This window comes from Streptomyces desertarenae (genome assembly GCF_042681365.1).
Taxonomy (GTDB): Bacteria; Actinomycetota; Actinomycetes; order Streptomycetales; family Streptomycetaceae; genus Streptomyces; species Streptomyces desertarenae.
Map to the genome: position 1 here is coordinate 57,672 of NZ_JBHUFU010000001.1, position 57,671 is coordinate 115,342.

44 protein-coding genes and 4 tRNA genes (1 of these 48 only partly in view) are annotated in these 57,671 nt (G+C 73.5%); 39 read left to right on the forward strand and 9 right to left on the reverse strand.

Features of this window, described 5'->3' with window-relative positions; genetic code table 11:
• Positions 1–12: 12 nt before the first annotated feature.
• Positions 13–1,245 (reverse strand): GNAT family N-acetyltransferase, encoded by a 1,233-nt coding sequence (locus ACFSJS_RS00225; RefSeq protein ID WP_380895307.1) that lies wholly within the window; start codon positions 1,243–1,245, stop codon positions 13–15.
• 113 nt (positions 1,246–1,358) lie between these two features.
• Here ACFSJS_RS00225 and ACFSJS_RS00230 point away from each other — a divergent pair, with 113 nt between their 5' ends.
• Both ACFSJS_RS00230 and ACFSJS_RS00235 read left to right on the forward strand, forming a co-directional pair.
• The gene (locus ACFSJS_RS00230) at positions 1,359–2,513 is read left to right on the forward strand and encodes a PP2C family protein-serine/threonine phosphatase (protein ID WP_380895309.1); all 1,155 of its coding nucleotides are present in this window, start codon (positions 1,359–1,361) and stop codon (positions 2,511–2,513) included.
• Positions 2,514–2,567: 54 nt separating this feature from the next.
• The gene (locus ACFSJS_RS00235) at positions 2,568–3,302 is read left to right on the forward strand and encodes an endonuclease V (protein ID WP_380895311.1); all 735 of its coding nucleotides are present in this window, start codon (positions 2,568–2,570) and stop codon (positions 3,300–3,302) included.
• A 17-nt stretch (positions 3,303–3,319) separates the two neighbouring features.
• Here ACFSJS_RS00235 and ACFSJS_RS00240 read toward each other — a convergent pair whose 3' ends face one another.
• On the reverse strand, positions 3,320–4,534 hold the full coding sequence (locus ACFSJS_RS00240) for an acyltransferase family protein (protein ID WP_380895312.1): 1,215 nt from the start codon (positions 4,532–4,534) through the stop codon (positions 3,320–3,322).
• 286 nt (positions 4,535–4,820) lie between these two features.
• Between ACFSJS_RS00240 and ACFSJS_RS00245 the strand changes: the two genes are divergently transcribed.
• A complete protein-coding gene (locus tag ACFSJS_RS00245) occupies positions 4,821–5,015 on the forward strand; it encodes a hypothetical protein (RefSeq protein WP_380895314.1) in 195 nt (64 codons plus the stop codon).
• Positions 5,016–5,095: 80 nt separating this feature from the next.
• Here ACFSJS_RS00245 and ACFSJS_RS00250 read toward each other — a convergent pair.
• A tRNA-Gly gene (locus tag ACFSJS_RS00250) sits at positions 5,096–5,169 on the reverse strand.
• A gap of 120 nt (positions 5,170–5,289) precedes the next feature.
• On the opposite strand from ACFSJS_RS00250, the gene ACFSJS_RS00255 reads away from it, so the two are divergent.
• From ACFSJS_RS00255 to obgE, 21 genes are all read left to right on the forward strand, one after another.
• Positions 5,290–5,366: transfer RNA gene (locus ACFSJS_RS00255), tRNA-Pro, on the forward strand.
• A 95-nt stretch (positions 5,367–5,461) separates the two neighbouring features.
• Complete coding sequence (gene tig / locus ACFSJS_RS00260; protein WP_380895316.1) at positions 5,462–6,859, forward strand: trigger factor; 1,398 nt, start codon at positions 5,462–5,464, stop codon at positions 6,857–6,859.
• A gap of 250 nt (positions 6,860–7,109) precedes the next feature.
• Positions 7,110–7,712 carry an ATP-dependent Clp protease proteolytic subunit gene (locus tag ACFSJS_RS00265; RefSeq protein WP_380896720.1) on the forward strand — a complete coding sequence of 201 codons (603 nt, stop codon included), beginning with the start codon at positions 7,110–7,112 and terminating at the stop codon, positions 7,710–7,712.
• 64 nt (positions 7,713–7,776) lie between these two features.
• On the forward strand, positions 7,777–8,460 hold the full coding sequence (locus ACFSJS_RS00270) for an ATP-dependent Clp protease proteolytic subunit (protein WP_380895318.1): 684 nt from the start codon (positions 7,777–7,779) through the stop codon (positions 8,458–8,460).
• A 203-nt stretch (positions 8,461–8,663) separates the two neighbouring features.
• Positions 8,664–9,953 carry an ATP-dependent Clp protease ATP-binding subunit ClpX gene (gene clpX, locus ACFSJS_RS00275; RefSeq protein WP_380895320.1) on the forward strand — a complete coding sequence of 430 codons (1,290 nt, stop codon included), beginning with the start codon at positions 8,664–8,666 and terminating at the stop codon, positions 9,951–9,953.
• A gap of 199 nt (positions 9,954–10,152) precedes the next feature.
• Positions 10,153–12,798: a valine--tRNA ligase gene (locus tag ACFSJS_RS00280; protein ID WP_380895322.1), complete on the forward strand. Its 2,646-nt coding sequence runs from the start codon at positions 10,153–10,155 to the stop codon at positions 12,796–12,798.
• Positions 12,799–12,900: 102 nt separating this feature from the next.
• Positions 12,901–14,457, forward strand: coding sequence for a bifunctional tetrahydrofolate synthase/dihydrofolate synthase (gene folC, locus ACFSJS_RS00285; protein ID WP_380895324.1), 1,557 nt, complete (start codon positions 12,901–12,903; stop codon positions 14,455–14,457).
• Positions 14,458–14,462: 5 nt separating this feature from the next.
• On the forward strand, positions 14,463–14,804 hold the full coding sequence (locus ACFSJS_RS00290; protein ID WP_380896723.1) for a DUF4233 domain-containing protein: 342 nt from the start codon (positions 14,463–14,465) through the stop codon (positions 14,802–14,804).
• 105 nt (positions 14,805–14,909) lie between these two features.
• Positions 14,910–15,323: a nucleoside-diphosphate kinase gene (ndk, locus tag ACFSJS_RS00295; RefSeq protein WP_380895326.1), complete on the forward strand. Its 414-nt coding sequence runs from the start codon at positions 14,910–14,912 to the stop codon at positions 15,321–15,323.
• A gap of 284 nt (positions 15,324–15,607) precedes the next feature.
• Positions 15,608–16,627, forward strand: coding sequence for a rod shape-determining protein (locus ACFSJS_RS00300; protein WP_380896726.1), 1,020 nt, complete (start codon positions 15,608–15,610; stop codon positions 16,625–16,627).
• Between the two features lie 130 nt (positions 16,628–16,757).
• Positions 16,758–17,756 (forward strand): rod shape-determining protein MreC, encoded by a 999-nt coding sequence (gene mreC, locus ACFSJS_RS00305; RefSeq protein ID WP_380895328.1) that lies wholly within the window; start codon positions 16,758–16,760, stop codon positions 17,754–17,756.
• Positions 17,757–17,764: 8 nt separating this feature from the next.
• Positions 17,765–18,463, forward strand: coding sequence for a rod shape-determining protein MreD (gene mreD / locus ACFSJS_RS00310; protein WP_380895330.1), 699 nt, complete (start codon positions 17,765–17,767; stop codon positions 18,461–18,463).
• Between the two features lie 13 nt (positions 18,464–18,476).
• Entirely contained in the window at positions 18,477–20,591 is a 2,115-nt protein-coding gene (gene mrdA / locus ACFSJS_RS00315) for a penicillin-binding protein 2 (RefSeq protein ID WP_380895333.1), read from the forward strand.
• Entirely contained in the window at positions 20,588–21,781 is a 1,194-nt protein-coding gene (rodA, locus tag ACFSJS_RS00320) for a rod shape-determining protein RodA (RefSeq protein WP_380895336.1), read from the forward strand. The genes mrdA and rodA overlap by 4 nt, the downstream gene beginning before the upstream one ends.
• Before the next feature lie 113 nt (positions 21,782–21,894).
• Entirely contained in the window at positions 21,895–23,823 is a 1,929-nt protein-coding gene (locus ACFSJS_RS00325) for a TIGR03960 family B12-binding radical SAM protein (protein ID WP_380895339.1), read from the forward strand.
• Between the two features lie 234 nt (positions 23,824–24,057).
• Positions 24,058–24,639, forward strand: coding sequence for a GNAT family N-acetyltransferase (locus tag ACFSJS_RS00330; RefSeq protein WP_380895341.1), 582 nt, complete (start codon positions 24,058–24,060; stop codon positions 24,637–24,639).
• Between the two features lie 150 nt (positions 24,640–24,789).
• Entirely contained in the window at positions 24,790–25,536 is a 747-nt protein-coding gene (locus ACFSJS_RS00335) for a TIGR03936 family radical SAM-associated protein (RefSeq protein ID WP_380895344.1), read from the forward strand.
• 239 nt (positions 25,537–25,775) lie between these two features.
• Positions 25,776–29,966, forward strand: a complete 4,191-nt coding sequence (locus ACFSJS_RS00340; protein ID WP_380895347.1) for an Rne/Rng family ribonuclease — start codon at positions 25,776–25,778, stop codon at positions 29,964–29,966.
• A gap of 247 nt (positions 29,967–30,213) precedes the next feature.
• A complete protein-coding gene (gene rplU, locus ACFSJS_RS00345; protein ID WP_380895349.1) occupies positions 30,214–30,537 on the forward strand; it encodes a 50S ribosomal protein L21 in 324 nt (107 codons plus the stop codon).
• Positions 30,538–30,551: 14 nt separating this feature from the next.
• Positions 30,552–30,809, forward strand: a complete 258-nt coding sequence (gene rpmA, locus ACFSJS_RS00350; RefSeq protein ID WP_380895352.1) for a 50S ribosomal protein L27 — start codon at positions 30,552–30,554, stop codon at positions 30,807–30,809.
• A 206-nt stretch (positions 30,810–31,015) separates the two neighbouring features.
• The gene (obgE, locus tag ACFSJS_RS00355) at positions 31,016–32,455 is read left to right on the forward strand and encodes a GTPase ObgE (RefSeq protein ID WP_380895354.1); all 1,440 of its coding nucleotides are present in this window, start codon (positions 31,016–31,018) and stop codon (positions 32,453–32,455) included.
• 168 nt (positions 32,456–32,623) lie between these two features.
• Here the strand turns inward: obgE and ACFSJS_RS00360 are convergent, their stop codons facing one another.
• Positions 32,624–34,855 (reverse strand): bifunctional glycosyltransferase/CDP-glycerol:glycerophosphate glycerophosphotransferase, encoded by a 2,232-nt coding sequence (locus tag ACFSJS_RS00360; protein WP_380895357.1) that lies wholly within the window; start codon positions 34,853–34,855, stop codon positions 32,624–32,626.
• Between the two features lie 496 nt (positions 34,856–35,351).
• Entirely contained in the window at positions 35,352–37,598 is a 2,247-nt protein-coding gene (locus ACFSJS_RS00365; RefSeq protein ID WP_380895358.1) for a hypothetical protein, read from the reverse strand.
• Positions 37,599–38,007: 409 nt separating this feature from the next.
• Between ACFSJS_RS00365 and proB the strand changes: the two genes are divergently transcribed.
• From proB to ACFSJS_RS00390, 5 genes are all read left to right on the forward strand, one after another.
• The gene (gene proB, locus ACFSJS_RS00370) at positions 38,008–39,150 is read left to right on the forward strand and encodes a glutamate 5-kinase (protein WP_380896728.1); all 1,143 of its coding nucleotides are present in this window, start codon (positions 38,008–38,010) and stop codon (positions 39,148–39,150) included.
• 122 nt (positions 39,151–39,272) lie between these two features.
• Entirely contained in the window at positions 39,273–39,815 is a 543-nt protein-coding gene (locus ACFSJS_RS00375) for a hypothetical protein (RefSeq protein WP_380895359.1), read from the forward strand.
• A 143-nt stretch (positions 39,816–39,958) separates the two neighbouring features.
• Complete coding sequence (locus ACFSJS_RS00380; protein WP_380895361.1) at positions 39,959–41,236, forward strand: glutamate-5-semialdehyde dehydrogenase; 1,278 nt, start codon at positions 39,959–39,961, stop codon at positions 41,234–41,236.
• Between the two features lie 121 nt (positions 41,237–41,357).
• Positions 41,358–42,014, forward strand: a complete 657-nt coding sequence (locus tag ACFSJS_RS00385; RefSeq protein WP_380895364.1) for an SCO2584 family spore wall biosynthesis protein — start codon at positions 41,358–41,360, stop codon at positions 42,012–42,014.
• Positions 42,015–42,181: 167 nt separating this feature from the next.
• Positions 42,182–43,252 (forward strand): SCO2583 family membrane protein, encoded by a 1,071-nt coding sequence (locus ACFSJS_RS00390; RefSeq protein WP_380895367.1) that lies wholly within the window; start codon positions 42,182–42,184, stop codon positions 43,250–43,252.
• Between the two features lie 65 nt (positions 43,253–43,317).
• Here the strand turns inward: ACFSJS_RS00390 and ACFSJS_RS00395 are convergent, their stop codons facing one another.
• Positions 43,318–44,406: a M48 family metallopeptidase gene (locus ACFSJS_RS00395; RefSeq protein ID WP_380895369.1), complete on the reverse strand. Its 1,089-nt coding sequence runs from the start codon at positions 44,404–44,406 to the stop codon at positions 43,318–43,320.
• A gap of 142 nt (positions 44,407–44,548) precedes the next feature.
• On the opposite strand from ACFSJS_RS00395, the gene ACFSJS_RS00400 reads away from it, so the two are divergent.
• The 7 genes from ACFSJS_RS00400 (at position 44,549) to ACFSJS_RS00430 (ending at position 49,482) form a co-directional block, all read left to right on the forward strand.
• Positions 44,549–44,707, forward strand: a complete 159-nt coding sequence (locus ACFSJS_RS00400) for a hypothetical protein (RefSeq protein WP_380895372.1) — start codon at positions 44,549–44,551, stop codon at positions 44,705–44,707.
• A 54-nt stretch (positions 44,708–44,761) separates the two neighbouring features.
• Positions 44,762–45,391 (forward strand): nicotinate-nucleotide adenylyltransferase, encoded by a 630-nt coding sequence (nadD, locus tag ACFSJS_RS00405; RefSeq protein WP_380895374.1) that lies wholly within the window; start codon positions 44,762–44,764, stop codon positions 45,389–45,391.
• A gap of 14 nt (positions 45,392–45,405) precedes the next feature.
• Complete coding sequence (locus tag ACFSJS_RS00410) at positions 45,406–47,403, forward strand: LytR C-terminal domain-containing protein (RefSeq protein ID WP_380895376.1); 1,998 nt, start codon at positions 45,406–45,408, stop codon at positions 47,401–47,403.
• 113 nt (positions 47,404–47,516) lie between these two features.
• On the forward strand, positions 47,517–47,936 hold the full coding sequence (rsfS, locus tag ACFSJS_RS00415; RefSeq protein ID WP_380895379.1) for a ribosome silencing factor: 420 nt from the start codon (positions 47,517–47,519) through the stop codon (positions 47,934–47,936).
• Positions 47,933–48,586 (forward strand): histidine phosphatase family protein, encoded by a 654-nt coding sequence (locus tag ACFSJS_RS00420; RefSeq protein WP_380896730.1) that lies wholly within the window; start codon positions 47,933–47,935, stop codon positions 48,584–48,586. Before rsfS ends, ACFSJS_RS00420 begins: the two co-directional genes overlap by 4 nt.
• Before the next feature lie 143 nt (positions 48,587–48,729).
• A tRNA-Ala gene (locus tag ACFSJS_RS00425) sits at positions 48,730–48,802 on the forward strand.
• Positions 48,803–49,248: 446 nt separating this feature from the next.
• On the forward strand, positions 49,249–49,482 hold the full coding sequence (locus tag ACFSJS_RS00430; protein WP_093849089.1) for a hypothetical protein: 234 nt from the start codon (positions 49,249–49,251) through the stop codon (positions 49,480–49,482).
• Here ACFSJS_RS00430 and ACFSJS_RS00435 read toward each other — a convergent pair.
• On the reverse strand, positions 49,461–50,789 hold the full coding sequence (locus ACFSJS_RS00435; protein WP_380895383.1) for a glycosyltransferase 87 family protein: 1,329 nt from the start codon (positions 50,787–50,789) through the stop codon (positions 49,461–49,463). The genes ACFSJS_RS00430 and ACFSJS_RS00435 overlap by 22 nt on opposite strands.
• A gap of 182 nt (positions 50,790–50,971) precedes the next feature.
• Here ACFSJS_RS00435 and ACFSJS_RS00440 point away from each other — a divergent pair.
• Positions 50,972–51,044: transfer RNA gene (locus tag ACFSJS_RS00440), tRNA-Ala, on the forward strand.
• 418 nt (positions 51,045–51,462) lie between these two features.
• Positions 51,463–54,330: a leucine--tRNA ligase gene (gene leuS / locus ACFSJS_RS00445; RefSeq protein ID WP_380895386.1), complete on the forward strand. Its 2,868-nt coding sequence runs from the start codon at positions 51,463–51,465 to the stop codon at positions 54,328–54,330.
• Positions 54,331–54,473: 143 nt separating this feature from the next.
• Here the strand turns inward: leuS and ACFSJS_RS00450 are convergent, their stop codons facing one another.
• Positions 54,474–55,760 (reverse strand): (Fe-S)-binding protein, encoded by a 1,287-nt coding sequence (locus ACFSJS_RS00450; protein WP_380895388.1) that lies wholly within the window; start codon positions 55,758–55,760, stop codon positions 54,474–54,476.
• Positions 55,757–57,151 carry an FAD-binding oxidoreductase gene (locus ACFSJS_RS00455; RefSeq protein ID WP_380895390.1) on the reverse strand — a complete coding sequence of 465 codons (1,395 nt, stop codon included), beginning with the start codon at positions 57,149–57,151 and terminating at the stop codon, positions 55,757–55,759. The genes ACFSJS_RS00450 and ACFSJS_RS00455 overlap by 4 nt, the downstream gene beginning before the upstream one ends.
• Before the next feature lie 266 nt (positions 57,152–57,417).
• Between ACFSJS_RS00455 and ACFSJS_RS00460 the strand changes: the two genes are divergently transcribed.
• On the forward strand, positions 57,418–57,671 hold the 5' end (the start) of the coding sequence (locus tag ACFSJS_RS00460) for a hypothetical protein (protein WP_380895392.1). Its footprint extends 547 nt past the window's final position; only the first 254 of its 801 coding nucleotides appear in the window; the start codon lies at positions 57,418–57,420; its stop codon lies off the right edge, out of view.

Consider the following 57,671-nt stretch of genomic DNA (forward strand, 5'->3'; position numbering starts at 1 on the left):
CGCCGCGCCGGCTCAGAAGCCGTGCGGCATCCAGGGCGCGACGGGCCAGGAGAAGGCGGCCGCGGCCGCGGCCAGGGCCCCCGGCCGCAGCTCCCGCACCCGCCCGGTGCCCGCCAGGGCGGCCAGGGAGGTGTCGCCCAGGTACACCGCGCCCAGGTCGCGCACGTCCAGCGCCAGCCCGGCCGGCGCGTCGGTGCGGACGCACTCGGCGCCCGAGGCGTCGCCGGCCAGCCGCCAGCGGCCGGAGTTCCACGGGCAGAAGGCGTCCTCCACCTCCAGCACCACGTCCACCGGCGCCGCGTACCGCCGCGCCGCCAGGGCCGCCCCGGCGTCCACCAGGCGCAGGTGCAGCCCGTCGCGGAGGCGGACGCCGCAGCGCCGCAGGTCGTCGACCATGTGCTGCCAGGGGTCGTCCACCGGGCGGGACCTCACCCGCAGCGTCGAGGTCAGGTCGATCTCCGTCAGGAAGCGCCACAGCGCCCCGTACGCCGCCGGGTCCGGCGCCTCCAGGGCGTGCAGCACCACCGTGCCCCGGGCCCCGGCCGCGTCCCACTCCGGCCGGACGGCGAAGCGCGCGTAGCCGAGCAGCTCACCGCCGGCCTCGGCCAGCACGCAGCGCTGCCGCGAGGCGCCCTCGCGGCGTCTCTCCGGATCCAGCACCTCCAGCCGCTCCCACCCGGGGAGCCGCTCCGTCCTCCCCGGCCGGCCGGGCACCAGGCGGGCGTAGAGCGCCTCGCACTCGTCCAGCACCGCGGCGGGGTCCGCCTCGCGCAGCCGCACGCCGTCCGCCTCCGGCGGCACCGTCAGGCGGACGCGCGAGGTGTCGATCTCGGCGCTCAGCTGCCGCGAGGCGATGCCGTAGCCGAAGCGGCCGTAGATCGCCGGCTCGGAGGCCATCAGCACCGCCAGCGGCTCCCCGGCGGCCCGCACGCCGTCCAGCAGGCGTCGCATCATGGCGCTGAGGATGCCGCGCCGCCGGTGCGTCGCGGCCACGCTCACCGCCGTCACCCCGGCCGCGGGCACGATCGCGCCGCCCGGCACCGACAGCCGGAAGGGGAACGAGCCCGCCGTGCCGACGATCCGGTCCCCGTCCCGCGCCGAGAGCGCCCGCTCGAACTCGGTCAGCTCCCGCCACAGCTCCCTCTCCTCGGGGGAGTCGGGGATCCCGCCGAAGGCGAGTTCGAGACCGGAGTACCACTCGTCCCACTCCTCGGGGCGCAGGCCCCGGAGATCCACGCTCGTCATGGCTCCATCCCTACCAGCGCGGAGCACGCGGGGCGACTGGATATCGAACACGGCTTCTGCCGCCCCGTATCGGGAATCGACGCACCCCCGAACGGGTGGATAAGGTCCCTGACATGGCAGGTCGTACGGGCAGGGTTCCCCCAGCGCCCCGGTGGCACCAGGCCCGCAGGGCCGTGCACCGGGTGCGTACCACCCTGCGCCGGTCCGCCGTCGACTACTTCCGCGGCGACGGCTCGGACTGGATCGCCTTCGCCGCGCTGCTGGTGACGGTCCCGGCCCTGACCTGGGCCACGCTCGCCGAACCGCTGTGGTTCGCGCCCGAGAGCCTGGTGCTGCCGGTCGTCCTGGGCGGCCTGCTGCTGCGCCCGGCCAGTCTGCTGGTCCTGTACGCCGCCGCGGCCGGCGCGCTGATAGTGGAGGCCACGGTGCTCGGCCCGTACACCGCGGGCCCCGGCCGGGTCACCCCCGGCACCACCCTGGTGGTCGCCGCGGTGGGGCTCTCCGGGCTGCTGGTGGCCCAGTTCCGCAGCCGGGTGGGCGTGCCCTGGAGGCGGGGCGGCACCATGCTCTTCGACCTGCGCGAACGCATCCGCGTCCAGAGCAAGCTGCCGAAGCTGCCCGCGGGCTGGCACCACGAGATGGCGCTGCGCCCGGCGGGCGGGCAGTCCTTCTCCGGCGACTTCGTCGTCGCCGCGCTCACCGGGCCCGACCGCCGCACCCTGGAGGTCGTCCTCACCGACGTCTCCGGCAAGGGCATGGACGCCGGCTCGCGTGCGCTGCTGCTGTCCGGGGCCTTCGGCGGACTGCTGGGCTCCCTGCCGCCGCACGCCTTCCTCCCGGCCGCCAACGCCTACCTGCTGCGCCAGGACTGGCAGGAGGGCTTCGCCACCTCCGTCCACCTCGTCCTGGACCTCGACAGCGGCGACTACGAGCTGTTCTCGGCCGGCCACGTCCCCGCCCTCCAGCGGAGCGCGGGCAGCGGACGCTGGGAGGAGAAGGCCGCCGAGGGGCCGCTGCTGGGCGTCTACGACGGCGTCCGGTTCGACGCGGTCAAGGGCAGCCTGCGCCCCGGCGACGTGCTGATGCTCTTCACCGACGGCCTGGTCGAGACGGCCGACCGCGAGCTGACCGAGGGCATCGACCGGCTGACGGGCGAGGCCGACCGCTACGTCGTCACCGGCTTCGAGGGAGCCGCCTGGCACCTGATCGAGGCCGTCGCCCGGGACGTCAACGACGACCGGGCCCTGCTGCTGATCCGGCGCGACTGAGGCGCTCCCCCGGTCCGCGGGCCGGGAGGGAGGCGGAGGAGGGGGAGAGGGGACGTGGGAGCACCGGCGGACCGGCCGTGGCCGGGCACCGAGGCGGAGGCGGTCGCCGAGCAGGAGCGGATCCGGCGGGCCGCGGACCTCGCCTCCCCCGGCCCCGCGCCGGGCGAGGTGGACAGGATCGCCGGGGTCGACGTCGCCTACGACCCGGGGAGCGACCTGACGGTCGCCGCCGCCGTGGTGCTGGACGCCGCGACGCTGGAGGTCGTCGAGGAGGCCGTCCACACCGGGCGCAGCCGCTTCCCCTACGTCCCCGGCCTGCTGGCCTTCCGGGAGCTGCCCGGGGTGCTGGCGGCGCTGGAGAAGCTGTCGGCACCGCCCGGGCTGGTGGTCTGCGACGGCTACGGCTACGCCCACCCCCGGCGGGCCGGCCTGGCGGTGCACCTGGGGGTCCTGACCGGGCTGCCGTGCTTCGGCGTCGCCAAGTCGCCCTTCGCCTTCTCCCACACCGAGCCGGGGCCGCGGCGCGGCGACTCCTCGCCGCTGCTGGACGGGCGGCGGGACCCTCCGGAGGTGGTGGGGCGGGCGCTGCGCACCCGGTCGGGCGTGAAGCCGGTGTTCGTCTCGGCCGGCCACGGCATCGGCCTGGAGCACGCCTGCGCCCACACGCTGCGCCTCACCCCGCGCCACCGCCTGCCGGAGACGACGCGCGGCGCCGACGGGCTCAGCCGCAGGGTCCTGGCGGAGATCGCCCGGGACCGGCGGGAGCCGCGCGGCGCCGCGCGCGGGTAGGCGGGTGGGGGGCGGGCTCAGCCCGAGGCCGCCGCCCCGGCCTTCGCCCCGGAGTCCGGGCCGCCGCGGCCGTCCGCCGGGGAGGGGCCGCCGCGGCCGGAGCCGGCGGGGGAGGCGTCGGGCTTGAAGATCCAGTCCACCCTGGGCTCCACCACGGGCCGGAAGACCCGCTGCACCGGCGCGGTGCACAGCACCGTGCCCAGGACCGCGGCGGCGGCCGTCACCGCGATCGCACCGGCCGGGGTGTAGATCCACTCGAGCCGGTCGTACCAGTCGTGCATGCGCGCCCACTGGGCGAAGAAGCCGTGCAGCAGGTAGGCGTACAGCGTTCCGACGCCCAGCGCGGTGAACCAGGTGCGGCGGCCGGGGACCCAGGCGAGGAAGCAGACGGTCAGCACCAGCGAGCAGCACAGCAGTGCGAGGTTCATCGGCGCCCCGATCCACCAGGGCACGCCGAACCCCTGGACGCTCTTCTGGTGGTAGAGCCATCCGAAGTCCATGCGGGTCGTCGCCCAGTAGGTGACGGCCAGGGACGCCACGGCGACCGGCGCGGCCACCAGCCGCACCGCGCGGCGCCGCACGAGCAGGAAGTGCTCGGGGCGCAGCCGGAGGCCGAGGACGAAGAAGGGCAGGAACTGCAGCACCCGCTGCATGCTCAGGTCGCCGCCGGTCTGGGGGGACAGGGAGGCCATCACGGCGATCGCCACGGACAGCGGCACGGGCCAGCGGACGGCCTTCCACAGCGGGGTCGTCAGGCGCCACACGAACAGCGCCACCAGGAACCAGGTCAGGAACCAGGGGTCCAGGAGGCTGAGGGCGTGCTCGGGGGCGTCGCCGGTCCGTTTGAAGACGGTGTAGGCCGCCTCGAAGACCACGTACGGCACGACCACGGTGGTCACCAGCCGCTTCAGCTGCTTCGGGCGCATGTCGAAGCTGCGGGAGAAGTAGCCGGAGATGAGGACGAACGCCGGCATGTGGAAGACGTAGACGAAGCCGTAGAGCGCCTGCATGATCCGGGAGTCGCCGGTCATGGGGGCCCAGGCGTGCCCGATGACGACCAGCACGATCGCCAGGAACTTCGCGTTGTCGAAGTAGGGGTCCCGCTGCTTCGCCTGCCCGCCGCCCCCTCTCGCCGCGGCCGGGGCGGCCTCCGGTGCGGGTGGGACCGGGCGTGCCGCCTCGTCGGGCCGGGCCGGGGGAAGCGGTGAGCGCTCGTAGCCAGCGTGAAACATCTTTCGCACCTTAGCGGGAAGTGAAGCGGAGGGAAATTCGCGGCGTTGCTTCTTCCCCGGGACCGTAGGGCATGCCCCGCGGGCGCCCGAACGGCGGTCCCGGCGACGCCTGCGGGACCTCGCCGGCTACCCCGTTCGGCTGACACGCCCGGAAGCCGCCGATCCGTCTCCTGCCCCCATCCCGGCGGCAGTTGGTGGCACGATGGTCACCGGCGGGGACGCGGCGGAGGGTCCCCGGGCCGGTGCGTCCGGTCCAGAGGCGTTGCGACCGAGGGTGTGATCAGTTGTGGCCATTTCGCTGTCAGTGGTGCTGCTCCTGGCAATCATCATGATCGTGCTCATCCGGGGCGGCTCGCTGAAGGCGGGCCCCGCCTTCGTGGCGGCCCTCTTCGGGTTCTTCCTGGCCTCCACGGGGATGGCCCCGGCGATCAACCGCTTCCTCAACTCGCTCGCCGAGTCGATCAACCAGATCAGCTTCTGACGCGGCTCCCGCGCGTGCGGTGACGCGGAACAGCGCGACGGCCCGGCCCCCCGCCGAGGGGAGCCGGGCCGTCGCGCTCGTGGAGCGGGCGACGGGAATCGAACCCGCGTAGCCAGTTTGGAAGACTGGGGCTCTACCATTGAGCTACGCCCGCAACGCGCCGTGGACCACGGGGCGGACCGATCATAACCGGATGGTCCGGGCCCGCCAACCGATCGTGACCGATTGCGGCACGCTCCGCATCGTACGGCATGTACGCTACGTGTCGCACGGACGGGGTGTGGCGCAGCTTGGTAGCGCGTCCGCTTTGGGAGCGGAAGGTCGTCGGTTCGAATCCGGCCACCCCGACCACGTACTATGAAAGACGCGCCTGTCTGTGTCGTGTCTGCGTGCGGGGCGCCTCAACAAGTAGAAGTTCCCAGCAGTCAGCCCCAAGGAGACCGACCGTGAAGAGCGCCGTGGAGACCCTGAACCCCACCCGGGTTCGGCTCACTGTCGAGGTGCCCTTCGAGGAGCTCAAGCCCAGCCTCGACGCGGCGTACAAGAAGATCAACCAGCAGGTCACGGTGCCCGGCTTCCGCAAGGGCAAGGTCCCGGCCCGGGTGATCGACCAGCGCTTCGGCCGGGGCGCGGTGCTGGAGGAGGCGGTCAACGACGCGCTCCCCAAGCTCTACCAGGAGGCCGTCGAGGAGGGTGAGCTGAGCCCGCTGGGTCAGCCCGAGGTCGACATCACCGAGCTCAAGGACAACGAGCTCCTGGCCTTCACCGCCGAGGTCGACGTCCGCCCGGCGATCGAGGTCCCCGACTACTCCGGCATCGAGGTCACCGTCGACGCCGTCGAGGTCACCGACGAGGACGTGGAGAAGTCCGTCGAGCAGCTCCGCGAGCGCTTCGCCTCCACCACCGTCGTCGAGCGCGCCGCCGCCGAGGGCGACGTCGTCAAGATCGACCTGGAGGCCCGGGTCGACGGCGAGGTCCTGGAGGACGGCGTCGCCAAGGGCATCGACTACACCATCGGCTCCGGCGAGCTGCTGGACGGCATCGACGAGGCCGTCACCGGCCTGGAGGCCGGCGCCTCGGCGACCTTCACCTCCGAGCTCAAGGGCGGCTCCGCCGCCGGCCGCGAGGCCGAGATCACGGTGGAGGTCGCCTCCGTCTCCGCCCGCGAACTCCCCGAGCTGGACGACGAGTTCGCCCAGATGGCCAGCGAGTTCGACACCCTCGAGGAGCTGCGGGCCGACAGCCGCAAGCGCCTGGAGCGGATGAAGAAGTACGACCAGGCCACCCAGGCCCAGGAGAAGGTGCTCGACGCGCTGATCGGCCTGGTGGAGGTCCCGATCCCGGAGAAGCTCCTCCAGGACGAGATCAACACCCGCAAGCACAACCTGGTCAACCACCAGCTCGCCCAGATGGGCATGGACCTCGAGACCTACCTGAAGCTCCAGGACAAGTCCGAGGAGGAGTTCGACGCCGAGCTCAAGGAGCAGGCGGAGAAGGGCATCCGCACCCAGTTCATCCTCGACGAGCTGGTCTCCAAGGAGAAGCTGAACGTCAACCAGGAGGAGCTCACCGAGCACCTCATGCGCCGTGCGCAGTCCTCCGGCATGGCCCCCGACCAGTTCGCCCAGGCCGTCGTCGAGAGCGGCCAGGTGCCGATGCTCGTCGGCGAGGTCGCCCGCGGCAAGGCCCTCGCGGTCGTCGTCGAGGCCGCCAAGGTCACCGACACCAACGGTGACGCCGTCACCCTCGACGACGAGGAGGACGAGGAGGCCGAGACCGCCGAGGCGTCCGCCGGGGAGCAGGGCGAGAAGCAGACCGCGGAGCCCGGCGCCTCCGAGGACTGACCTTCGGGCCGCCCCCCTGTACGACGGAACGGGCCCGTGCGCGACACCGCGTGCGGGCCCGTTCGCGTACGGCGGAACACGCCGACCCCACCTGCGGGAACGCTCCCTGCGCTGAAAGCGAACAGTTCTCGGACCGGGATGGCGCGATCGGACCCGCGCGTTAGGGTCCAAGTACAGACAAGACCCCAGAGACGGCCCTGTGAGAGACCGCAGCCGTCCGACACGAGCAGGTGGACACGTGACGCTTCCGATGCCTTCCGCCGCCACCGAGCCGACCATCGGTGGCCTCGGCGACCAGGTCTACAACCGGCTGCTCAACGAGCGGATCATCTTCCTCGGCCAGCCGGTCGACGATGACATCGCCAACAAGATCACCGCTCAGCTGCTCCTCCTGGCCGCTGACCCGGACAAGGACATCTACCTCTACATCAACAGTCCGGGCGGCTCCATCACGGCCGGCATGGCGATCTACGACACCATGCAGTACATCAAGAACGACGTGGTGACCATCGCGATGGGCCTGGCCGCGTCCATGGGCCAGTTCCTGCTGAGCGCGGGCACCCCCGGCAAGCGCTTCGCCCTCCCCAACGCGGAGATCCTCATCCACCAGCCCTCCGCGGGGCTGGCGGGCTCGGCCTCGGACATCAAGATCCACGCCGAGCAGCTGCTGCGCACCAAGAAGAAGATGGCGCGGCTGTCCGCGCTGCACACCGGGCAGACCGAGGAGCAGTGGAACCGCGACGCCGACCGCGACCGCTGGTTCACCGCCCAGGAGGCCAAGGAGTACGGCCTGATCGACGAGGTCTACGGCTCCGCCGCGCAGCTCCCGGGTGGTGGCGGTACGGGCGCGTGAGCGCCTCGCGACCCGCAGCCCGGCACCGCAGCCAGTCCATCTCTCCAGAATGGTGTACAGCCCCATGAACAGTCAGCACACCTTCCCCGGCGCCGGCGCCCACGGCCGGCTGGAGGCCCGCTACAACGGGCCCTCGGCGGAGGCCCGGTACGTCGTTCCGCGCTTCGTGGAGCGCACCTCGCAGGGCGTGCGGGAGTACGACCCGTACGCCAAGCTCTTCGAGGAGCGGGTGATCTTCCTCGGCGTGCAGATCGACGACGCCTCCGCCAACGACGTCATGGCGCAGCTGCTGTGCCTGGAGTCGATGGACCCGGACCGCGACATCTCGATCTACATCAACAGCCCGGGTGGTTCCTTCACGGCGCTGACGGCCATCTACGACACGATGCAGTTCGTCAAGCCGGACATCCAGACCGTCTGCATGGGCCAGGCCGCCTCCGCCGCGGCCGTGCTGCTCGCCGCCGGCACCCCCGGCAAGCGGATGGCGCTGCCCAACGCGCGGGTCCTGATCCACCAGCCGTACAGCGAGACCGGCCGCGGTCAGGTCTCCGACCTGGAGATCGCCGCCAACGAGGTGCAGCGCATGCGGACCCAGCTGGAGGAGATGCTCGCCAAGCACTCCAGCAAGCCGATCGAGCAGATCAGCCAGGACATCGAGCGCGACAAGATCCTCACCGCCGAGGAGTCGCTCGAGTACGGGCTGATCGACCAGATCATCTCCACCCGCAAGACCTCCGTGGACGTCTGAGCACTCCGCGGAATCGGGCGGTTCCCGCGGATTCCCTCCGAACATTTCCGCCCCCCTCGGGTCGAGTCGGTCCGAGGGGGGCCCGCTCGGGGGGTCGGGCAGGGTACCGTCATAAGGGGTCCGGGGGCCGCCCCCGCCAAGGCCCAGAGCAAGCACCCGGGTTCGTGGAACTCGACGGATCCCAGGCGAAGGAGAAGCACCTCGTGGCACGCATCGGTGACGGCGGCGATCTGCTCAAGTGCTCGTTCTGCGGCAAGAGCCAGAAGCAGGTGAAGAAGCTCATCGCGGGGCCGGGCGTCTACATCTGCGACGAGTGCATCGATCTCTGCAACGAGATCATCGAGGAGGAGCTCGCCGACTCCTCCGAGATGCGCTGGGACGAGCTGCCGAAGCCGCGCGAGATCTACGAGTTCCTCGACGGGTACGTCGTCGGCCAGGAGGCCGCCAAGAAGGCGCTTTCCGTCGCCGTCTACAACCACTACAAGCGGGTGCAGGCGGGCGAGAACAGCGGCTCGCAGGGCCGGGACGACGGCATCGAGCTCGCCAAGTCCAACATCCTCCTCCTGGGCCCCACCGGCTCCGGCAAGACGCTGCTGGCCCAGACCCTCGCCCGGATGCTGAACGTCCCCTTCGCCATCGCCGACGCCACCGCCCTGACCGAGGCCGGGTACGTGGGCGAGGACGTCGAGAACATCCTGCTGAAGCTGATCCAGGCCGCCGACTACGACGTCAAGAAGGCCGAAACCGGAATCATCTACATCGACGAGATCGACAAGGTCGCCCGCAAGAGCGAGAACCCCTCCATCACCCGGGACGTCTCCGGCGAGGGCGTCCAGCAGGCGCTGCTGAAGATCCTGGAGGGCACCACCGCCTCCGTGCCGCCGCAGGGCGGGCGCAAACACCCCCACCAGGAGTTCATCCAGATCGACACCACGAACGTGCTGTTCATCGTGGGCGGTGCCTTCGCCGGTCTGGAGAAGATCATCGAGGCCCGGGCGGGCGCCAAGGGCATCGGCTTCGGCGCCACGATCCGCTCCAAGCGCGAGATCGAGGCGAGCAACCAGTTCGAGGAGGTCATGCCCGAGGACCTGGTCAAGTTCGGCATGATCCCGGAGTTCATCGGCCGGCTGCCGGTCATCACCTCCGTCCACAACCTCGACCGCGAGGCCCTGCTGAAGATCCTGGTCGAGCCGCGCAACGCGCTGGTCAAGCAGTACCAGCGGCTCTTCGAGCTCGACGGGGTGGAGCTGGACTTCGACCGCCCGGCCCTGGAGGCCATCGCCGACCAGGCGATCCTGCGCGGCACCGGCGCCCGCGGTCTGCGCGCGATCATGGAGGAGGTGCTCCAGTCGGTGATGTACGAGGTGCCCTCCCGCAAGGACGTGGCGCGCGTGGTGATCACCGCCGACGTCGTCCACTCCAACGTCAACCCCACCCTGGTGCCCCGCTCCCGCGGCGACCAGGGCCAGGGCCCGCGCGAGAAGAGCGCATAGGGCCCGGGGGCCGTACGGCACCGACGCGGCGGGGGCCGCCCGGAGACTCTCCGGGCGGCCCCCGCCGCGTCGGTGGCGCGCCCGGCGCGGACCGGTGCGCGCGGCCGCGGTCCGCCCCGGGGGACGGCGCCCTCCGCCTGCCGGGCCGGACCTCCGGTCGATTCGAGACCGCCGCACGGCGGCCCGTACACTGGCCGTCGTGACCGAGAACACTCAGCAGAGCCCGACCCCCGCCGGGGCGGAGCCGTCGAACAGCGCCCATGCCAGTCTGCCGACCCAGTACGTGCCGGCCGAGGTGGAGGAGAAGCTGTACGAGCGCTGGGTAGAGCGCGGTTACTTCGAGGCGGACGCGGGAAGCGACAAGCCGCCCTACACGATCGTCATCCCCCCGCCCAACGTCACCGGCAGCCTGCACCTGGGCCACGCCTTCGAGCACACGCTGATCGACGCCCTCACCCGCCGCAAGCGGATGCAGGGCCACGAGACGCTGTGGCAGCCGGGCATGGACCACGCCGGCATCGCCACCCAGAACGTCGTCGAGCGCGAGCTGGCCAAGGAGGGCAAGTCCCGCCACGACCTGGGCCGCGAGGCGTTCGTCGAGCGCGTGTGGCGGTGGAAGTCGGAGTCCGGCGGCCAGATCTCCGGCCAGATGCGGCGCCTGGGCGACGGCGTCGCCTGGTCGCGCGAGCGCTTCACCATGGACGAGGGGCTCTCCCGGGCCGTCCAGACGATCTTCAAGCGGCTCTACGACGACGAGCTGATCTACCGGGCCGAGCGGATCATCAACTGGTGCCCGCGCTGCCTGACCGCCATCTCCGACATCGAGGTGGAGTACTCGGACGAGGACGGCGAGCTGGTCTCCATCCGCTACGGGGAGGGCGAGGCCTCCATCGTCGTGGCCACCACCCGCGCCGAGACGATGCTCGGCGACACCGCCGTGGCGGTCCACCCCGACGACGAGCGCTACGCCCACCTCGTCGGCACCGAGATCGAGCTGCCCCTGACCGGCCGCCGCATCCCCGTGGTCGCCGACGAGCACGTCGACCCCGAGTTCGGCACGGGCGCCGTCAAGGTCACCCCGGCCCACGACCCGAACGACTTCGAGATCGGCCGGCGCCACGACCTGCCCAGCCTGACGGTCATGGACGAGCACGCCGTGATCACCGCCCACGGCCCGTTCCAGGGCCTGGACCGGCTGGAGGCCCGTTCGGCGATCGTCGCCGCGCTGCGCGCCGAGGGGCGCGTCGTCGCCGAGAAGCGCCCCTACGTCCACTCCGTCGGCCACTGCTCGCGCTGCAAGACCACCATCGAGCCGCGGCTGTCCATGCAGTGGTGGGTCAAGGTCGGCCCGCTGGCCCAGGCCGCCGGGGACGCGGTGCGCGACGGCCGGGTCTCCATCCACCCCCAGGAGATGGAGAAGCGCTACTTCGACTGGGTCGACAACCTCCACGACTGGTGCATCTCCCGCCAGCTGTGGTGGGGCCACCGCATCCCGGTCTGGTACGGCCCGAACGGCGAGACGGTCTGCGTCGGCCCGGACGAGGAGCCGCCGAGCGGCGAGGGCTGGCACCAGGAGAGCGACGTCCTGGACACCTGGTTCTCCTCCGGCCTGTGGCCCTTCTCCACGCTCGGCTGGCCGGAGCGGACCGAGAGCCTGGAGAAGTTCTATCCGAACTCCGTCCTGGTCACCGGCTACGACATCCTCTTCTTCTGGGTCGCCCGGATGATGATGTTCGGCCTGTACGCGATGGACGGCACCCCGCCGTTCCACCAGATCGTGCTGCACGGCATGGTCCGCGACCAGTTCGGCAAGAAGATGTCGAAGTCCTTCGGCAACGCGGTCAACCCGCTGGACTGGATGGACACCTACGGCTCCGACGCGCTGCGCTTCACGCTCGCGCGCGGCGCCAACCCCGGCACCGACGTGCCCATCGGCGAGGACTGGGTCCAGGCGTCCCGCAACTTCGCCAACAAGATCTGGAACGCCACCCGCTTCGCGCTGATGAACGGCGCCACGGTCGAGGGCGGGCTGCCCGCGCCCGAGGAGCTCTCCGCGACCGACCGGTGGATCCTCTCCCGCCTGAACACGGTCGTTGCCGAGGTGGACGCGTACTACGACGACTACCAGTTCGCCAAGCTCTCCGACCTGCTGTACCACTTCGCCTGGGACGAGGTCTTCGACTGGTACGTCGAGCTGTCCAAGACCACCTTCGCCGAGGGCGGCGAGGCGGCCCGGCGCTCCGCCCGCGTCCTGGGCGAGGTCCTCGACACCACGCTGCGGCTGCTCCACCCGGTGATGCCGTTCGTCACCGAGACGCTGTGGACGACGCTGACGGGCGGCGAGTCCGTCGTGATCGCCGACTGGCCGGCCGACTCCGGCTTCCGCGACGCCGCGGCCGAGCGGGAGATCGCCACGCTCCGGCAGGTGATCACCGAGGTCCGCCGCTTCCGCGGCGACCAGGGCCTCCAGCCCGGCCAGCGCGTCCCGGCCCGGCTCACCCTGGAGGGGGCTCTGGCGGCGCACGAGGCGGCCATCCGCTCCCTGTCGCGCCTGCAGCCCGAGGGCGAGGGCTTCCAGCCCACCGCGTCCCTGCCGGTGGCGGGTGCGAAGGTCGAGCTGGACCTCTCCGGCGCGATCGACTTCGCGGCCGAGCGCAAGCGGCTGGCGAAGGACCTGGCGGCGGCGGAGAAGGAGCTGGCGCAGACCACGGCCAAGCTCGGCAACGAGGGGTTCCTCGCCAAGGCCCCCGACCACGTGGTGGAGAAGATCCGGGGCCGCAAGGCGCAGGCCGAGGCGGACATCGCCCGGATCACCGCCCAGCTGGACGCGCTCCCGCAGGGCTGAGAACCGCCGCGGGCGGGTAGAGGGACCCGTACGGCGAGAGAGCGGCAGCCGCCACGCCCGGGCCGGGCGTGGCGGCTGCCGCCGTCTCCGTACACTGAAACGGTGAGCGAGCACCCTCCGCAGGACCCGCACGACGGCCCCGACGACGGCACCGGTGAGGGCGGCGGCCCCGACGAGCCCCTGGACCGGTTCGAGGAGATCGTCGACGCCGAGACCGAACGGGACCCCGACCTGGCGGTGATCGAGGCGGGCAGCCGTACCCTGCGCACCCAGGCCGGGCCGCCCCCGGGCGACCTGCCCACCCGGCCGGAGAACCCGGAGCTGGACCGCGAGCTGCGCCGGGTGGAGGCCGAACTGGCCGGGCGCTGGCCGGAGACGAGGCTGGAGCCGTCCCTGGAGCGGATCGCCGCGCTGATGGACGTCCTGGGCGAGCCGCAGCGCTCCTACCCCGCCATCCACATCACCGGCACCAACGGCAAGACCTCCACCGCCCGGATGATCGAGGCGCTGCTCGGCGCGTTCGAGCTGCGCACGGGCCGCTACAGCAGCCCGCACGTGCAGTCCGTGACGGAGCGGATCAGCCTGGACGGCGCGCCGATCTCCGCCGAGCGCTTCATCGAGACCTACGAGGACCTCAGGCCGTACGTGGAGATGGTGGACGCCTCCTCCGAGCACCGCCTGTCCTTCTTCGAGGTGCTGACCGGCATGGCCTACGCCGCCTTCGCCGACGCGCCCGTGGACGTGGCGGTCGTCGAGGTCGGCATGGGCGGCAGCTGGGACGCCACCAACGTGATCGACGCGGGTGTCGCCGTCGTCACCCCCATCTCCCTGGACCACACCGACCGGCTGGGCTCGACGCCGGAGGAGATCGCGCGGGAGAAGTCCGGCATCGTCAAGCAGGGCGCCACCGTCGTCCTGGCCCAGCAGCCGGTGGAGGCCGCCTCGGTGATCCTGCGCAAGGCCGTGGAGGCGGACGCCGCGGTCGCCCGCGAGGGCCTGGAGTTCGGCGTGGTCTCCCGCGAGGTCGCCGTCGGCGGCCAGCTGCTGACGCTGCGCGGACTGGGCGGGGAGTACCCGGAGGTGTTCCTGCCGCTGCACGGTGTCCACATGGCGCACAACGCCGCCGTGGCGCTCGCCGCGGCCGAGGCGTTCTTCGGCATCGGCTCCGAGCACGCCCGCACCCTGGACATCGACACCGTCCGCACCGCCTTCGCCTCCGTGACCTCCCCGGGCCGCCTGGAGGTGGTGCGCCGCAGCCCCACCGTCGTGCTGGACGCCGCGCACAACCCGGCCGGCGCCCAGGCCGCCGCCGCGGCGGTCACCGAGGCGTTCGGCTTCAGCCGGCTCGTCGGGGTGGTCGCCCCCAGCGCCGAGAAGGACGTGCGCGGGCTGCTGGAGGCCTTCGAGCCGATCTTCGCCGAGGTCGTGGTGACCCGCAACGCCACCACCCGCGCCATGGACGTGGACGAGCTGGCCGCCCTGGCCGTCGAGGTCTTCGGCGAGGAGCGGGTCCAGGTCGAGCCCCGGCTGGACGACGCGCTGGAGGCCGCCATCACCCTGGCCGAGGAGGAGGGCGAGTACGCCGGCGCGGGCGTGCTGGTCACCGGCTCGGTCTTCACCGTCGGCGAGGCCCGGCTGCTGCTCGGAAAGGACAGGTGACGACGGTGCGTACCCTCTGCGCCTCCACGCTCGTCGGGGAGTTCCTGGTCATCGGTTTCGCCTCGCTGGTGGCGATGCGGCTCGGCGACCTGCCGGCCTCCACGGTGTGGACGGTCGGCGGCGTGGCGATGGCGCTGTGCCTGCTGCTGTGCGGGATGGTCGGCCGGCCCGGCGCGCTCCAGCTGGGCTGGGCGCTCCAGATCGGCCTGATCGCCTCCGGCTTCGTCGTCCCGGCGATGTTCTTCCTCGGCGCGCTCTTCGCCGGGCTGTGGTGGGCGTCGGTCCACTTCGGCCGGAAGATCGACGAGGCGAAGGCCCGCTTCGCGGCCGGGTCCGACACGGCCTGACGGCGGTGGCGACGGGTGCCGCCGGGGCGCCGCCGGCCTGCCTGTACCCTCTGAGCACTTGTGAACAACCCCCGGAACCGCCGATTCCCCAAGGAGCCGCCGACCATGAGCCAGCGCACCCTCGTCCTCCTCAAGCCCGACGCCGTCCGGCGGGGGCTGATCGGTGAGATCGTCGGACGCATCGAGCGCAAGGCCGGATGGACGATCAGTGCCCTGGAGCTGCGGACGCTGGACCGCGAGACCCTGGAGCAGCACTACGCCGAGCACGTCGGCCGCCCCTTCTACGAGCCGCTGCTCGAGTTCATGACCTCCGGCCCGGCCGTGGTGATGGTGGTCGAGGGCGAAAGGGTGATCGAGGGGATGCGCGCACTGGCGGGCCCGACCGACCCGATCGCCGCGGCGCCCGGCTCCATCCGGGGGGATTTCGGAACGATCGTGCGTGAGAACCTCATTCACGCGTCCGACTCGGAGGAGTCCTCCGAACGGGAAGTGAAGATTTTCTTTCCCGCCCACTCCTGACGGCACGCCACACCTGCAAACCTCTTGACCTGGGGCGATCGATCCAATTCGATCGCCCCATCGTGGATTCGCCTCCGGACGGGGGAACGAATCACCCGGACGCGACGTCATCACATACAGGGATGACTCGCGTTCCGCCGACAATGACGGAGGAGGAACCCTCTCACCGCGTTCGAACGAGCGCGACTACGATGGAAACTTCTCCGGGCCCCGCAGCGCACGCTGTCGTCCTCCCCTCACATCGCTCCAGTCGGAAGGCCTGACGTATCCTCATGGCGAACAACATGTCGTTCATCGGCCGTGACATGGCTGTCGACCTCGGGACCGCCAACACGCTGGTGTACGTCAGGGGTCGCGGGATCGTTCTCAACGAGCCATCGGTCGTCGCCATCAACACCAACACCGGCGGAATCCTCGCGGTCGGCGCCGAGGCGAAGAAGATGATCGGCCGTACCCCGGGCAACATCGTGGCGGTCCGCCCCCTCAAGGACGGGGTGATCGCGGACTTCGAGATCACCGAGCGGATGCTCCGCTACTTCATCCTCAAGATTCACAAGCGGCGCTATCTCGCACGCCCCCGGGTCGTGGTCTGCGTTCCGTCCGGCATCACGGGCGTCGAGCGCCGCGCGGTCATCGAGGCGTCCACCCAGGCCGGGGCCCGCCAGGTGCACATCATCGAGGAGCCGATGGCCGCCGCGATCGGGTCGGGGCTGCCGGTCCACGAGGCGACGGGCAACATGGTCGTCGACATCGGCGGCGGCACCACCGAGGTCGCGGTGATCTCCCTGGGCGGGATCGTCACGGCGCAGTCCATCCGCGTCGCGGGCGACGAGCTGGACAACGCGATCATCCAGCACATCAAGAAGGAGTACAGCCTCCTGCTGGGCGAGCGCTCGGCCGAGAGCATCAAGATCACCATCGGTTCGGCCTACGACCTGGAAGAGGACGAGCACACCGAGATCCGCGGCCGCGATCTGGTCAGCGGATTGCCGAAGACCGTGGTGATCTCGGCCGCCGAGGTGCGCAAGGCGATCGAGGAACCCGTCAACTCCATCGTGGACGCGGTGAAGACCACCCTCGACAAGTGCCCGCCGGAGCTCTCCGGCGACATCATGGACCGCGGCATCGTGCTCACCGGCGGCGGCGCCCTGCTGCGCGGCCTGGACGAGCGGCTGCGGCGCGAGACGGGCATGCCCATCCACATCGCCGAGAACCCGCTGGACTCGGTGGCACTGGGGTCGGGCAAGTGCGTCGAGGAGTTCGAGGCCCTCCAGCAGGTGCTGGACGCGCAGCCGCGCAGGTGACGCCGGCGGGCCGGCCGGCCCGCCCGCACCCCCCCGCCGTCCGCCGCGAAGACCCCGGCGGACGGACCGGGCGCAGAGGTCAACACCACGGTCAGACAAGTCCAACAAGGGGAAGGCACGGCCGTCGCACGTGAGGGATACACGAGAGAGCCGGCTGCTGCTCGTTCTGCTGGTCGCCATCGCGTTCGCACTGATCACGGTGGACATCCGGGGCGGTGAGCGGTCTCCGCTGGACGGCGCGCGGCAGGTCGCCGCGTCCGTCCTCGGCCCGGTGGAGAACGGCGTGGCGGGCGCGGTCGATCCGGTGGGCAACGCCATCGCGGCGGTGCGGGACTCCGGCGAGCGGTACGACCGGATCAGCGCGCTGGAGCGGGAGAACGCCGAGCTGAAGCAGGAACTCGCCGCCTCCGACCGCGACGGCTCCCGCGCCGAGCAACTGGAGAGGCTGCTGAAGACCGCGGGGGCCGGCCGGTACGGCGTCAAGGCCGCCCAGGTCATCGGGATCGGCGCCGCCCAGGGATTCTCCTGGACGGTCACGCTCGACGTCGGGGAGCGCGACGGGATCAGGCGCGACATGACCGTCATCAACGGCGACGGGCTCGTCGGCCGCGTCACCACCGTCGGGCCGAGCACCTCGACCGTGCTGCTCGCCAACGACCCCGACTTCACCGTCGGCACCCGGCTGGAGGGCACCGGCGAGCTGGGCTTCGCCAACGGGCGCGGCGACAGCGCGCTGACCGTCCAGCTCCTCAACAGCAAGGCCGAGGTGAAGAGGGGCGATCGCCTGGTCACCTTCGGCTCCAGCAACGACCGGCCGTTCGTGCCCGGGGTGCCGGTCGGCGAGGTCATCCAGGTCGCCCCGCACAGCGGCGGCCTCACCCGGACGGTGCGGGTGCGGCCCTACGTCGGCTTCACCAAGCTCGACGTCGTCGGCGTCGTCGTCAGGGCGCCCCGGACCGACCCGCGCGACGCAGTGCTCCCGCCGAAGCCGAAGACCGAGCCCGCCCCCACGGTCACGGTGACCGTCACCCCCTCCGCGGGAGCCGACCCGTCCGCAGCGGCCACGCCCTCCGGCGGGGCCGCTCCCGCCGACGGAGCCGCGCCCAGCCCCGGCCCCTCCAGGAGCTGACCCAAGCGATGCACCTCAACCGGATCCTGCTCTCCGCCGTACTCACCGTCGTCGCCCTGGTGGTCCAGGTCAGCGTGCTGGCCCGGCTCCAGCTGCCCGGCGCCGTCCCCGACCTGCTGCTGCTGACCGTCCTGGCCCTGGCCCTGGTCTACGGCCCCACCGGCGGCGCCCTGGTCGGTTTCGGGGCCGGCCTGCTGGCCGACCTCGCCCCGCCCGCCGACCACGCGGTGGGCCGCTACGCCCTGGTGCTGTGCGTGGTCGGCTACGCCGCCGGACTGACCAAGCCGGAGAGCGGCCGGCACCGCTCGGCCACCGTGCCGATGCTGGTCGTGGCGGGCGCCGCGCTCTCCTCCACGCTGCTGTACGCGGGCGTCGGCGCGCTGGTCGGCGACACCGCCGCCCGCCACGTCGGCCTGGGCGTGCTGCTGACGACGGCCACCGTCTACGACCTGCTGCTGGCGCCCTTCACCGTTCCGGCGGTCATGGCCCTGGCCCGCCGCACCGAGCACGACCCGTTCGCCGAGGCGGCGGGCGGCAGCGCGGCCGACAGCCCCGGCGGCCGCGGCCTGCTCGGCACCGGCGGGCGGCTGCGCGGCCGCGCCGGCGGCCTCGGCGCGGCCCGCGGCGGCGGGGGCCGGCGCGGCGGGCTGCTGGTCAGGTCCCCCAGGAGCGGGACGGGACGGATCAAGGGCGTCAAGCGACTGTGACGGAGGCGGAGCAGTGAGCAACATCCCCGAGACCGGGCGCACGCCCCGGGTCACCATCCGGCTGGTCGCCATCCAGGTCCTGGTCTTCTCCCTGATGCTCACCCTCGGCGGGCGGCTGTGGTACCTCCAGATCCGCAACGGCGAGGAGTACGCGGAGAAGGCCGCGGGCAACCACGTCCAGCAGGTCGTCCAGCCCGCCGTGCGCGGCGCCATCCTGGACGCACGCGGTGTGCCGCTGGCCGACAACGAGACCCGGCTGGTGGTCTCCGCCAGCCGCACCGAGCTGATGAAGATGCCGGACGGCGGCAAGGCGGTGCTCACCCGGCTCGCCGACGTCCTGGGCATGACCTACAAGGAGATCTCCGAGAAGATCCGCCTGTGCAACGCGGAGACCCCGCAGCCCTGCTGGAACGGCTCCCCCTACCAGCCGATCCCGGTCACCGACGAGGCCACCACGCAGCAGGCGCTCCAGATCCGCGAACGCCAGGAGGACTTCCCCGGCATCACCGCCGAGCCCACCGCCGTCCGCCGCTACCCGGCCCCCTACGGCGCCAAGACCTCGCAGGTCCTCGGCTACCTCTCGCCCGTCACCGACGAGGAGATCGAGCAGACCAAGGACGGCGACTCCCCGCTGCTCAGCTCCGACCAGGTCGGCCGCTCCGGCCTGGAGCGCCAGTACGACTCCGCGCTGCGCGGCGACGCGGGCGTGACGCGGTACCGGGTGGACAACCTGGGCCGGGTCATCGGGGAGGCCGAGAACGACGCGGCCGAGCCGGGCTCCAGCCTGGTCACCAGCATCGACGCGCGCGTCCAGGCCGTCGCCGAGAAGGAGCTGGCGCTGGCGATGAAGGAGGCCCGCAAGCAGTTCGACGACAACACCGGCAGGAACTACGAGGCCGACGCCGGCGCGGTCGTGGTGATGGAGGCCAAGACCGGCCGCATCGTGGCGATGGCCTCCCTGCCGGACTACGACCCCAACGTCTGGGTCGGCGGCATCTCCGCCAAGGACTACGCCGCCCTCACCGGCAAGGAGTCCAACTACCCGCTGCTCAACCGGGCGATCCAGGGGCAGGCGGCACCCGGCTCGATCTTCAAGGTGATCCCGACCGCCGCGGCCGTCAAGGCCGGCTACGAGTTCGACGGGCGCTACAACTGCTCGTCCTCGTACAGCATCGGCGGCCAGGTCTTCAAGAACTTCGAGTCGCAGAACCACGGCATGATCGACCTCGGCCGGGCCCTGGAGGTCTCCTGCGACACCGTCTACTACGCCCTGGCCCACCAGGAGTGGAAGAGGGACGGCGGGATCGACCCGAAGAAGAACCCGAACGACTGGTTCTACAAGATGGCCCACGAGTTCGGCCTGGGGAAGCTCACCGGGATCGACCTGCCCAACGAGGTCACCGGCCGCGTGCCCGACCGCAGGTGGAAGCGGGAGTACTGGGAGGCCAACAAGGACTCCTGGTGCAAGTACGGCAAGAAGGACGGGGACTACGTCGAGAAGATCGCGTACGAGAACTGCCTGGAGGGCAACAAACTCCGCGCGGGCGACAGCGTCAACTACTCCATCGGCCAGGGCGACACCCTGGTGACGCCCATCCAGATGGCGACCATCTACGCGGCCCTCAGCAACGGCGGCACCGTCCACGAGCCCACCGTCGGCAAGGCGGTCATCAGCCCGGACGGCAAGAGGGTCAGGGAGATCCGGCCGAAGGAGCGGGGCAGGCTGCCGATAGACCGCACCACCCTGAGGCAGATGGACGAGGCGCTGGAGGGCGTGGCCACCCGGGGCACCGCCGCCTGGCGCTTCGCCGACACCGGCTGGCCGCAGGACAAGATCCCCATGCACGCCAAGACCGGTACGGCCGAGGTCCACGGCAAGCAGACCACCTCCTGGTTCGCCACCTACACCGACGAGTACGCGATCGTGATGACGATCTCCCAGGGCGGTACCGGATCCGGCGCCTCCGGCCCGGCCGTGCGCAACATCTACGACGCGCTGTACGGCGTGGACGACGACGGGAAGATCCACCGGGACAGGGCGCTGCTGCCCCGTCCGCAGAAGGAACTCCCCAGGATCACCCCCGACGGCACCATCGAGGCCCAGCGCCAGAAGGGCTTCAAGCCGTGAGCACCCACTCCTACAACGGGCGGCCCTGGCAGGAGCGGTCGACCTGGAGCAAGATCACCGCGCGTGACTCCCTCGTCCGCCGCCTGGACTGGATACTGCTGCTGGCCTGCGTGGCCCTGTCGGTCCTGGGCTCCCTGCTGGTGTGGTCCGCCACCCGCAACCGCACCGAGCTCAACGAGGGCGACCCGCACCACTTCCTGTGGCGCCACCTGATCAGCCTCGCCATCGGCATCGCCCTGGCCGTCGGCACGATCTGGCTCGGCCACCGCCGGCTGCGCAGCGCCGTCCCCGTGCTGTACGTGCTGTCGGTGCTGCTGACGCTGCTGGTGCTCACCCCGCTGGGCGCCACGATCAACGGCCAGCGGGCCTGGCTGGACTTCGGCGGCGGCCTCTCCCTCCAGCCCGCCGAGTTCGCCAAGATCACCATCATCCTGGGCATGGCGATGCTGCTGGCGGCCCGGGTCGACGCCGGTGACCGGGTCCACCCGGACCACAGCACGGTGGTGCAGGCCCTGGGGCTGGCCGCCGTGCCGATCGCGGTCGTGATGCTGATGCCCGACATGGGCTCGGTGATGGTGCTGGTCGTGATCGTGCTCGGAGTGCTGCTGGCCTCGGGCGCGTCCAACCGCTGGATCATCGGCCTGCTGGCCGCCGGCGGCGTCGGCGCCGTCCTGGTCTGGCAGCTCGGCGTGCTCGACGACTACCAGATCAAGCGCTTCGCCGCGTTCGCCAACCCGGCCCTGGACCCGGCCGGCGCCGGCTACAACACCAACCAGGCCCGCATCGCCATCGGCTCCGGCGGCCTCCACGGCAAGGGCCTGTTCGAGGGCACCCAGACCACCGGCCGGTTCGTGCCCGAGCAGCAGACCGACTTCGTCTTCACCGTCGCGGGGGAGGAGCTGGGCTTCCTCGGCGCCGGGCTGATCATCTTCCTGATCGGCGTGGTGCTGTGGCGGGCCTGCCGCATCGCCCGCGAGACGACCGAGCTGTACGGCACGGTCGTCGCCGCCGGGATCATCGCCTGGTTCGCCTTCCAGTCCTTCGAGAACATCGGCATGACCATGGGCATCATGCCGGTCGCCGGGCTGCCGCTGCCCTTCGTCAGCTACGGGGGCACCGCGATGTTCGCGGTCTGGATCGCCGTCGGGCTGCTCCAGTCGATCCGGGTGCAGCGCCCCGTGTCCGCCTGACCGGCCGGCGGCGCGGGGCCCGCCCCGGCAGGCGTTACGCTGGATGACCGCGTCCGTCCGCGCGCCCGAGCGCGGGCCGGTCCCCCAGAACCCAGCATCCGAGGACACCACCCATGCCTGTCGAGTCGGTCTTCCCGCGCCTGGAGGCCCTCCTCCCGCACGTCCAGAAGCCGATCCAGTACGTCGGCGGAGAGCTGAACTCCACCGTCAAGGACTGGGACGCCTGCGATGTCCGCTGGGCCCTGATGTATCCCGACGCCTACGAGGTGGGCCTGCCCAACCAGGGCGTCATGATCCTCTACGAGGTCCTCAACGAGCGCGAGGGCGTGCTCGCCGAGCGCACCTACAGCGTCTGGCCCGACCTCGAGAAGCTCATGCGCGAGCACGGCGTCCCGCAGTTCACCGTGGACGCCCACCGCCCGGTCGGCGCCTTCGACCTGTTCGGCGTCTCCTTCTCCACCGAGCTGGGCTACACCAACCTGCTCACCGCCCTGGACCTGGCGGGCATCCCGCTGGAGGCGCGGGAGCGCGGCCTGGACCACCCGGTGGTCGTCGCCGGCGGCCACGCCGCCTTCAACCCCGAGCCGATCGCCGACTACATCGACTGCGCGGTCATCGGCGACGGCGAGCAGGCCGTGCTGGAGATCACCGCCATCGTCCGGGAGTGGAAGGCCGCCGGCCGCCCCGGGGGCCGCGAGGAGCTGCTGCTGCGCCTGGCCAGGACCGGCGGCGTGTACGTGCCCGGCTTCTACGACGTGGAGTACCTGCCCGACGGCCGCATCGCCCGCGTCGTCCCCAACCGCTCCGGCGTGCCGTGGCGGGTCTCCAAGCACACCGTCATGGACCTCGACGAGTGGCCCTACCCCAAGCAGCCCCTGGTGCCGCTGGCCGAGACCGTCCACGAGCGGATGAGCGTGGAGATCTTCCGCGGCTGCACCCGCGGCTGCCGCTTCTGCCAGGCGGGAATGATCACCCGCCCGGTGCGCGAGCGCTCCATCACCGGCATCGGCGAGATGGTCGAGAAGGGCCTGAGGAACACCGGCTTCGAGGAGGTCGGCCTGCTGTCGCTGTCGTCGGCCGACCACAGCGAGATCGGCGACATCGCCAAGGGCCTGGCCGACCGCTACGAGGACGACAAGATCGGTCTGTCGCTGCCCTCCACCCGGGTGGACGCCTTCAACATCGACCTGGCCAACGAGCTGACCCGCAACGGCCGCCGCTCCGGGCTGACCTTCGCCCCCGAGGGCGGCAGCGAGCGGATCCGCAAGGTCATCAACAAGATGGTCTCCGAGGAGGACCTGATCCGCACCGTCGCCACCGCCTACGGCAACGGCTGGCGGCAGGTGAAGCTGTACTTCATGTGCGGCCTGCCCACCGAGACCGACGACGACGTGCTGCAGATCGCCGACATGGCCGCCAAGGTCATCTCCAAGGGCCGCGAGGTCTCCGGCTCCAACGACATCCGCTGCACCGTCTCCATCGGGGGCTTCGTGCCCAAGCCCCACACCCCCTTCCAGTGGGCGCCGCAGCTGTCGGCGGAGGAGACCGACGCCCGCCTGGAGAAGCTGCGCGAGAGGATCCGCGCCGACAAGCGGTACGGCCGTTCCATCGGCTTCCGCTACCACGACGGCAAGCCCGGCATCGTCGAGGGCCTGCTCTCGCGCGGCGACCGCCGCGTCGGGGACGTCATCCGGGCCGTCTACGAGGCCGGGGGCCGTTTCGACGGCTGGCGCGAGCACTTCTCCTACGACCTGTGGATGGAGTGCGCCGAGCGCGCCCTGGCCCCCCACGGCGTGGACGTCGACTGGTACACCACGCGCGAGCGCACCTACGAGGAGGTCCTGCCCTGGGACCACCTCGACTCCGGGCTCGACAAGGACTGGCTGTGGGACGACTGGCAGGACGCCCTCGACGAGACCGAGGTCGAGGACTGCCGCTGGACCCCCTGTTTCGACTGCGGCGTGTGCCCGCAGATGGGCACCGAGATCCAGATCGGCCCGACCGGCAGGAAGCTGCTGCCCCTGACGGTGGTCAACGAGTAGGGCGGCGGGGCGCGCACCGCGCCCCGGGACCGCTCCTCGTTTCGACTGCGGCGTGTGCCCGCAGGTGGGCACCGAGATCCAGATCGGCCCGACCGGCAGGAAGCTGCTGCCCCTGACGGTCGTCAACGAGTAGGGCGGCGGGGCGCGCACCGCGCCCCGGGACCGCTCCTCCCCGCCTCCGGCCGGCGGACGCCCGCTGGCCGGAGGCGGTCGCGTACTGCGACACTGCCGTCCATGCCGGAACTGATCACGCCCGACGTGCGCGTGCACGCCTCCTTCGTCGAGGCCATGGAGGAGTTCGCCGCCGAAGGCCGCGGGACGCCGGAGGACGGAACGATGGTCGGCCGCGACATCCTCGTCTGGCGCGACCGGTGGCGGGATCCGGAGGCCTTCGCCGAGTACGTGGCCGCCGTCCGGGCCGACGCAGGGGAGGGCGCCCCGCGCCCCGCCGGCCACGTCCCCTGCACCACCCTGTGGTGGGTCGACGGCGTCACCTACCTGGGCCGCATCGCGATCCGCCACAGGCTCAACACCTTCCTCCTCGACTACGGCGGCCACATCGGCTACGACGTGCGCGCCTCCGCCCGGCGCCGCGGCCACGCCACCGCCATGCTGCGCGCCGCCCTGCCCGTGGTCCGCTCGCTGGGCATCGACCCGGTCCTGATCACCTGCGACGACACCAACACGGCCTCCCGCCGGGTCATCGAGAAGTGCGGTGGTGTCTTCGAGGACCAGCGCGGGAAGAAGCTGCGGTACTGGGTGGCCACGGGTCCCGACGGGGCACGGCCCGGGAGGCTCGCGAACGCCGGCGAGTAGGCTGGTGGGTAGGTACGGGCCTGCCGGCCCCGCACCGGCGGGGACGGCCCGGCCGCCAGTGTTCGACCGAGGGGCGCTCGGCGCCACCCCGCAGCAAGGAGAAGGATCCTGGGCAAGCGACAGCCCGAAGGCCCGCCGCCCGCACCCGCGGTGCAGCGCATCCGCCTGCGCTACACCAAGCGCGGCCGCCTCCGGTTCACCAGCCACCGCGACTTCCAGCGCGCGTTCGAGCGGGCACTCCGCAGGGCCGAGGTGCCCATGGCGTACTCGGCGGGCTTCACCCCGCATCCGAAGGTCTCGTACGCCAACGCGGCACCGACGGGCACGGGCAGCGAGGCCGAGTACCTGGAGATCGCCCTCACCGAGCGGCGCGACCCGGAGGTGCTGCGGAGGCAGCTCGACGAGTCGCTCCCCGGCGGGCTCGACGTCGTCGACGCGGTGGAGGCCCGCACCTCCGGCTTCGCGGACCGGCTCACGGCCTCCTGCTGGGAGCTGCGCCTCGACGGGGTGGAGCCCGGGGAGGCGGAGAAGGCCGTCGCGGTCTTCCTGGCCGCCGACTCCGTCGAGGTCCAGCGGCAGACCAAGAAGGGCGTGCGCACGTTCGACACACGGGCCGCGGTGGCCTCACTGGAGGTCGTCCCGGCCGGGTCCGATAGGCCCGGAGAGGGTCCCTGTGCGATACTGCGCCTGGTGGTACGGCACCTGACACCTGCCGTGCGACCCGACGACGTCCTGTCCGGCCTCCGAGCTACGGCCGACCTGGCGCCGCCGGTCCCCGCAGCGGTGACCAGGCTGGCGCAGGGGCCGCTCGATGAGGAGACCGGCACGGTGACCGATCCGTTCGCGCCCGACCGCGACGCAACACCAGCCGCGACGGCGCCGGAAGGCACCGCGTAGGCCGACGCCGCCGCGCCGCCGACGAGCGAGGCACCAGGGAGCCACCCGGGTCCGGCCGTCAGGCAGGCGCATCCATCAGCAGACTTTCGCCGTAGCCGAGCCGGATGGCACGGAACCGGCGAGCGAGACGACAAGCTCCCGTGCGGCGCCCGCGCCCCGGACAGCGGCCCGCGCACATCACGCGGAGCCCGACCGGACCGAGGCGCGGCGCCCGGGAGCGTGACGGGAGAACCGCCCGCATGCGCGAACCCATGGAGTCCGCGGAGCCCACCGCCGCGGAGAACATCGACAGGACGACACCCGCCCCGGACGGGGAGACCGCCGGGAGCAACGACTCCGGCGGCGCGCCGCCGCGCCGGCGCCGCCGCGCGGTGTCCCGCCCGGCCGGGCCGCCCGCGGTCACCAGCGTGGAGCCGGAGGTCGTGACCACCGCCGCCGCGGACACCGCCCCGCGGACCGACGAGCAGCCCGCACAGCCCCCCGTCGGCGAGGCCTCGGGCACCGAGGCGGCACCGCCCGCCCGCACCCGGCGCCGCGCCACCCGCCGGGTCTCCGCCCCGGCGGGGCCGCCGCAGCCCTCGGCGGAGGAGCCTGCGGAGGCCGTCCCCGCGGCGCCGGCGGCGCAGGAGCCCCGGGAGCCCGCCGCCGGCGAGAAGCCGGCGGAGGAGACGGAGCCGGCGCGTCCGCGCCGCCGTGCGAGCCGGCGTGCGTCCGCCCCGGCGGGGCCGCCGCAGCCCTCGGCGGAGGCCGCGGGGGCCGCCGCCCCGGAGGAGACCGCCGCCCCGGAGACCGCCGGGCAGGAGGACGCCGGAGCCGAGGAGGCCCCGGCCCCCGCCCGCACCCGGCGCCGCACCCGCAAGGCCGCCGCCCAGGCGCCCGCCCCGGGCTCCTCCGCGGAGCAGGAGACCGCCCGCGAGACGGCCGGGGAGAAGGAGACCGCCGGCGAGGCCGGGGCCGGGGAGACGGCCAGGCCCTCCCGGGCCGCCGGCCGGAAGCGGACCGCGAAGGCCGAGCGGGCCGCGAGGACCGGATCGCAGACCAAGGAGCCGCAGACCGAGGCGGAGCAGGCCGAGGCGGAGCAGCCCCGGCCGGAGGAGGCCCCGCCGAAGCGGGCCCGCAGGAAGCCGCCGGTGGCGGTGTTCCAGGCCCCCGTCTTCGCCGAGCCGGTCTTCCAGACCCCCGAGACCGCGGCGGCCGCCGCCGCGGCCGAGGCCGCCGCAGCCGAGGAGCCGTCCGAAGACGACGAGGACGGGTACGAGACCGGAGGCGGGGAGCGCCCCGCGGGCGACGGGCGCGAGGAGCGCTCCGAGCCCGCCGCGCCGCGCCGCCGCCGCCGTCGCCGCGGTGACTCCGCCGAGCGGGACGAGCGCGACGAGCAGGAGGGGCGCGAGGAGCCCGCGGCCGGGGAGGCCGACGGCCGCGCCGGCACCGACGGGACCGACGGCACCGACGGGACCGTCGAGGACGACGAGGAGACGGACGTCCGCGCCGGGGCCGAGGAGGACGAGGGGGACGACGAGGAGCGCCCGTCGCGCCGCCGTCGCCGCGGTGGCCGCCGCCGCCGCAGGGGCGGGGACGCCGAGTCCGCCGAGGACGCGGGGAACGGCGAGGGGGACGACGAGGAGCACGAGGACGCGGAGGGCTCCGCCGACGAGGGCGGCCACGACGGCGAGCGGGACGGGTCCGCCGCCGACGAGCAGGGCTCCGCGTCCGGCAGCAGCAGCTCGCGCCGCCGCCGTCGCCGGCGCCGCCGCAGCGGTGACGCCGAGGTCCCGGCCGCCGAGATCGCGCCGGACGACCCCGAGCGCACCGTCGTCAAGATCCGCGAGCCGCGCAAGAAGAGGGACGAGGCCTCCGAGAGCGCCGACGGCGTGCAGTCCATCAAGGGCTCGACCCGCCTGGAGGCCAAGAAGCAGCGCCGCCGCGAGGGCCGCGAGCAGGGCCGCCGCCGCGTCCCGATCATCACCGAGGCCGAGTTCCTCGCCCGCCGCGAGGCCGTCGAGCGCGTCATGGTCGTCCGCCAGAGCGGCGAGCGCACCCAGATCGGCGTGCTGGAGGACGGCGTCCTCGTCGAGCACTTCGTCAACAAGGAGCAGGCCACCAGCTACGTCGGCAACGTCTACCTGGGCAAGGTGCAGAACGTCCTGCCGTCGATGGAGGCCGCCTTCGTCGACATCGGCAAGGGGCGCAACGCCGTCCTGTACGCCGGCGAGGTCAACTTCGAGGCGCTGGGGCTCTCCGGCGGCCCGCGCCGGATCGAGACCGCGCTGAAGTCCGGCCAGTCCGTCCTGGTGCAGGTCACCAAGGACCCGATCGGCCACAAGGGCGCCCGGCTGACCAGCCAGGTCTCCCTCCCCGGCCGCTACCTGGTCTACGTGCCCGAGGGGTCGATGACCGGCATCAGCCGCAAGCTCCCGGACACCGAGCGGGCCCGGCTGAAGCAGATCCTCAAGCGGATCGTCCCCGAGGACGCGGGCGTCATCGTGCGCACCGCCGCCGAGGGCGCCAGCGAGGAGGAGCTGCGCCGCGACGTCGAGCGGCTGCAGGCCCAGTGGGAGGACATCCAGAAGAAGGCCCGCAAGGGCGGCGCCCCGACGCTGCTGTACGGCGAGCCGGACATGACCGTCCGGGTCGTCCGCGACATCTTCAACGAGGACTTCTCCAAGGTCATCGTCAGCGGCGACCAGGCGTGGGAGACGATCCACGGGTACGTCTCGCACGTCGCGCCCGACCTGGCCGACCGGCTGCAGAAGTGGACCTCCGAGGTCGACGTCTTCGCCACCTACCGGATCGACGAGCAGCTGATGAAGGCGCTGGACCGCAAGGTCTGGCTGCCCAGCGGCGGATCGCTGGTCATCGACCGCACCGAGGCGATGGTCGTGATCGACGTCAACACCGGCAAGTTCACCGGCCAGGGCGGCAACCTGGAGGAGACGGTCACCAGGAACAACCTGGAGGCGGCCGAGGAGATCGTGCGCCAGCTGCGGTTGCGCGACCTCGGCGGCATCATCGTGATCGACTTCATCGACATGGTCCTGGAGTCCAACCGCGACCTGGTGATGCGGCGCCTGCTGGAGTGCCTGGGCCGGGACCGCACCAAGCACCAGGTGGCCGAGGTCACCTCGCTGGGCCTGGTCCAGATGACGCGCAAGCGTGTCGGCCAGGGCCTGCTGGAGTCGTTCTCCGAGAGCTGCGTGCACTGCAACGGCCGCGGCCTGATCGTCCACATGGACCAGGTGCAGGCCCAGGGCGGCGGCGGAGGCGGCGGCAAGCGCGGCAAGAAGAAGGGCAAGGCCGCGCAGCAGCCCGAGCAGCCGGCCGCGCAGGTTCCGCAGGCCCCGGAGGCGCCCGACGGGACGGTCGAGCCCTCCGGGGAGGAGACCGGGCCCGTGGCGCTGCCCGAGCCGGAGTTCGTCCCCGACGAGGAGCTGTACAGCAGCGCCGCCGAGGCCGAGGAGGCCGCCCGGCGCGGACGCAGGCGCCGCCGCGCGGTGCGGAAGGTGTCGGCCCCGGCCGGTCCGCCGAAGGCGTCCGCCGAGGCGGAGGCGGCCGTGACGGTCGTCCCGGCCGCCGAGGAGCCCGCACAGGCCCCCCGGGAAGCCGAGCAGGAGCCCGTGCAGGCCGCCGAGGAGCCCGCCGGGGCTCCGCCGGCTCCCGAGCCGGCGGAGGAGCCGGCCGCGCCCGCCGAGGAGGCCGCCCCCGCGCCGCAGCGGGACGCCGGGGAGGCGGAGGAGAAGAAGCCCCGCACCCGTCGCCGCGCGGTGCGGAAGGTGTCGGCCCCGGCCGGTCCGCCGAAGGCGTCCGCCGAGGCGGAGGCGGCCGTGACGGTCGTCCCGGCCGCCAAGGGGGCCGAGGAGGCCGGGCAGACCGGGCAGACCGCCGAGGAGTCCGCACAGGCCCCCCGGACCGCGGCGGAGCCTGCCGGGGAGGCCCCCGGGCAGCCGTCGCAGGGGACCGGGGAGCTCGAGCCCCCGGCCCGTCCCCGCCGCCGGGTGGTGCGCCGGGCGGCCGCTCCCGCCGGCTCCCCGGAGGCCGCCGAGATCACCGAGCCCGCCGTGCCCGCCGCGGAGCCGGAGGACGTGCCTCAGGAGGCGGCGTCCGGGGCGGAGGCCGGGACGTCCGAGCCGGAGACGGCGGCGGAGGCCGGGCCGGCGAAGAAGGCGGCCCGCACGTCGGCGAGGAAGACCGCGGCGAAGAAGGCGCCGGCGAAGAAGGCGCCGGCCAAGGAGGCGGCGGCGAAGAAGACCGCCGCCAAGAGCACGGCCAAGAAGACGGCGGCGAAGAAGACCGCCGCCAAGAGCACGGCCAAGAAGACGACGACGGCCAAGGCGGCGGCCAAGAAGACCACCGCCAGGAAGTCGGCGGCGAAGAAGACGGCCGCGGCGGAGCAGCAGGCGACGCCGTCGGTCTCCGCACCGGCCGAGGAGTGACGGGGCCGGGTCCCGGGCGCCCGCGGCGCCCGGGACCCGGTTTGACCCCCCACTTCAGGCCCCGTAACCTTGACCGTCGGCGTGTCGATGGATACGCCAGGCTCCTGAGCAACTCCCTCCACGCACTCCGCGAGGTGTCGCGTGAGCGCGAGGAGAGGCCGCTCGGTCCCCCCGGATCAGCACGGGCCCGTCCCGTGGCGAGCGGCTGGCATCAGGGGCTCCACCCACGAGCGAGAGAGAGTTCCGCGTGTACGCGATCGTGCGCACCGGCGGCCGCCAGCAGAAGGTGTCCGTTGGCGACGTCATTGAGGTTGACCGTATCTCCACCAGCAAGGTCGGCGACAGCGTCGAGCTCTCGACCCTGCTCATCGTCGATGGCGACGCGGTCACCAGCGACCCGTGGGTCCTGGCCGGCGTGAAGGTCCACGCCGAGGTCGTGGACCACCACAAGGGTGCCAAGATCGACATCCTGAAGTACAAGAACAAGACCGGCTACCGCAAGCGGATCGGTCACCGTCAGCTGCACACCGCGCTGAAGATCACCGGCATCGACGCCCCGGCGACGAAGTAAGGGACTGAGGAGAGATGGCACACAAGAAGGGCGCATCGTCCACTCGGAACGGTCGCGACTCCAACGCCCAGCGGCTCGGCGTGAAGCGCTTCGGCGGTCAGGTCGTGAACGCCGGCGAGATCCTGGTCCGCCAGCGCGGCACCCACTTCCACCCGGGTACCGGCGTGGGTCGCGGCGGTGACGACACCCTGTTCGCGCTGGCCGCCGGTGCGGTGAAGTTCGGCACCTCCCGCGGCCGCAAGGTCGTGAACATCGTCCCGGTCGCCGAGTAACCACCGGCTCCGGCACGACCGCAGCACCTTCCGAGGGCGGACCGCCTCCCGCCCGTACGCGCGATGTGCGTACGGGCGGGGAAGCGGTTCCGCCCTCGGCGCGTTGTACCTGAAGACCCACCGGGCCCGCACGCGCGGGCCCGCGGTCCGGCGCCGGGACGCCGGACCGCACCACCCCTCGATCACCAAGCCTGGAGGCATCCGTCATGACCACCTTCGTGGACCGCGTCGAGCTCCACGTCGCCGCGGGTAACGGGGGACACGGCTGTGCCTCCGTGCACCGGGAGAAGTTCAAGCCGCTGGGCGGCCCGGACGGCGGCAACGGCGGACGCGGCGGGGACGTGATCCTCGTCGTCGACCAGTCCGTGACCACGCTGCTGGAGTACCACCACACCCCGCACCGCCGGGCGACCAACGGCAAGCCCGGCGAGGGCGGCAACCGCTCGGGCGCCGACGGCAGGGACCTGGTGCTGCCCGTCCCGGACGGCACGGTCGTCCTCGACAAGCAGGGCAATGTCCTGGCCGACCTCGTCGGCCACGGCACCACCTTCGTCGCCGGCCGCGGCGGCCGCGGCGGCCTCGGCAACGCCGCGCTGGCCTCGCCGCGCCGCAAGGCGCCGGGCTTCGCGCTGCTGGGCGAGCCGGGGGAGGCCCGCGACATCGTCCTGGAGCTGAAGACGGTGGCGGACGTGGCGCTGGTGGGCTACCCGTCGGCGGGCAAGTCGTCCCTGATCTCCGTCCTCTCCGCCGCCAAGCCGAAGATCGCCGACTACCCCTTCACCACCCTGGTGCCCAACCTGGGCGTGGTGACGGCCGGCTCGACCGTCTACACCATCGCCGACGTCCCCGGCCTGATCCCCGGGGCCAGCCAGGGCAAGGGCCTGGGCCTGGAGTTCCTGCGGCACGTCGAGCGCTGCGAGGTCCTGGTGCACGTGCTGGACTGCGCCACGCTGGAGTCCGAACGCGACCCCGTGACCGACCTCGACGTCATCGAGGCCGAGCTGGCCCAGTACGGCGGCCTGGAGGGCCGTCCCCGGGTCGTGGTCCTCAACAAGGTGGACATCCCCGACGGGCAGGACCTCGCCGACATCATCCGCCCCGACCTGGAGGCCCGCGGCTACCCGGTCTTCGAGGTCTCCGCCGTCAGCCACAAGGGGCTGAAGGAGCTCTCCTACGCCCTGGCGCGGATCGTGGACGAGGCGCGCGCGGCCAAGCCGAAGGAGGAGGCGACCCGCATCGTCATCCGCCCCCAGGCCGTGGACGACTCGGGCTTCACCGTCACCAGGGAGGACGACGGCCTCTTCCGGGTGCGCGGCGAGAAGCCGGAGCGCTGGGTGCGCCAGACCGACTTCAGCAACGACGAGGCCGTCGGCTACCTGGCCGACCGGCTCAACCGCCTCGGCGTCGAGGACGAGCTGATGAAGGCCGGTGCCCGCGAGGGCGACGGCGTGGCCATCGGCCCCGAGGAGAACGCGGTCGTCTTCGACTGGGAGCCGTCGGTGTCGGCGGGCGCGGAGATGCTCGGCCGCCGCGGTGAGGACCACCGCCTGGACACCCTCCGCCCGGCCGCCCAGCGGCGCCGCGACCGCGAGGCCGAGCGCGACGAGACCCTGCGCGAGTACGAGGACTTCGACCCCTTCGCGTGATCCCGCGCCCGGGAGTGCCGCGAGGGGCGGCGGCGCGGTGCGAGCCGCGCCCGCCGCCCCTCGCGGCCTCTCCGGGCCGGGACGGCACGGACGGCTGGGGGCCGCCGCATACGCGGCGGCCCCCAGCCGTCTGCCTCCTGCCGTTCCGGCCCTGCTCCGCGCCGGCCCTCAGACCCGCGCGAGCGCCTGGGACGGGGCCGGGGCGTGGGTGCGCTCCTCCAGCGGGACGACCGGCGGGAGCTCCTCGTCGCTCTGGCCGAGGAACACCCTGCGGACCACCCGCTCCGCCGCGCGGCCGTCGTCGAAGTCGCAGAAGCGCTCCCGGAAGGTCGCGCGCAGCTTGGCGGACGCCTCGTCCTTCCAGGCGCCCGAGTTCAGGATCTCGGCCAGCTCGTCCTGGGTGGTGGCCACCGCGCCGGGCGGCTCCTTCAGCAGGTCGAAGTAGGTGCCGCGGACCACCTTGTAGACGTCCCAGTCCGGGGCGAAGATCACGATCGGGCGGTCCAGGTTGGCGTAGTCGAACATCGTCGAGGAGTAGTCGGTCACCAGCGCGTCCGACGCCAGGTAGAGCTTCTCCACCGACGGGTGCGCCGAGACGTCGACGATCCGGCCGTCGGCCCGCAGTGCGGCGAGCTCCGGGGAGGAGTCGTAGAAGTAGTGGCCGCGCACCAGCAGGGTGGTGTCGGGGCCCATCTGCCCGGCGAACCGCACCAGGTCCAGACGCGGCACGAAGGACGGCTCGTACTCGCGGTGGGTGGGCGTGTAGAGGACGGCGGTGGTGCCGTCGGCCAGGCCCAGCTCGCGGCGGGCGGCCAGCACGTCCTCGGCGGTGGCGTTGATCAGGACGTCGTTGCGCGGGTAGCCCGTCTCCAGCGAGACGTAGGAGCACGGGTAGACGCGCTCCCAGATCGCCGTGGAGTGGCGGTTGGAGGAGAGGCTGTAGTCCCAGCGGTCGCAGCGGGCGAGCAGCTTCCTGAAGCTCATTCCGCGGGCCGAGCCGGGGTAGTGCTGCTGGTCCAGGCCCATGGTCTTCAGGGGCGTGCCGTGGTGCGTCTGCAGGTGGACCGAGCCCTCCCGCTTGACCACGGAGTCCGCGAAGTTGACGTTGTTGACCAGGTACTTGGCCCGGGCCACCGCCGTCCAGTACTCGCGCGAGCCCACGTGGACCACGTCGACGCCCTCGGGGATCTTGTGGGCGTCCGAGGCGTGGACGGCCCACACCCTGCGGATGTGCGGGGCGAGGCGGGCCAGCTCGGCGTCGATCGCCGCGGGGTTGCAGGAGTAGGAGCGGCTCCAGTAGGCGGAGAAGACCGCCAGGTTCTCGTCCAGCGGCAGCCGCAGCTGGGCGCGGTAGTGCGCGTTGACGAGCTTGCGCTTGGCCGTCTGGACCTGCTTGCGGCTGCGCTTGGCCAGGATGCGGCGCGCCTTGTTGGCGGCCTTGACGCCCGCCACGGCCGGGTAGGAGCCGAGTTCGAGCAGCCGGTACTTCTTCCCCCGCACGCCCGTGGGGAGGGGGAAGCCCGCGGGCTTCAGGCGGCGGTAGTCCGCCGCGGCCCTGCGGAAGAACTCGGACCGGCTGTCGGCCGGGAGGCGGTCGGGGCGGTCCAGCACGGTGATGTAGTGGTCGATCATCTTCCGGAACAGCTCCGGCCGCCAGCGGTCGAGCTCCGGGTGCTCCGAGACGAAGGCGAAGATGCGCTCGTACTGGTCGAAGACGTCGAAGTGCTTGCGGCTGCGGGTCTTGAGGATGTTGCCGCCCTCGCGCCGCTGCCGGTAGTGCACGCATATTCGGTCGAGCACGGTGATGCTCTTGGCGGTGATCATCGAGCAGTAGGTCCAGGGGGCGTCCTCGTAGTACCCCGGGGGGAACTCGAAGCCGTAGCGCTCGACGAAGTCGCGCCGGTACGCCTTGTTCCAGACGATCTGCAGCAGGTCGAGGAGTTCGGGGCGCTGCTCCAGGGTGAAGCTCGCCGGTCCCTCCTGCGCCAGCAGGTGGGCGAGCTGGTTGCGCTGGACCCGGCCGTTCCAGTAGGTGCGCGCGTAGTCGAATATCAGGATGTCGGGGTCGCCGGCCTCGGAGAGGCGGTTGGCGATGGCGGACAGGGAGCCGGGGGTCATGGTGTCGTCGCTGTCGAGGAACAGCACGTATTCGCCCCGGGCCTCCTTCAGGCCCGCGTTGCGCGCGCGCCCCAGCCCCACGTTCTCGGGCAGATGCAGAACCCGGACCCTGGCGTCCTGTGCGGCGTACTGGTCGAATATGTACCCGCAGTTGTCCGGCGAGCGGTCGTCGACCGCCACGACCTCGAAGTCGTCGAAGTCCTGTTCGAGGATCGAGTCCATGCAAGCCCGGAGGTACCCCTGCACCTTGAACGCGGGCACGACGAGCGTGAAGCGCGGCAAAACTTCCCCTTTGAGCGGAATCGCCCCCCACGGAGGGCAGTGTCGGCTGGCTTTCGGATGATGCGGACGACCCCGAACGGCGATCAGGTTGGTCCGCGTTACCTGATGGTGATCTGCGTCAATCTCCGGGCGGGGTTTACATCTCTCGGAACCTAGCTTGGCATGATAACGGGCCGTCTCCTGTCCGGTCATCGGCCGTTCACCTCGCGGCGACCTGGGTGACCGATCCTCCAGGATTGCGCATCGGCGTCCGCATCCGGGGGCGTCCGGGCGGGAGATTCGGTGGGAACCGGGAAGCGCGGGCCGGAGAAGCGCTGGTGCCGGGGCTGTCCGCGGCGGACGGCGGGCGGAGCGGGGAATCCGGGGCGCCGCCGGGTGCCTCCGGCCCGCGGCACCGGGGCGGCCCGTCCCCGGCGCCGCGGGTGTGACCTGTCTCTCCCCGCGCCGCGGCGCGGGGGCCGGCCGGCCCCCGCGCGGTCCCCGAGGTGGCGGCGCGTCAGGCCGTGACGGCGTCCTCCGACCCGTCGTCGGCCTGCTCCTGCTCCTGCTCGCCCACCGCCTCCGCGGCACCGGCCCGCTCCAGGCCCTCCCGCGCCTCCTGCGCCTGCCGCCCCGACTCCGCGGCCATCCGCGCCCGGCGCTCGTCCGCCCTGGCGCACAGCCCGGCGACCGCCCGGCCGAAGCGGACGGCCGGCGGCGGCTCGGAGGGGCCCAGAAGGTGCGACTTCAGCTCGGCGCGCGCCCGCGCCAGGGTGTCCTTCGACGGATCCCGCACCGACTCCAGCAGCTCCGGGACGCCCGCCGCGTCGGGCGTGAGCACCGCGGCGGCCCGCACGGTCGGGAAACCGGCCCGGAACTCCTCCTCGGGCAGCCCGGTGGTGTTGGCGACCGCGTACGGCTTGCCGCTGCTCAGCCAGTCCGACACCACGCTGGAGACGTCGCTGACCAGCAGGTGCGCCCGGTTGAAGCAGGAGTAGAGGGAGGGCCGGTGCCCGGTGACCACCTGGTGCTCCCCCTCGGGGAAGGACGCCCAGTACGCCTCCTCCCAGGCCTCCGTCGCGGCCGCCACCGCGGCCGCCCTGCCCTCCTCGGGGACGGACTGGACCAGCATCCTCTCCACCTCGTCCGCGCTCGGCCGGAACGCCGTGGTGGTCAGCGCGTCCAGCTCGGCGGTGCGGCGCGCCAGCTCGGCGGCGGCCTCCGGGCCGGGGCGGGGGCCGGTGCGCCGGGCGTTGGCCTCGGCGATCAGGTGCCGGATCCGCTCGTCGGCGCGGGCCGCGCGCGGGTCCACCGAGCCGGTCATCGGGTGCGGCTTGTACAGCAGGCGGACCCCCGGGTCCGCCAGCAGCGCCCGGACGATGTCCTCGCCGGCCAGGATGATCGAGGTGTTGCCCGGGTCCTCGGTCCAGCCCTCCCAGGTGGGGGCGTACAGCACCGTCAGGGGGGCGCCCGGTGCGGGCGGCCCGGCGTACGGGAGGATCGGTGCGAGCTGGGGCCGGCCGACCTCCACCACGTCCCGGTCCTCGACGCCGATGTCGGCGAGCCGGTAGCGCTCCCGGGCGGCCGGGCCGGCCACCCACACCTCGTCGTACGCCTTGGCGTAGGGGTTGCAGCTGGAGAGCTTGTCGCTCTCGCCGTGGTTGATGAAGGCGTGCTTGATCGTGGGGATGCGCAGCACCTGCGAGGTCTTGCCCGAGTTGGACGGGTGCAGCATCGCCTTCAGCGGCGAGTGCTCCAGGTGCATCAGATGGGCGACCTTCGGCACGCACACGATCGGCACGTCGGTCGCGTCGATCCGCTGCACCATGAACCGCTCGCGGAGCACGATCAGCGGTCTGCCCTCCAGGGCGGCCAGGGGGGGCAGCCACATGTTCGCCTGGTACGCGGAGGCCGTGCCGCCGGAGAAGTACATCGCCACGGTCGGCCGGTACTCCGCCAGCCAGCGGTCCAGCCACTCCAGCGCCTGCCGCTCGCCCACGGGCCGCCTGCCGGGCGTCAGCCACCGGGCGAGCAGCACGGTGCCGGCCAGGAGCGCCGCCAGCGCGGTGCCCACCCCCAGCAGGCCCCACAGCACGTCCCCGAGGAGGGCGGTGCCCAGCAGCCCGGCCGTGGCGGGCACGGAGAAGTACAGCAGGCGGCGGCTGGGCTGGCGGGCCAGCAGGCGCGGCGGTGCGGGGGACGGGCGCAGACCGGACGCGTCGATGTTCCGGGTGACGACGGGCAGGGTGCGGGTGCGCCGGACCAGCAGGGCGACCGCCTGGCAGCAGAAGTGCAGCAGGTAGCAGCCCAGCAGCGCCGGCACCAGCAGCCGCTCGGCCGCCTCCCCGACCCCGGGGGCCCGGACGAGCCCGAGCACGGTCAGCATGTCGCGCAGCAGCTGGCGGGTGGTGACGTCGAACCGGAGCCTGCTCAGCCAGGACGCCACGCGCGGGTGCCTGCGCACGAGCCGCAGGTCGAGCGCCAGGCCCAGCGCGGCGCCGGCGGCGAGCAGGGCGGGTGCCCGCAGCAGGGCGCCGGCGAGCTGGACGGCGAACGCCGCGGCCAGCAAGGCGGGGACGGGCAGCGCCCGCAGGCGGGACGGCGCGGTGGGGGAGGGAGAGGGAGAGGCGGAGGCCGAGGGGGTCCGCCCGGGGAACGGCTGGAGGAGTGAGGCACGCCGGCCGGGGTGCGGTGGCACGGCGGCTCCCCTCCGCTGGGACGTGGTGCGAAAGAACCTCACCGCTGTGAACGAAGGAGTCAACATGCGGGTCACGCTCCTTGCGGACGGGACGCGGACGGCGTGCTCCTCCCGCGCCCGCGCCGCCGCGCGGCGCCCCGCTGCCCGGTGCCGCCGCGGCCGGGCAGTGCGGGGCGCGGGCCGGCGCGCGGCCCGGGAGGGGTGCGGAAGGCCCGGATATCTGCTTTTAGCCGGGTGTGTACGCACTCGGCCCAGTTCTATCCCCTCGGGGTGCCGCGGCGGGGGAGCCGGGCCGCGGGCGGGGTGTCGCGTCCCGCCGGCCCCCGGGGGGCGCGCCCGGGGGCGGGCTGTCCGCCGGGCGGAACGGGAAGGCGGGCGGGCGCGGGGTTCGCGTAGATTCGACGCGGACCGGCAACAGCGATCACGTACAGGGGACGCGCAGGTGGCAGGCGGAGAGCAGGACCTTCGGCGGGAGGTGCGGGACGCCCGCAGGATCGTGGTGAAGATCGGGTCGTCCTCGCTCACCACGGCGGCGGGCGGACTGGACGCGGACCGGGTGGACGCGCTGGTGGACGTGGTCGCCCGGCACCTGGCCGCTGCGGGGACCGCCGCGGAGGCCGCCGGGAGCGGCGACGGCGGCAAGGAGGTGGTGCTGGTCTCCTCCGGCGCCATCGCGGCCGGGCTCGCGCCGCTGGGGCTGGACCGGCGCCCCCGCGACCTCGCCCGCCAGCAGGCCGCCGCCAGCGTCGGCCAGGGCCTGCTGGTGGCCCGCTACACGGCCTCCTTCGCCCGCTACGGGCGGCGCGTCGGGCAGGTGCTGCTGACGTCGGACGACACCAGCCGCCGCGCCCACTACCGCAACGCCTACCGCACCCTCGACCAGCTCCTGGCCATGGGCGCGGTGCCGATCGTCAACGAGAACGACACCGTCGCCACCGACGAGATCCGGTTCGGCGACAACGACCGGCTGGCCGCCCTGGTGGCCCACCTCGTCCGCGCCGAGCTGCTGGTGCTGCTCTCCGACGTGGACGGCCTCTACGACGGCAACCCCGCCACCCCCGGAACCTCCCTCATCCGGGAGGTGCGCGGGCCGGGCGACCTGGAGGGCGTGGAGATCGGCAGCGCGGGCCGGGCCGGGGTCGGCACCGGCGGCATGGTCACCAAGGTCGAGGCGGCCCGGATCGCCGCCGCGGCCGGCATCCCCGTGGTGCTCACCTCCGCCACCCGGGCCGCCGACGCGCTCGCCGGGCGGCCCGTCGGCACGTACTTCCACCGCACCGGGCGCCGCTCGGCCGGCCGGCTGCTGTGGCTGGCCCACGCCTCCACGCCGCGCGGCGCCCTGGTGCTCGACGACGGCGCCGTGCGCGCCGTGGTCGAGCGGCGCACCTCCCTGCTGCCCGCCGGGCTGGCCGGGGTCGAGGGGGAGTTCTCGGCGGGCGACCCGGTCGAGCTGAAGGACGTCTCCGGACGCGCGGTCGCCCGCGGACTGGTCAACTTCGACGCCCGTGAGATCCCCCGCCTGATCGGCCGCTCCACCCGCGACCTCGCCCGCGAGCTCGGTCCCGCCTACGAGCGCGAGGTGGTCCACCGCGACGACCTGGTCCTGCTGCGCCCCTGACGCGCCGGGGCCGGCCGCCGGACATCCCGCGCGGGACCGGTGGAGGAGCCGGGCAGACGTCAGCCTTTCAACGGACAGCTTCCCGAAAACCGCCACACGGCGGCTCGTGGACTGGTCAACTCTTGTGCGGGGGCCGCTCGGGTACGGCGGCCCGCGGCGCAGGCACACGGAGATCGGCACCACACGGGAGGCCACCGGTGAGACGACTGACCAGCGTCGACATGGGGTATCCCCGGCGGAGCGAGGGGGAGCGCCCCGGACGCGGCAGGGAGAGGGGCCCGTGGGCCGGTCCCGCGGGCGGCGGGGACGCCCCCCGCGCCGAGACGTCGCGGATGTGGCACGTCACCCTCAGCGTCTCCGGGGAGGAGGCCCCGCTCAGGGACATCAGGAGGGGGCTGGAGCAGCTCGCCCACGACCACCCGTTCATGCTGGCCGGCCGGTACGCCAACGACCACGCCGAGATCCGGTACTGGGAGGAGGCCCGAGACCTCCACGACGCGGCCGCCGTGGCGCTGCGGCTGTGGGGGGAGCACCGGGCCTCGGCGAAACTGCCCCCCTGGGAGATCGTCGGGCTGGAGGTCATCGGCCGCGAGACCTACCACCGGCGGGTGGCGGAGGGCTGCGGCCCGTACCCCGCCGTGCCGGTGGGCGTGCACCCCTTCTGACGCCCCGCCCCCGCCCCCGGTGCCCGTCCGGGGCGCCGCACCGGGCCGCGGGGGCGCGGGGCGGGGAGACCGCACGCCCCCGCGCGTCTCGCAGGGCGGACTTTCCGCCTGGCGGCCTTCCCGGGCTGGCTAGGCTTGCCGGTATGAGCAGTGCATCGCAGACCTCGCCTGTCATCGACACCGCCCGCCGAGCGAAGGAGGCGGCCGCCGCGCTCGCCCCGCTGCCGCGCACCGCCCGGGACGGCGCGCTGCTCGCCATGGCCGACGCGCTGGAGGCGCGCACGGAGGAGATCGTCGCGGCCAACGCGCGGGACGTGGAGGGGGCCCGTGCGGCGGGCACCCCGGAGTCGATCGTCGACCGGCTCACCCTCACCCCCGAGCGGATCGCCGCCATCGCCTCCGACGTGCGCGACGTGGTGGCCCTGCCCGACCCGGTCGGCGAGGTGGTCCGCGGCTCCACCCTCCCCAACGGGCTGGAGCTGCGCCAGGTGCGGGTGCCGCTCGGGGTGGTGGGGATCGTCTACGAGGCCCGGCCCAACGTCACCGTGGACGCCGCCGCCCTGTGCCTGAAGTCCGGCAACGCGGTGCTGCTGCGCGGCTCCTCCTCCGCCTACGCCTCCAACACCGCCCTGGTGGAGGTGGTGCGCGACGCGGTGGCGTCCGCCGGCCTCCCGGCCGACGCCGTCCAGCTGGTGCCGGGCGAGAGCCGTGACAGCGTCAAGGAGCTGATGCGCGCCCGCGGCCTGGTCGACGTGCTGATCCCGCGCGGCGGCGCCTCCCTGATCAAGGCGGTCGTCGAGGGGTCCACCGTCCCGGTCATCGAGACCGGCACCGGCAACTGCCACGTCTACGTCGACGAGCGCGCCGACCTCGACACGGCCGTGGCGATCCTGGTCAACTCCAAGGCCCAGCGCCCCAGCGTCTGCAACGCCGCCGAGACCGTGCTGGTGCACGAGGGCATCGCGGGCGCCTTCCTGCCGCGCGCCCTGGCGGCCCTGGAGGAGGCCGGGGTGACCGTGCACGGCGACGAGGCGTGGGTGAAGGCCGGCGAGGCCGAGGGCGTGGCGGTGGTCCCCGCCACCGAGGAGGACTGGGGCACCGAGTACCTCTCCCACGACATCGCCGCGGCCGTCGTGCCCTCCCTGGACGCCGCCGTGGCCCACATCCGCCGCTGGACCTCCGGCCACACCGAGGCCATCGTCACCGCCGACACCGCCGCGGCCCGCCGTTTCGTGTCGCTGGTGGACTCCACCGCGGTCATGGTCAACGCCTCCACCCGTTTCACCGACGGCGGCCAGTTCGGCTTCGGCGCCGAGATCGGCATCTCCACCCAGAAGCTCCACGCCCGCGGCCCGATGGGCCTGCCCGAGCTGACCTCGACGAAGTACGTGGTCACGGGCGAGGGCCACGTGCGGAGCTGAGGCCGGGCCGCCTCCGGGAGCGCCCCGCGGCCGGAGGCGGCCCGGCCGCGGCCGGGCACCGGGGCAGACGAATCGAGCCCATCCCTGCCCAAACTCCCCCCGGCCGGTCTACGCTGGACGCGTGCCGGAGGATGTGGGGGGCCAGCCGCACGGCGGCGAGGAGCCCGACGACCGCGACCGCACGGCGGCGGACGACGTGTTCGCCTCCGTGGTCTTCGACGAGTCCTTCGTGAGGGCCGCGCTGATCCACGAGCCCACCGCCGCCGAACGCATACCCGCCGCCGCCCAGTCCCCGTCCGAGACCGAGGCGGCGCTCGCACACGAGGAGCAGTACGGCCACGGGCCCCGCTGGGAGGACGCCGACGGCCCCGAGCGCGGTCCCGGCGGCGACGAGGGGGACGACCGCGGCCACGGCCGGTACCGGTACGGGCGCCTGGAGTTCTCCGACCGCCTGGACCACGTGGAGTACGTGGAGGACGCGGAGTTCCCCGAGGACGCCGGGTACGCGGCCTACACCGAGGAGGACGAGGGCCGGTACGGCGCCCCCGCCCGCCCCTACCGCGGCCACATCCGCTGGCAGCGCCCGGTGGCCTGGGTGCTGGCGGTGGTGATGGGGGTCGGCATCGTCGCGCTCGCCTTCGCCGCCGTCTACCGCGGCGCCTCCGGGCAGCGCTACCAGGAGCCGGAGCCGCCGCCGGCGAGCACCGGGGTGGACACCCCCTCGGTCGGGCAGCCCGGGGCCCCGCCCTCCCTCTCCGGCCGCTACGCGACCTTCTGACCGGACCGCCTGCGGGCTCCGGCCGGCCCGCGGCACCCGCCTCGCCGTCTTCCGGTCCCCCCTCGGCGCACCGGCGGTAGGCCGGCCGGCGGACACCTTCCGGCTTTTACCGGACTCGTCACGCCACGGGGCGTTTGAGGTGGCTTTCGCCTGCCTACCCTGGTGGTATGACCGGGCACGGGAACCCACCGCCCGAGGGTTTCCCCGGGGGTGCCGACGACGAGTACCGCACCGTCTTCGACGAGTCGTTCGTCCGCGCTGCCCGCCTCCAGGAGTTCTCCGCCAGGGAGCGGCTGGCCGACCACGAACACCCGGTGCGCGTCCTGCCGCCCCGCCCGCTGCGCGGGCTGGGGCTGCCGTGGCAGGGCCTCGTCCTGACGCTGCTGATCGTCGTCGCCTTCGGGGCCGCCGTCTACATGGGCGTGCGCGCCCCCCAGCAGGCCGCGGAGCCGCCCCGCCGCCAGGTGCTGCACAGCACGGTGGTGCCGCTCGCCCCGCAGGGGCGGGTGCCCGGCGGGGAGCCGGACCGGCTCTTCGAGCGCAGTCCGGCCGCCGACTTCTACGAGGGGGCCGCGGGGGTGACGCTGCCGCCGGTGCACGGCACCGCCCACTTCGCCGAGAGCCAGGTGCTCGCCGCGCTGGCCGTCGCCAAGGAGTACCTCGTCGAGAGTTCCGTCAACCCGCAGGTGCTCAACGGGTCCACCGACCGCCCGGTGCGGATACTGCTCGACCCCGAGCAGCACCCCCAGTTCGACCGCAGCCTGCGCCGGCCCGCCGCCGACGGCCGCCACGCGGCCACCGGCTGGCTGGTGCGCTTCGACCCGGACCGGACGGCCCTGACGGGCGAGGGGGTGCGGGTGCGCGGCACCATGGAGTACCGGGAGGCGGACGGCGGCGCGCTGGAGGTCGCCACCGACCACGTCTTCGTCTACGCCGTCCGCCCGGCCCGTGAGGCGGCGGACGGCGGGGGCCGGGAGGCCTCGCTGTTCACGGTGCGGCGCGAACTGCTGCTGCACTTCGACCGCGGGGACCTGCGCGACCAGCAGCTCACGGTGGAGCGCAGCGTGACGCAGGCCGGCCCGATGTCCTGCGGGGCCCGTGCCCACGACGTCCTGCTGCCGCTGCCGGCCGGGCGGTCCGCCGGGGACGGGCTCCCGCCCGGCACCGATCCGTACACGCGCGACGGCGGGGCCCCGGTGTGCGGGACGCTGGACACCGACGCCCTGCCCGAGCCCTGAGGCCGGGACGGGCCGCCGGGCGCCCGGGCCGGGGCGGCGCGCCCCCTCCGCGCCCCGCCGCCCGGTCAGCCGGCGGTCTGCGGGCCGCCCGCGCCGCCGTCCGGGCCCTCCGCGCCGCCGCCGGCGGTGCGCCCGGCGAAGCGGTCGCGCAGCTTGCCGCCCAGGTCGCCGGCGCCGTCGGTGAGGTCCCGGAGCAGCCCCATGAGCGGGTCCTTGCTGGTGCGCACCGTCTCGGAGTAGTGGCCCGCCGACTGCCGGAACGACTCGTAGACCGAGGTGTCCTTGTCGTCCTCGCGGCGCGGGTAGTGCCCGTCCACGATCCGCTGGTAGTCGCGGCCGGACGCCCACCTGCGCAGCTCGGCGGCGCGCACGGTGGTGAAGGGGTGGCTGCGGGGCAGCACGTTCAGGATCTTCAGCACGGAGTCGCGCAGGTCGCCGCCGGCCTCGTACTCGTCGGCCTGCTTCAGGAAGGCGTCCACGTTCATCTCGTGGAGGTGGTTGCCGCCGGCGATCTTCATCAGGCCGCGCATCGACGCCTGGAGGTCCTGGCCGACCAGCAGCCCGGCCCGGTCCGCCGACAGCTCCGACTTGCGGAACCACTCGCGCAGCGCCGTCACGATCGCCATGATCGCCACGTTGCCCAGCGGGATCCAGGCCACCTTCACCGCCAGGCCCGTCAGGAACAGCAGGACCGTGCGGTAGACCGCGTGCCCGGAGAGGGCGTGGCCGACCTCGTGGCCGATCGCCGCCCGCATCTCCTCCTCGTCCAGCAGTTCGACCAGCCCGGTCGTCACCACGATGATCGGCTCGTCCAGGCCGATGCACATGGCGTTGGGCCTCGGGTCCTGCGTGACGTACATCGGCGGGACCTTCTCCAGGTCCAGGATGTAGCAGGCGTCCCGCAGCATGGCGTACAGATGGGCGAACTGCTCGTCGTCCACCCGCACCGAGTCCGACAGGAACAGCAGGCGCATGCTGCGCTCGGGCAGCAGTCCGCTGAGCGCCTTGAAGACGGTGTCGAAGCCGCTCAGCTTGCGCAGGGCCACCAGGGCGGAGCGGTCCGCGGGGTGCTCGTACGCCCGGGAGGAGATACCCGGGAAGCGCCGCCTGCTGCGGCCGGGAAGGTCTTCGGTGCTGCCGGTTCCGTTGGTCATCGTCCGCCCCCTGCGGGTCTCGTGTGGGCCCGTCCCCCGTGTCCGGACCCACCCTAGGCGGTGGGTGCCACGAGCCGCAGCATCCGGCCCGCTTACGATGTGCCTCGAGTCCTTCCGCCCCTAGCCGATAGGTCTGCCGACGATGACCCTCACCGAGACCGCGCACACCCTCGCCCTCCTCGCCTCCGAGGGCGGTGAGCACGGCGGCGCGTCCGCCAGCCCGTACGCCACCGGTGGCGGCGCCCTGCTCGTGCTCCTCCTGCTGCTGTGGGTCACCACCCGCTTCAACCGGGACCGCTGAGGCCCGGCGCCCCACAGGGGCGGAGACGGCGTCGGACGGCTAAGGTCGGCACGCATGGGAGAGCACATAGTGGCCGGCACCGGTAAGCGGCGGCTGGGCGTGATGGGCGGGACGTTCGATCCCATCCACCACGGGCACCTGGTCGCCGCGAGCGAGGTGGCGGCGCGATTCGACCTCGACGAGGTGGTCTTCGTGCCGACCGGGCAGCCGTGGCAGAAGAGCCACAAGGTGGTGTCGCCGGCCGAGGACCGCTACCTGATGACGGTCATCGCCACCGCGTCCAACCCGCAGTTCTCCGTCAGCCGCATCGACATCGACCGCGGCGGCCGGACGTACACCATCGACACGCTGCGGGACCTGCGCGCGCTGCACCCCGACGCCGACCTGTTCTTCATCACCGGCGCGGACGCGCTCGCCCAGATCTTCACCTGGCGGGACGTCGACGAGCTGTTCTCGCTCGCCCACTTCATCGGGGTCACCCGCCCGGGCCACCCCCTGGCGGACCCGGGCCTGCCCGACGGCGGGGTGTCCCTGATCGAGGTGCCGGCGCTGGCGATCTCCTCGACGGACTGCCGCGCCCGCGTGGCCCAGGGGGACCCCGTCTGGTACCTGGTGCCGGACGGGGTGGTGCGCTACATCAACAAACGCCAGCTGTACCGGGACGGCCGGGAGCCGAGGGGCTAAGAGGGGCGGCAGCCGTGAACGACCGACAGGACCCGTACGGGCCGGGGGAGCCGCCGCGGGCGGGCGGCCACACCCGGGACGGCTACGACTACGACCACGGCCACGGTTACGGCTACGACGAGTACGGCCGGCCGCTGCCCGGCGGCCCGCCGCAGCAGTACGACCCGTACCGGGGCGCGGCGGTCCAGGAGGGTGTCGTCCACGCCGCCGGCCCGGACACCGCCGCCCACGGCGGGGTCTCCTACGGGACGGACGCCTACGGCGCGGGCCCCTACGGGACGGACGCCTACGGCACGGGCTCCTACGGCGCGGACGCCTACGGCACGGCTCCCCACGGCGGGTACGTCCCGGGCCCCTCCTACGGCGCGCCCTCCGCGGACGGGTACGCGCCCGAGGCGTACTCCCCGGGCTCCTACGCCCCCGGGTACGCCTCCGGCGTCCAGCCGGGCGCCCCGGATGCGGAGGGCGCGGACCCGTACGGCGGCTGGGGCGCCCCCGCCGCCGGGCAGCCGCCGGCGGAGGCGTGGATCCCCCAGCAGCCCCAGGGCCCCTGGTACGAGGACGGGGCCAGGGCCGGGGACGGCCGGGGCTCCCCGGGCACGCCGGACGGCTCCGGGGACCCCCGCCGCGAGGAGGTCCCCCCGGGGCGGGCGCCCGACGGCGCCGCCGCACCCGCGGACGGCTCCGGGAGCGCTCCGGGCGGCCCGGACGGCACCGGCGGCTCCCCGGACGAGGACGGCTCCGGCGGCGAGTACCGGACCGAGGAGTTCTCCTTCGTCGAGGAGCAGGACGAGGAGTCCGAGGACGTCATCGACTGGCTGAAGTTCTCCGAGAGCCGCACCGAGCGGCGCGAGGAGGCCAAGCGGCGGGGCCGCAACCGCATGGTGGCGCTGGTCGCCGTCCTCGCCGTGGCCCTGGTGGCGGGCGTCGGCTGGCTCTGGTACGCGGGGGTGCTGCCGGGCACCTCCGGCGGCACGGACGCCGGCGAGGCGGCCTCCGCGGCCCAGAAGCGCAACGTGATCGTCGTCCACCTGCGCGAGGTCGACGGCGGTGAGACCACCACGGTGCTGCTGGTCGACAACGAGACGGCCCGCAGGGGTACCACCGTCCTGCTGCCCAACTCCCTGGCCGTCTCCTCCGGGACGGGCAGCGGGGGGACCACGCTCGGCAGGGCCTTCGAGTCCGAGGGGGCGGCGGCCACGCGCGACGCGCTGGGCCTGCTGCTCGGCACCGACATCAAGGGCACCTGGCGGCTGGACACCCCCTACCTGCACAACTGGGTCGACCTCGTGGGAGGCATCACCCTCGACGCCGACGCCACCGTGCCCGGCGCCGGGAAGGGGGACGACCCGCTGGTGGAGAAGGGCGAGGACCGCGACCTCGACGGGGAGGCGGCCGTCGCCTACGCCACCCACCGGGCCGCCGGGGAGCCGCAGACCCGGCAGCTCGCCCGCTTCGGGCAGGTCGTGCAGGCCACGCTCGCCAAGATGTCCGACGACCCGGCGATCGCCACCAGGACGGTCCGGGCGCTGACCCAGATCCTCGACCCCTCCCTGACCGACGCGCAGCTCGGGGCCAGCCTCGCCGGACTGGCCGGCTACGCGAAGAAGGGCGCCTACGGCACCGAGCTGCTGCCCGTGCGGGACGACGGCACGCTGAGCGACGAGGCCGGCGAGGGCCTGGTGAGGGAGATCCTCGGCGGCACGGTGAGGAACACCGACCCGGACGCCACCCCGCGGGTGAGCCTGAGGAGCGGCGGAGTGGACGAGAAGGCCGTGGCCGCGGCCCGGGTGGCGCTGGTCAACGGCGGCTACACCGTCGTCGGCGGCGGCAGCGCCGGATCCGCGCAGGCCGCGACGAGCGTGACGTACTCCGGTGAGGCGAACAGGGCCGAGGCCGTGGAGGTCGCCAGGACGCTCGGCCTGTCCGAGGAGGCGGTCGTCCAGGGCAAGGGGGCGGCCAACGCCGACGTCACGGTGGTGCTCGGACGGGACTACACGCCCCGTGGATGAGCTTTCCGGCGGTCCCCCGGCCCCGGGGGACCGCCGGAAGGCCGGCGGAGCCGGTACGCGGCGGTTCGTGAGACCCTAGAAGGGTTGTAGACCACCGACCGAAAGCTCTGCCTGTGACCGCCACGGACCGCTCCATCGAGCTGATCAGCACAGCAGCCCAGGCTGCCGCCGACAAGCTCGCCCACGACATCGTCGCCTACGACGTCAGCGACGTGCTTGCCATCACCGACGCCTTCCTGCTGGCCTCCGCGCCCAACGACCGCCAGGTGAAGGCGATCGTCGACGAGATCGAGGAACGGCTGCAGAAGGAGAAGGGCGCCAAGCCCGTGCGCCGCGAGGGCGAGCGCGAGGGCCGCTGGGTGCTGCTGGACTTCGTGGACATCGTGGTGCACGTCCAGCACAGCGAGGAGCGGGTCTTCTACGCCCTGGAGCGCCTGTGGAAGGACTGCCCGCAGATCGCCCTGCCCGAGGACGCCGAGGCGACCCGGGGCAAGGGCGGGGAGGGCGCGAGTGGGGACGGTGAGCTGAGCTGAACGGGCGTGTGGCGGGACGCGGCCGCCGGATCGTGCTGTGGCGGCACGGCCAGACCGCGTGGAACCTCGAACGCCGCTTCCAGGGCACCACGGACATCGAGCTGACCGAGGCGGGCGTCGAGCAGGCGCGCCGCGCCGCCCGCCTCCTGGCGGCGCTCGGGCCGGACGCGATCATCGCCTCCGACCTGAAGCGGGCCGTGGACACCGCCGCCGAGCTGGCGGCGCTCACCGGCCTGGAGGTCACCTGCGACGAGGGCCTGCGCGAGACGTACGCGGGTGTCTGGCAGGGGCTGACGCACGAGGAGATCGTCGAACGGTACGGCGAGGAGTACGCCGCGTGGAAGCGCGGCGAGCCCGTGCGGCGCGGCGGCGGCGAGCTGGAGACCGAGGTGGCCGACCGGGCCGCGCCGGTCGTGGAGCGCAGCGCCGACAAGCTGCCCGACGGCGGGATCCTGGTCGTGGTCAGCCACGGCGGCACCATCCGCACCACCATCGGCCGCCTCATCGGTCTGGAGCCGCGGTCGTGGGAGGCGCTGGGCGGGCTGACCAACTGCTGCTGGTCCGTGCTGGGCGAGGGCGCCCGCGGCTGGCGGCTGCTGGAGCACAACGCCGGGACGCTGCCCCAGCCCGTCCTCGGCGACGACGTCTGACCCGGACCGGTCGCCCGGCCGCGGGCCGGTCCCCAGGGGCTGCCCCGGCCGGTTCCGGAGGCGGATTTCGCATTCGGGCAGGCCACGGGTTAAGCTTCTTCCCGTTCACGGCACCGCGGTGAGAACGGCGGAGCCGGAGCGATGGGGCTATAGCTCAGTTGGTAGAGCGCTTGCATGGCATGCAAGAGGTCAGGAGTTCGATTCTCCTTAGCTCCACAGCGTCACACGAGGCCCCGCATCCGGCAGGATGCGGGGCCTCAGTCGTTCCCGGCCGCCGTGCCCCGCGGTCCCGGCCCCTCCCGGCGGGCCGGCCGCGAGCGGGAAGCGGAACGAGGGGCGGACGTCTTCGCGCCCTCCTGCACAGGTGTGTGACGTGGCACAATCGGACCGCCGGACGGGACGTCCGTCCCGCGCAAGCGGACCGGCGGAAGGCCCGGGGGAGGGCCGCCGCGGGATCCGGAGCCGCGTGTCCGGCGGTCCGGCCCGGTCACGGGGGAGGCTCCGTCGGAGCGTCCGCCGGGAGCGCCGGGGACGACGGGCCGACGGGACCACCGGAGAACGAACACCACCGAAGAGACCGAAGACATCGACGACGGCAGGGACAGCGGAGGTAATCCCCACGTGCGCACGCCTGCGGTCACGGCTGGAGTTGGCTGACGGACATGGGTGCTCACAGCAGGAAGTGCGACTGGTGCGGCAGCGGCACCCCGATCGTCCGCGACATGGAGCCGGTCAACACGGCCTACCAGTACTGGTGTGTCGAGTGCGCCCGGGCGCTGATCATCAAGGGCGATCCGATCGAGACCTACCGCGAGCTGGAGGGCGAGCCGATCTACGGGCGGCTGCTGGAGGAGCACTGCACCCTCAAGCGCTTCTACTCCTTCGTCGCCGCCTGAGGCCGGCCCCGCAGCAGCGCGCCACCCACCGCCGCTGCGGCGAGCAGCAGCACCGCCGCGCCCGCCGCCGGATAGACCGCCGACAGCGCCATCTGGACGCCGTTCTGCCGCAGTTCGAGCCGCTCCGCCGAGCCGTGGGGCACCCACCACAGCGCGTACGAGCAGAACAGCAGCGCCGTCCCTCCCGCGCCGGCCCACCACAGCGCGCCTTTCCGGCGCAGCGCCTCGGAGCCGAGCAGCAGCACGGCCGGCACGCACCACACCCAGTGGTGCGACCAGGAGACCGGGCTGACCAGCAGTGCCGTGCAGGCGACCGAGACGACGGCCCAGGCGTGCGCCGAGGGCAGCCGGCGCGGCCCGGCGAGCGCGGCGGCCACCGCGACGGCGAGCCCGGCCGCGGCCGCCGCGGCGGCCGCGGCCGTCCACGCCGAGCCGGGGTCGGCGGTGTGCAGCAGCCGGGCCAGGGCGCCGCGCAGCGACTGGTTGGCGGTGTCCTCCACGCGGCCCACCCGCTCCGGGGAGAACAGCGCGTCGGTCCAGAAGGTCCGGGAGTCCCGGGGCAGCACCAGCGCCGCCAGCAGCACCGTCCCGGCGAACGTGGCGGCGGCCACCGAGGCCCGGCGCAGCCAGTGGTTCCACACGCCGCGCCGCGCCCCGCCGTCCGGGCCCCGCAGCCGCCGCCAGGCGCACACCAGCCCGCACAGGGCCAGGAAGACCGCGAACAGCGCGGGCGTCAGCTTGATCCCGGCCGCCACCCCGATGCCCACGCCCGCCCAGCGGTGGTCGGCGCGCCGTGACAGGTCCCACAGGACCAGCACCGCGAGCAGCAGGTTGATCTGCCCGTACCGCAGCGTCGTCCACACCGGCTCGCACCACACGGCGGCCGCCGACACCGCCAGGACGGCCGCCGGGCGCGGCAGGGCCAGCGGGCGGCCGACCAGCCGCAGGGAGAGGTGGACCAGGGCGACCAGCAGGACGAGGTTGGCAGCCGTGGCCAGGAACCGCATCTCCGGCACGCCGACGAGCGTGAGCGGCATGAACAGCAGCGCGGCGAACGGCGGGTAGGTCATCGGCAGTTCGGCGTGGGTGGCGCGCATCGCGTACAGGTCGCCGCCGGTGCGGGCCGTCCAGCCCTCGGTCCGGTAGACCATCAGGTCGATCATCGACACGTCCGCAGCCCGCTGAGCCGTCAGGAAGGCGGTGAAGGACAGCAGGCAGACGACCGCGGCGATCCGGACGGACCGCCTCTGCAGATACGCCCTGACCGCGGGGAAGCGGCGGCCGACGGTCAACTGCAGCGTACTCACGGGCGGCTCCGGGCATGCGGTGTGCGGACGCGGGGGCGGGCCCGCGCGCGGCACGCGCGAACGGGCGGAGGACCGACAGTACCCGGAGCGCCGTGACCCACTCGTTACGGGATTTGGCGAAGAGCGGTCCGGGGCGTGTAAAGTAGACGACGTCGCCGCGGGGGACCGCGGAGGACGAACCAGGGGCTATAGCTCAGTTGGTAGAGCGCTTGCATGGCATGCAAGAGGTCAGGAGTTCAATTCTCCTTAGCTCCACACTCGGAGAGCGGGCCGTCCGTACGGGCGGCCCGCTCTCGTGCGTCCGCAGCCGCAGCCGCGCCCGCAGCAGTGCCCGCGGCCGCGGCCCCGTCCGCCGTCCCGTCCCCGTCCGGGCCGGTGGCGCCCGCGGCCGCCGGCCCGGGGGCGGAGCGCCGGGGTGCGCGGCCCGCGTCCGGCCCGCGGGCTGCCGCCGGGGCGGGAAGGGCCTTGCGGTACCCTGGCCCCATGCGTGCCGTACGCCTTCTGCTTAGCGGGCCGCGCTGAACCAGCGCCGACCCCCCGGTTCCGGTGGGGCCGGAACCAGCGCGGCGTCCCCTCCTGTGTGAGGGGTCTTTTGTTTTACGGACGGAAGGGGCCTCTGCGCCGCCCTTCCGGCTTCCCGCGAGCAGACGACGACCGATGGAGCTAGAGGACGATGAGCGAGACCACCGCCGCCGCGGAGACCGCGGCCCCCCATCGCTACACGGCCGCGCTGGCCGCCGAGATCGAGGCGCGCTGGCAGGACTTCTGGGACGAGAACGGCACGTACGAGGCCCCCAACCCCGCCGGCGACCTGGCCGGGGACCCCGAGGTCGTGGCCCGGCCCGAGCGGTTCATCATGGACATGTTCCCCTATCCCTCGGGGGCCGGCCTGCACGTCGGGCACCCGCTGGGCTACATCGCCACCGACGTCACCGCGCGCTACCTGCGGATGACCGGCCACAACGTCCTGCACACCCTGGGCTTCGACGCCTTCGGCCTGCCCGCCGAGCAGTACGCCGTGCAGACCGGCACCCACCCGCGGGTGTCGACCGAGGCGAACATGGAGAACATGAAGGCCCAGCTGCGGCGGCTGGGCCTGGGCCACGACCGGCGCCGCTCCTTCGCCACGATCGACCCGGAGTACTACCGCTGGACCCAGTGGATCTTCCTGCAGATCTTCAACTCCTGGTACGACGAGGAGGCGGACCGGGCCCGGCCGATCGAGGACCTGGTCGAGCAGTTCGAGAGCGGCAAGCGCCCCACGCCGGACGGCCGGCCCTGGAGCGGGCTGAGCGCGGCCGAGCGGGCCGACGTGCTGGGCGGTTACCGCCTGGCGTACGCCTCCGACGCGCCGGTCAACTGGTGCCCCGGGCTGGGCACCGTCCTGGCCAACGAGGAGGTCACCGCCGAGGGCCGCTCCGAGCGCGGCAACTACCCCGTCTTCAAGGCGAACCTGCGCCAGTGGAACATGCGCATCACCGCCTACGCCGAGCGGCTGCTGCGCGACCTGGACGGGCTGGACTGGCCCGAGGCCATCAAGCTGCAGCAGCGCAACTGGATCGGCCGCAGCGAGGGCGCCCGCATCGAGTTCCCCGTGGTGGGGAGCGACGAGCGGATCACCGTCTTCACCACCCGTCAGGACACCCTGTTCGGGGCCACCTACATGGTCCTGGCGCCCGAGCACGGCCTGGTGGACCGGATCGTGCCCGCCGCCTGGCCCGAGGGCACCCGCGAGGCGTGGACGGGCGGCCACGCCACCCCCGCCGAGGCGGTCGCCGAGTACCGCAGGCAGGCCGCGTCCAAGTCGGACGTGGAGCGGCAGGCCGACGCGAAGGAGAAGACCGGGGTCTTCACCGGCGCCTACGCCGTCAACCCGGCCGGCGGCGAGCGGATCCCCGTCTTCATCGCCGACTACGTGCTGATGGGCTACGGCACCGGCGCGATCATGGCCGTCCCCGCGCACGACAGCCGCGACTTCGCCTTCGCGCGCGCCTTCGAACTGCCGATGCGCTGCGTGGTCGAGCCGACCGACGGCCGCGGCACCGACCCGTCGGCCTGGGACGACGCCTTCGCCTCGTACGAGGCGACGATCATCAACTCCACCGGCGCGGAGGTGTCGCTGGACGGCCTGGGCGTGACCGAGGCCAAGAGCCGGATGACCGAGTGGCTGGCCGAGCGCGGCATCGGCGAGGGCACCGTCAACTACCGGCTGCGCGACTGGCTGTTCAGCCGGCAGCGCTACTGGGGCGAGCCCTTCCCGATCGTCTACGACGAGGAGGGCGTGGCCCACGCGCTGCCCGAGTCGATGCTGCCGCTGGAACTGCCCGAGGTCGAGGACTACTCCCCGCGCACCTTCGACCCCGACGACGCCGACACCGAGCCCGAGACCCCGCTGTCGCGGAACGAGGAGTGGGTCAACGTCACCCTGGACCTGGGCGACGGGCCCAAGCGGTACCGGCGCGAGACCAACACCATGCCCAACTGGGCCGGTTCCTGCTGGTACGAGCTGCGCTACCTGGACCCGCACAACGGCGAGCGGCTGGTCGACCCCGAGGTCGAGCGGTACTGGATGGGGCCGCGCGAGGGGAAGCCGACCGGCGGCGCCGACCTGTACGTCGGCGGCTCCGAGCACGCCGTGCTGCACCTGCTGTACGCCCGCTTCTGGTCCAAGGTGCTGTACGACCTGGGGCACGTCTCCTCGGCGGAGCCGTTCCACAAGCTGTTCAACCAGGGCATGATCCAGGCCTACGTCTACCGCGACTCCCGCGGCATCGCGGTGCCCGCCGCCGAGGTCGAGGAGCGCGACGGCGCGTACTGGTACAAGGGCGAGAAGGTCAGCCGGGCGCTGGGCAAGATGGGCAAGTCCCTGAAGAACGCCGTCACGCCGGACGAGATCTGCGCCGAGTACGGCGCCGACACGCTGCGGCTGTACGAGATGGCGATGGGCCCGCTGGACGTCTCCCGCCCGTGGGACACCCGAGCGGTCGTCGGCCAGTACCGGCTGCTGCAGCGGCTGTGGCGCAACGTCGTGGACGAGGCGACGGGCGAGGTGTCGGTCGTCGACGCCGAGCCGGACGAGGAGACCCTGCGGGCGCTGCACAAGGCGATCGACGGGGTGCGCCAGGACATGGAGGGCCTGCGCTTCAACACCGCCATCGCCAAGATCACCGAGCTGAACAACCACGTCACCAGGTTGCGCGAGGTACCGCGGTCGGTGGCCGAGCCGCTGGTGCTGCTGATCGCGCCGCTGGCCCCGCACGTCGCCGAGGAGCTGTGGCACCGGCTGGGCCACGAGGACAGCGTCGTGTACGCGGGCTTCCCCGTCGCGGACCCCCGGTACGTGGCGGACGAGACGGTGACCTGCGTCGTCCAGGTGCGCGGCAAGGTCAAGGCCCGGCTGGAGGTGTCCCCCGACATCCCCGACGCGGACCTGGAGGCCAGGGCGCTGGCCGAACCCGCGGTGGTGAACGCGCTGGGCGGCGCGGGAGTCCGGAAGGTGATCGTCCGGGCACCGAAGCTGGTGAACGTCGTCCCGGCCTGAGCCCGGCTCCGGAGCCGGGAGCCGCCGGCCCGGGCCGCGGCGGGGCGGGGGCCGGACGGCGGCCTCCGCCCCGCGCGTCGTTCCCCGGCCCGCGGCGGTCGCGGCGCCGCGTTCCGGGGCGGACGGCGGGCGCCGGACGCGGGTCAGCCGGCGGGCGTCTGCGGCCCCTGCCCGCGTCCCTTCGCGTCCGTCGCCTCCCGGGCCGCCAGGGCGAGCAGTTCGGCCAGGTGGAGGGCCCGGACCCGCGAGCCGCCGCGCCGCAGTCCCTGCCGGAGCTGGCGCAGGCAGCCGGGGTTGACGGCCACGACGTAGTCCACGTCCGCGGCCTCGATCGCCTCCAGCTTCGGGGCCAGCACGGCCCGGCCGTCGGCGGGCCGGAGCATCGAGTACGTGCCGGCGGCACCGCAGCAGCCGCCCGCGTTCGGCAGTTCCACGTACTCGGCGACCGCGGCGATCAGCTCCCGGGGCTGGCGCGTCACGCCGAGCCCGTTGCGCAGGTGGCAGGAGTCCTGGAGGGCGACCCGCGCCGGGCGGCCGCCGACCGTGACCCGGCCCGCGGGCCGGTGCCCCACCAGCTCCAGGTACTCGCTCAGCTCCCGCACGCGGTCGCGCCCCAGGTGGTGGGCGAGGTGGGCGGCGCAGCCGCCGGCGGTGGTCACGATGGTGCCCGGCAGGCGTTCGCCGAGCTCGCGGGCCAGGGCGGCACCGGCGGCGGAGTCGCCGTTGTGGGCGTGCAGCGCCCCGCAGCAGCCCTGCCCGGAGGGCACCCCGACCTCCGGGCGCAGCGCGCGGACGGCCCGGGAGACGGCCGGGTACAGACCCCGCTCGACGCAGCCCAGCAGCAGCGAGGCGGGCTCCGCCGGGCGGCCCGGCGCCGTTTCCGGCGCGTCCCGCCGGGCGGCCTGCGGCGCTCCCGCCTCCGCCCCTGCTCCCGCTCCCGGCCGCCGTCCGGAGCGGGCGTGGCGGCGGACGAGTCCCTGGAGCCGCAGCAGGGCGGGCCGTGACACCAGGGCCATCAGCAGCCGGGCGATCCAGGGGCGGCCGCGGCCCTGCCACTGGTGGTCGCGCCACTGCTCCAGCAGCGCGCCGTACTGCACGCCCGCGGGGCAGACCGGCTCGCAGGCCCGGCAGCCCAGGCAGAACGACGACTCCTCGGCCAGGGTGGGGTCGTCCGGCGGGAGGTCGCCGGACTCCAGCGCCCGCATGAGCGTGATGCGGCCGCGCGGGGAGGAGGGCTCCCGGCCGGTGAGGGCGTAGGTGGGGCAGGCGGGCAGGCAGAACCCGCAGGAGATGCAGCGGTCGAGCAGCTCCTTGTCGAAGACGCCGAGACGCGGGCCGGGCGCCGGGCCGGAGGCCGGGGCCGGCTCCTGCGGGGCCGGGGACCCCGCGGTCTCCTGGGGCTGCCGGCGGGGATGCTGTTCGGCGGTCATGAGCCCAGCTTTCCGGGGTTGAGGATGCCGGCGGGGTCGAAGGCGCGTTTGATGCGGCGCAGCAGGGCCACCTGGTCGTCCCCGATCCGGTCGGCCAGGTACGGCAGCTTGGCGGCACCCACCCCGTGCTCGCCGGTGATGGTGCCGTCCAGCTCGATGGCGGCGGCGAAGATCTCCGCGAACGCCCGGTGCGAGCGCTCCACGGCCGCCCCGTCGTCCGGGTCCAGCACGCAGGTGGGGTGGAGGTTGCCGTCGCCGGCGTGCCCGAAGGTGGCGATCATCAGCTCGTGGCGGTCGGCGATGCCGTCGATGCGGTCCACCATCTCGGCGAGCCGGTGCCGGGGCACGGTGGCGTCCTCCAGGATCGTCAGCGGGGCCAGCCGGGAGAGCGCGGGCAGCGAGCAGCGGCGGGCGGCCAGCAGCGCCTCCGAGCGGGCGACGTCCTCGGCGAGGGTGACCTCCAGCGCCCCGGCGTCCGCGCAGACCCCGCCGATGCGGGCGAGCGCGTCGGCCACCGTGCCGGAGGGGCCGTCGTCCCCGAACAGCAGCAGCGCGCCCGCGTCCTGCCGCAGGCCGAGGCCGGCGAACTCCTCGACGGCCGCCACGCACTTGCGGTCGAGGAACTCCAGCGTGGCCGGGAGGATGCCGGCCGCGATGACGGCCGCCACGGCGCGGGAGGCGCCGGCCAGGGAGTCGAAGTAGGCGAGGCCGGTGCCCGTCTCCCCGGGCGCGGGCAGCAGGCCCACGGTGACCTCGGTGATCACCGCGAGTGTTCCCTCGGAGCCGGTCAGCAGCCGGGTGAGGTCGTAGCCGGCCACGTCCTTCCAGAGCCTGCCGCCGGTCCGCACGACCTCTCCGGTGGGCAGGACCGCCTCCAGGCCGAGGACGTGGTTGCGGGTGACGCCGTACTTCAGGCCGCGCAGCCCGCCGGCGCAGGTCGCCACGTTGCCGCCCACAGTGGAGACGGTGCGGCTGCCGGGGTCGGGGGCGTACAGCAACCCCTCGCGCGCCGCCGCGTCCGAGAGCGCCGCGGTGGTCACCCCGGTCTGGACGCGGGCGAGGAGCTCGGCCGGGCTGACCTCCAGGATGCGGTTCAGCCGGGTCAGCGCCATCACGATGCCGCCGCTCAGGGGGACGGTGGCGGCGCACAGGTTGGAGCCCGCGCCGCGCGGCACGACGGGCACGCCCCGCTCCGTGGCGTACCGCAGGACCGCCGCCACCTCCTCGGCGGAGCCGGGCAGCACCACGGCGTGGGGGCGGGCGCTGAACAGGGGCGTCGCATCGCGTGCGTAGGCGGCCAGCGCGCCGTCGTCCACCCGTACGTGCTCGCGTCCCACGAGGCGGGCCAGGTCGTCGGCCAGGCTCCCGGGAGGGTCCGTGACCACGGTCATCGCCGCACCACCACCATCCTGTGTCCGGTGTCCGGTCCCGCGCTGTGCGGACCTGCCGACAGACGGTAGACCAGCGGGCGCACGGCGACGAGCGGGCGGGCGCCGTCCGGCCGGAAAACCCGCCGGACCCCCGGGGGACGCGTGCGGGAACGCTCCGGGCCCGCCGGAACCCCGTACCGGGCCCGCGCGTTTACTCTGGGAGAACGGCCGCCCCACCGGGAACGGGACGGGGGCGGCGATGCACCGGCGGACGAGGGAGCAGAGCTGTGGAGTTCGTCATCGGCCTGGTGTCCCTGCTCGTCGTACTCTTCGTGGCACTCGGCGCGTTCCTCACCGTCAAGGCGGTGCGCACGGTCAAGCGCGGCGTGGAGCGGACGGGCCGGCAGGTGCGCCGCACCGTCGAGGAGACGACGCTGCGGGCCCGCAGCGCCCAGCCCGGCCCGGTCGGTGAGCTGGCCCGGGTACGGCTGGAGCTGCGCGCCTCCCTCGACAGCACCCGCCGCGCCCTGGAGGCCGGGGC

Bases quoted from the DNA above. Each gene is read 5' to 3' on its own strand.
- ACFSJS_RS00225 (WP_380895307.1), bottom strand. From the start codon at position 1,245: ATGACGAGCGTGGATCTCCGGGGCCTGCGCCCCGAGGAGTGGGACGAG.
- ACFSJS_RS00230 (WP_380895309.1), top strand. From the start codon at position 1,359: ATGGCAGGTCGTACGGGCAGGGTTCCCCCAGCGCCCCGGTGGCACCAG.
- ACFSJS_RS00240 (WP_380895312.1), bottom strand. From the start codon at position 4,534: ATGTTTCACGCTGGCTACGAGCGCTCACCGCTTCCCCCGGCCCGGCCC.
- ACFSJS_RS00265 (WP_380896720.1), top strand. From the start codon at position 7,110: ATGCCTTCCGCCGCCACCGAGCCGACCATCGGTGGCCTCGGCGACCAG.
- ACFSJS_RS00270 (WP_380895318.1), top strand. From the start codon at position 7,777: ATGAACAGTCAGCACACCTTCCCCGGCGCCGGCGCCCACGGCCGGCTG.
- ndk (WP_380895326.1), top strand. From the start codon at position 14,910: ATGAGCCAGCGCACCCTCGTCCTCCTCAAGCCCGACGCCGTCCGGCGG.
- ACFSJS_RS00300 (WP_380896726.1), top strand. From the start codon at position 15,608: ATGTCGTTCATCGGCCGTGACATGGCTGTCGACCTCGGGACCGCCAAC.
- mreD (WP_380895330.1), top strand. From the start codon at position 17,765: ATGCACCTCAACCGGATCCTGCTCTCCGCCGTACTCACCGTCGTCGCC.
- ACFSJS_RS00325 (WP_380895339.1), top strand. From the start codon at position 21,895: ATGCCTGTCGAGTCGGTCTTCCCGCGCCTGGAGGCCCTCCTCCCGCAC.
- ACFSJS_RS00330 (WP_380895341.1), top strand. From the start codon at position 24,058: ATGCCGGAACTGATCACGCCCGACGTGCGCGTGCACGCCTCCTTCGTC.
- ACFSJS_RS00340 (WP_380895347.1), top strand. From the start codon at position 25,776: ATGCGCGAACCCATGGAGTCCGCGGAGCCCACCGCCGCGGAGAACATC.
- rpmA (WP_380895352.1), top strand. From the start codon at position 30,552: ATGGCACACAAGAAGGGCGCATCGTCCACTCGGAACGGTCGCGACTCC.
- obgE (WP_380895354.1), top strand. From the start codon at position 31,016: ATGACCACCTTCGTGGACCGCGTCGAGCTCCACGTCGCCGCGGGTAAC.
- ACFSJS_RS00365 (WP_380895358.1), bottom strand. From the start codon at position 37,598: ATGTTGACTCCTTCGTTCACAGCGGTGAGGTTCTTTCGCACCACGTCC.
- ACFSJS_RS00380 (WP_380895361.1), top strand. From the start codon at position 39,959: ATGAGCAGTGCATCGCAGACCTCGCCTGTCATCGACACCGCCCGCCGA.
- ACFSJS_RS00390 (WP_380895367.1), top strand. From the start codon at position 42,182: ATGACCGGGCACGGGAACCCACCGCCCGAGGGTTTCCCCGGGGGTGCC.
- ACFSJS_RS00395 (WP_380895369.1), bottom strand. From the start codon at position 44,406: ATGACCAACGGAACCGGCAGCACCGAAGACCTTCCCGGCCGCAGCAGG.
- ACFSJS_RS00400 (WP_380895372.1), top strand. From the start codon at position 44,549: ATGACCCTCACCGAGACCGCGCACACCCTCGCCCTCCTCGCCTCCGAG.
- nadD (WP_380895374.1), top strand. From the start codon at position 44,762: ATGGGAGAGCACATAGTGGCCGGCACCGGTAAGCGGCGGCTGGGCGTG.
- ACFSJS_RS00430 (WP_093849089.1), top strand. From the start codon at position 49,249: ATGGGTGCTCACAGCAGGAAGTGCGACTGGTGCGGCAGCGGCACCCCG.
- leuS (WP_380895386.1), top strand. From the start codon at position 51,463: ATGAGCGAGACCACCGCCGCCGCGGAGACCGCGGCCCCCCATCGCTAC.
- ACFSJS_RS00450 (WP_380895388.1), bottom strand. From the start codon at position 55,760: ATGACCGCCGAACAGCATCCCCGCCGGCAGCCCCAGGAGACCGCGGGG.
- ACFSJS_RS00455 (WP_380895390.1), bottom strand. From the start codon at position 57,151: ATGACCGTGGTCACGGACCCTCCCGGGAGCCTGGCCGACGACCTGGCC.